The following is a 41,584-nucleotide window of genomic DNA, read 5'->3' on the forward strand; positions in this document are numbered from 1 at the left end:
TTTAAGCAGTATTACACTGTTGCTTTCAGCAATCATGTTATTAACAAAAAGATATTCTTTATTTGAATTCACTTATTTTGCCGGTATTGGGAGTGCATTACAAGCCATGATTACCCCAGACATAAGTCACTACACATTTCCCCATTACCGTTATGTTCACTTTTTTATCGCTCATGGAATCACGATCCTGGCTAATCTTTTTATGGTCATTGTTAATGGATTTTATCCTAAGTTTATTTCAATCTGGAAAGCTTTTTTATGGTTAAATGCTTATGCGATACTAATCTTTCTTATTAACCTATTGGTTGATGGTAATTATATGTATGTTTCTTATAAACCAATCAACCCAACGATGATTGACTATTTTGGTCCATGGCCATGGTACATCATTCCTTTAGAGTTTGTTGCAATCGGAACCTTTCTGCTTTTATATCTTCCTTTTGTTTTCATTAAATTGAAGCGAAAAAAGTCCTTGTCATAACCCTTTTAAGGGAGACAAGGACTTTTTTTAGGTCACTATAGGCTCGGGAGGTAGAAATAACAATCCCTTCATATCAGATTCTCATCAAGAACGCTGAATTGTACTAGAAGAAAAACCTTTCACTAATTTCTGTAAGTTACGATGACCTTCTCTTAGCTTTATTGTTTCTTCGATTATCTTTTGGAAGCCTTCTAAATCTTTATCAGATGCATTCAAAACTGATTTTGGTATACCTTCTGCAATTTGTTGTAATGTTAAGTCTTCTCTCATTATGAACACCCTTCCTATCGTATCATTCCTCTACCTATAGTTTTTTAGAAAGAGGGGGCAATATCCTGCTAATTTACAGATAATATTTATCTACATTTATCGGCATTTTCTTAAAAATATATAAGAAATTCACCACCATCATATAAAATTTGACGTAAACTGCTAGAACCTATCAATTTTCTGCTTTTTATCATGTATACTAAAAATCTGAAAAGATATAAATATAGAAATAGGTGAAAAAATGAAAGGAACAACACATGCTATTTTAGGTGGCACAGGAGGCTTAATTGTTAGTCAAACAATTGCAGCAGATCCATCTATATCACTTTTATTAATAGGAATCGGTTGTGTAGCAGGTCTTGTGCCAGATATGGATATTGATGGTAAATTAAGTAACAAAATAACGTTTTCTCATAGAATTGTTAAGACAATTGTCCAGCTTATCGGAGGTTTTCTTGCCTTTCAAGGCCTGTTTCATGACGATAAAGGTGGACAACTCATTAGTATAGTTATTGGAGTATGTTTAATCTTGTTATCAACCTTCATTAGACAAAGGCATATGCTTACTTTTACTGGAATAGGAGTTTTTCTAGCAGGGGTTTCATTAAATGAAGTGTGGTTAATTCTGCTTGGGATATACATAGTGATAGCATCTTTTGTATCACATCGAACGTATACTCATTCAATTCTTGGAACTATATATTTTGCCTTTGTGGCCTATTATTTGGACGCAACGTATCAAATAGAGGGAATTTTTCTTACCTGTCTTGTTGGATATAGTAGTCATATAATAGCTGATATGAAGTTTTTACCTTCTAATAAAAGAGGAGTTAAGCTATTCTTACCGTTCTCGAAAAAGGAATTTTAAATCTGTCACACCTGTGCAGAAAATGACAGGGATTTCTTTTCCTAGATTGATATTGTTATATACGAGAGGAAGGTGCTTATGGAAGGATTACAAAGGATGAATGATTCTCTTCACTATATTGAAGGGAATTTAGATTCAACACTTCAAATTGAGGAAATTGCAAAAATAGCTTGTATGTCAAAATTTCACTTTCAACGAATGTTTCAAATGGTTACAGGTTTTACAGTAGCAGAATATATTCGGAAGAGAAAATTGACACTAGCAGCTCAAGAACTGATTCATGCTAATGTCCGTGTAATAGATGTTGCTTTAAAATACGGCTATGAAAGCCCAGAATCATTTTCAAAAGCATTTCGAAAGGCGCATGGAATCAGCCCTATTGAAGTGAGAAAAACAGGAAGTAATATAAAAGCCTTTCCTAAGCTTTCCTTTCAAATTCAATTAAAAGGAGAACAAGAAATGAATTATAAAATTGTTCATAAAGACGAATTCATCGTTAGTGGAAAAGGTACTAAAGTAACTATGGGAGAGAATAACAAAGAAATACCTTTGTTTTGGAATACGATAAATAGAAGTGGATTGACTAAAACATTAGCGACTCACGCTGATGAAATGGGATTAATGGGTATTTGTTTAAATCATAACCTTGAACAAGAAGAAATGACATATTTTATTGGTGTGGAGAAGATAAGTGAAAAGGTCATCCAAGAGTGTGAGGAAAGAACGATACCAGCTTCTACATGGGCAGTATTTGAAGTAGTCGGCCCGATGCCACATTCTATTCAAAATGTATGGAAAAGAATCTTTTCTGAGTGGTTTCCCTCAACAGGGTACGAACATGGCAATGGACCTGAAATAGAAGTATATCCAGATGGTGATGCATTTGCTGAAGATTATCGATCAGAAGTCTGGGTACCTATCATGAAGAAATAAAATCTTAAACTTTAGATAAGGTATTTTATTAAATGGTTACTGTATTCAGCATAGTTTGGTTTGAAGTTCTTATAAGTGTAAGAATGGTAGAGAAAATGTGTTCTTAGTAGAGATGATACAAAAAGACGAACAAATCTAAATTCAGTTAAGTTGAAAAAACAAGTTCGTTCCATTGCGCTGCAGACATAAGATTCGCCGGGGAGGAAGCTAAGCCTCCTCGTAAGCTGCGCGCCTGTGGGGTCTCAGCCTTTCCTCTGCACCCGCAGGAGTCAAATGTCTTCCGCTCCATTCCACTAGTTCTTAAAAATAGTATACAAAATCAAAAAATCTATTGATGACAGCAAATAAAAACCCGAACTATTAGGCGAATGTTTAATTGACATATCACCTAATAATTCGGGTTTATCATTTGCTTAAATACTTATGTCCCAGACTCTTTGAGTATTGTTATTCTTAAAATGTCTTTTGCTTATCTATCTTGGATAATAATTTACATTCGCTTCTTAATTCAATACTTTTATCTTCACTTGTTTTCTTCCCCAATTTAACGCATCAGATCTTGAAGGGATGAATAAATCGATTTTATTTCCTTTGATAGCTCCGCCAGTATCGCCAGCGATTGCTTCACCATAGCCCTCTACAAAAACTTTTGAGCCCAGTGGGATAACAGTTGGATCAACAGCAATAACTTTCATAGTTGGGTTTTTATGTAGGTTTATACCCGTTGCAGTTGTTCCAGAGCAGCCTTTACAGTTAGCTGTGTAAGCTGTTGCAGTGACTGTTAATTCTTTAGTGTTAACTTTTTTGGAAGTTGCTTCTTTCTTTACTTGTTTATCTTTGATTTGTGTATTTGAAGGTTCAATAACACCTTGATTTTCGATAGAATGAACGATTAATTCATCACCAGGCTGAATGATCGTTGATTTTAGTTCATTCCATTTTTCTAGCTCATCTATAGTTACTTTATATTTGTTAGCAATATCCCAAAGTGATTCACCAGCATTTACTTCATGAGTATGGTGTAGAATTAATTTATCATTTGGGCGAATGATATCACCTGATAAATTATTCCATTCAATTAAAGAATCAACAGTTACATTTTCTTCTTCGGCAATATTCCAAAGAGTATCTCCTTCTTTTACCTCAACTTCATTTGCTGAAGCATTAGATGAGAAACCTACACTAAATGCTGCTGCAGCGACAAAAACTAAAATGTTTCTTTTCATAAAAATGACCTCCTTGTTAGCTGGTTGCTAATCAATGCACCAATCTTAACACGAAAAGTCAACTTTAAAAGAACAAGCAGTTAACAGTTTGTTTACGTTATTACGATCATGTAATAGAAACATTACAATCCGTACCATATATTTGAAGTTTAATGATATAATGGTGTTTCTTACATAAAAAGGAATAAAGATAGAAGAACTTATTCAAAGTTATTGACAGTTACTTTTGTATATGATATTAAAAATATAGTGTTAGCACTTGATAGAGTTGAGTGCTAAAATTATAGTATACCTATTTTTAAAAAAGCAGTTTTATTACTGAAAGGAGATAATAATCATGGCAAAGCAACAATTTAAAGCAGAATCAAAAAGACTATTAGAAATGATGATTAACTCTATCTATTCTCAAAGAGAAGTATTTTTAAGAGAGCTCATCTCAAATGCAAGTGATGCAATTGATAAGATTTATTACAAAGCATTAACAGATGAATCATTAACTTTTGATCAAGAAAACTATTACATAAAAGTAACTCCTAATAAGGAAAACAGAACATTAACAATTACAGACACTGGAATTGGTATGACAAAAGAAGAGCTAGAGAATAATCTTGGAGTAATTGCTAAGAGTGGTTCTTTAGCTTTTAAAACAGAAAATGAACTGAAAGATGGACATGATATTATTGGTCAATTTGGAGTAGGTTTTTATGCAGCATTTATGGTAGCTGATGTTGTTACTGTTATAAGTAGAGCATTAGGCAGTGATGAAGCATATAAGTGGCAATCAGAGGGAGCAGAAGGCTACACAATTGAACCGCATGAAAAGGATACTGTTGGCACAGAAATTATTTTACAAATTAAAGAAAATGCTGAAGAAGAAAATTATGATGAATTTTTAGAAGAATACTCACTAAAAACAATCATCAAAAAGTACTCTGATTTTATTCGCTATCCAATTAAGATGGATGTTTCTGGACAAAGACCTAAAGAAGATAGTGAAGATGAGCTAGAATCATATGTAGAGGAACAAACGATTAACAGTATGGTTCCAATTTGGCGTAAAAATAAAAGTGAATTAACAGATGAAGATTATGAAAAGTTTTATCAAGAAAAACATTATGGATTTGATAAGCCATTAAAGCATATTCATATTAGCGTAGATGGAACGATAAGATATCAATCGATTTTATATATCCCAGAAAATATGCCATTTGATTATTACTCAAAAGAATATGAAAAAGGTCTAGAGCTTTACTCAAATGGTGTGTTAATCATGAATAAATCTGCAGATCTTCTTCCTGACTATTTTAGCTTTGTCAAAGGAATGGTAGACTCTGAGGATTTATCATTAAACATTTCTCGTGAAATGCTACAGCATGATCGCCAGTTAAAATTAATTGCAAAAAATATTAATAAGAAAATTAAAAATGAGCTACAAAGCTTACTGAAAAATGATCGTGAAAAATACGAAACATTCTATAAAGCCTTTGGTAGACAGTTGAAATATGGAGTTTATAGTGATTTTGGTAGCAATAAAGAAGTGTTACAAGATTTACTATTATTCCACTCATCTAAAGAAAACAAACTTGTATCATTAGATGAGTATGTTTCAAGAATGCCTGAAGATCAAAAATATATTTATTATGCTTCTGGTGAGTCAATTGATCGAATTGAAAAATTACCACAAACAGAGTTAGTATCTGAAAAAGGCTATGAAATTTTATACTTTACTGAAGATATTGATGAATTTGCGATCAAAATGCTTATGAATTATAAAGAGAAGGAATTTAAGTCTGTTTCAAGTGGTGATCTTGGCATAGAATCAGATGAGAATGAAGCTCAAACAGAAACAGAGAAAGCTGAGAATAAAGATCTTTTTGACTTTATGAAAAATGTTCTTTCTAGCAAAGTTAAGGACGTAAGAATTTCAAAACGTTTAAAATCGCATCCTGTATGTTTAACAACTGAAGGTGATGTGACAATTGAAATGGAGAAGATATTGAGTGCAATGCCAGATAATCAAAATGTGAAGGCAGATAAGGTACTTGAAATCAATAGTAACCATGAAGTATTCCAGTCTTTGAAAAATGCATTTGAAAGTGATAAAGACAAAGTGACTCTTTATACAAATCTTTTATATAACCAAGCTCTGTTAATTGAAGGATTACCAATTCAAGATCCTGTTGAGTTTACTAATGATATGTGTAAAGTGATGGTTTAAAAATATAATCAATCAAAGAGGCTGAGACATATTCATTCAAAACCTAAATTCAGTTAAGTTGAAAGAAACAAGTTCGTTCCATTGCGCTGCAGACATTTGCTTTCCGCGGGGAGGAAGCTAAGCCTCCTCGGCGCAAGCGCCTGTGGGGTCTCAGCCTTTCCTCTGCACCCGCAGGAGTCAAATGTCTTCCGCTCCATTACACTAGTTCTTAAAAATAGTATGCAAAATCAACAAACATTGAAGACTGCAAATAAAAACCCGAACTATTAGGCGAATGTTTAATTGACATATCACCTAATAATTCGGGTTTTTCATTAGCTTAAAAATTTATGTCGCATCCTTTTTTTAATTTAAAATGCAACGAGCTGAAGTTTATCATTACCTGCCAAATCATTAATCATCTTAATCCAAGACTGTGGTTTGTTTGGCAAAACTGTGTAATATCGTTCTAAAAATTTCTTAACTAATTCTGCTTTAATTTCTGTTTTTCCGTTCATAGGTAAAAAGCATAGATCTAAACCTGTTACCTCTTCACCATCATTATTCCAAGAAGGGTGAACATATGTGAAATCAATGCGCTTGTAGCCTAGGTGAGAAAGCACCTCACGACGAACAAAGGGATCCATTGGTTTAACCCCACCAAATTTATGACTTTCTACTTTATATGGATCATAAATTTCTGCAAACATTCCAGAGAGTTCTGTACCATTTTTTTTAGATAATTCGTTTAGATCTTGTTGTCTTTTATTAGCTAGAAATGAACCAATTCCCATCCCAGCTTGGCCAATGATCGTAAAGTCTGTCATGGCAACGTTAAAATCTTCGTAATAGCGATATTCTGTCGCTCCAACAACTTTCCCATCTTTTACTGACACAAAAACGCGAATGTCTGGATCCTCTAGAGGCTCTTTCCATAAATCAAACTCTAGAACTTCCTCAGGAGGAAATATATCTTGCATTAATTGGTGCATTTGAGTAAATAGTGGATCTTTAATGTTGGTTATTCTAGTATAGTTCATTTTTAAAATCTCCTTTTTGTATTGAGCTTCTTTAAGACCAATCAGGATATAAATCTGTACGTCTATCACGCCATGTTGTAACAGAGCCATTTTGACGGACTTTATAAAGAGGTTCTAAATCAAGATCAGCAGTAACAACCATATCTTGATTTATTTCTCCTTCAACAAGTATTCCACGCGGAGGAAATGGAATATCATTTGGTGTAATAATAGCAGCCTGTCCAAAATTAGAACGCATAAAATCAACAGTTTGAAGAGATCCAACTGTACTTGAAGATACTACGTATAGTTGATTTTCTATTGCTCGTGCATGACTCGTATAACGGACACGATAATAGCCATGGCGATCATCAGTACATGTTGGACAGAAAATAATATCGGCCCCTTTTGCTTTTGCAATACGCACGATTTCCGGAAATTCAATATCGTAGCAAGTTAACATAGCTACTGTTCCCTTTTCTGTTTCAAAAACTTGAAGATTTTCCCCTGGAGTCATATTCCATTCGTCAATTTCGGTAGGAGTTAAATGTAATTTAGCTTGTTCCACTACACGACCATCAGGATAAAACATATGAGCCACATTATATAGCTTTCCATGTTTTTCAATAACATGTGTACCACCAATAATATGCATCTTTGTTTTCATAGCCAAATGAGTAAACAAAGAACGATATTGCTCAGTAAAGTTAGGAAGATCCTGTATAGATAAAGCTTTACCTTCCGAGTCACCGATAGACATTAATTGTGTTGTAAAAAATTCTGGAAATAAAACAAATTCAGCATTAAATTCTTCAGCCGTTTTTATATAATGTTCCACTTGATCTGCAAATTCATCAAAGGATTGGATGGTATGGAGGTGATATTGTATAGCAGAAACTCTTAGTTTCATCCAAAAAACCTTCTTTCTTATGTAAGTTTAGTGAATCTAATTTAAGGAAAAGAAATTTAATGCTCCTTTTCTCAATAATGACATTATTGGTTAGTATGAGAGATTTAACAAGTAGATACTTTTAAGTTACTAGGTGTGTAAAAGTATACTGTAATCTTTGAAAAGTATGATTTTATAAACTTTTTATTTACTATTCAATTATATTGAGCTTTAATAATGCCATAATTTCTAAAAATAACAGAGGTTGGGACATAATTAAAGATGTCATACAAAAAGACGAATAAATCTAAATTCAGTTAAGTTGAAAGAATCAAGTTCGTTCCATTGCGCTTCAGACATTTGCTTTCCGCGGGGAGGAAGCTAAGCCTCCTCGGCGCAAGCGCCTGTGGGGTCTCAGCCTTTCCTCTGCACCCGCAGGAGTCAAATGTCTTCCACTCCATTTCACTAGTTTTAAAAATAGTATGCAAAATCAAAAAATCTATTGAAGACAACAAATAAAAACCCGAAATAAATATTAGGCGAATAATCAATTGAAATATCTCCTAATATTTCGGGTTTATCATTAGCTTAAATACTTGTGTCCCGCCTCTGAAAAATAAATCTTATTGAAAAGCATCTAGAATTACCAAGTATATTTATTGATTAGATGATTTATTTTCATCTATATTTGGTATAACATTTTCCATATAATTTTTTCCCCATTCATACATTGAATCGAGAATAGGCATCAAGCTTTCTCCTTCTACTGTTAAAGAATATTCCACTTTTGGAGGTACAACAGGATATACCTTTCTTTTGACAATAGAATCTTCTTCTAATTCTCGCAATTGGTTAACGAGCATTCTTTGTGTGATACCAGGGATAAGTGATTTTAACTCACTAAAACGTTTTGTACCTTCTTTCCCTAAGTGCCATAGTATGATCATTTTCCATTTTCCACCAATCACTGAAAGAGTCAGCTCTTTTTCACAATTAAATGTTTTCTCGTCAAAACGTGACATATTTAAAACCTCACTTTCTATGTTCTACACTTTCACTTAGTATACTTTTAGACACTATGTAATAAAAAAGTGCGTACTTTTTATAAATGATTATACAAAGTATACTACACATAACACATGATTTGGGTATGTTTGTGTTGTGATTCAAATATTTGCTTTGAATATTTGGACTCTAAAAAAGGAGGGACTATCGATGGAATTACAGTTAGCGCTAGACTTAGTAAATATTCCAGAAGCAATTGAGTTAGTTAAAGAGGTTGAAGAGCATATTGATATAGTTGAAATAGGAACACCAGTTGTCATAAATGAAGGACTTCGAGCTGTAAAAGAAGTGAAGGAAGCATTTCCTCATTTAAAAGTATTAGCAGATCTTAAAATAATGGATGCAGCGGGATATGAAGTAATGAAAGCTTCTGAAGCAGGTGCAGATATTGTAACAATCCTAGGAGCAGCAGAAGATATGTCTATTAAAGGTGCGGTAGAAGAGGCACGCAAGCAAGGTAAAAAAGTTCTTGTTGATATGATTGCTGTGAAGGACTTAGCAGGCCGAGCGAAAGAGTTAGATGCATTAGGAGTGGATTATATTTGTGTTCACACGGGGTATGATCTTCAAGCTGTTGGTAAAAACTCATTCGAAGACTTACAAACAATTAAAAGTGTTGTCACAAATGCAAAAACGGCTATCGCAGGTGGCATTAAATTAGAGACTTTAGCAGAGGTTATCAAGGTCCAACCAGATCTTGTTATTGTAGGTGGAGGAATTACCGGTCAAGATGATAAAAAATCAGCAGCTGCTAAGATGCAACAAATGGTAAAGCAAGGTTAATGTAATATGAAAACTACTCAATTATTAGCTGAAATTCTCAAAGAGTTGGAGAATAGCTGCCAATTAATTTCTGATGACGAAGCGGAAAAATTAGTAGAAGCAATTCTTGAATCCAAGAAGGTATTTGTAGCTGGAGCAGGTCGTTCTGGTTTCATGGGAAAGTCGTTTGCGATGCGTATGATGCATATGGGTATTGATGCTTATGTAATTGGTGAAACTGTGACACCTAACTTTGAAAAAGGTGATATTCTTATCATTGGTTCAGGCTCTGGGGAAACAAAGAGCTTAGTTACGATTGCTGAAAAAGCTAAGAACATATCTGGTAAAATTGCAGCAATAACGATATTCCCAGATTCTACAATAGGTCAGTTAGCAGATTTTACGATTAAATCACCTGGAGCACCAAAAGATAAGAAAGAAAATGATGATAAAACGATTCAGCCGATGGGATCATTATTTGAACAAACACTTTTACTCCTATATGATGCAATGATCTTAAGAATCATGGAAAAAAGAGGTCTTAATTCAACGACAATGTATGGAAAACACGCGAATCTTGAGTAATGTATGCGAATAGATAGAAAAAAGAATTTCAGAAACTTACATATCTGGAATGAAATAGTTTAATTAATTGAATAGTAATAGTCAATTAGTTTCACATTATATAAGTACAAAAGGGTTCGGAATAAAATCATTCCGAACCCTTTTTATGTGTTGTTTAAGTATATGAGGCTTTGGGACCTTCGAACCAAATAATCTGTGACAATCGAATATGTAAAGAACGATCCTCTGTATTTAGTTGGACATGATCAACAGCAACTCCAGCTACTTCACCTTCCACTCTTCCGACAGTTGTGACAAGTGCAATTTTTTGTCCTTGGTGTCTACTTAGGTGTTGAACGAAAACTGGATCTAGATTAGTCGAATAATTAGTAGGTTGAGGAATACCAGCGAATGAATAAATAAGAGAATGAGTTGCAGGTTGGTTATTTACGACGCCCGGCTGTTCTACTGGGTTTTGGATATATGGGACTTTTTTTTGGTGATTAATATTAAACACTCCTTTGTAAGCATATTTGTCCGTAATAAATATGCAATGCACACTCAAACTATGTCGACCATCGTTGTTAAAATTAATAGGTCAGTTTATGATAAAGCTTAAACAAAGATGAAGACATTTCTTATTGTAAAGTCAAAAACACCCATAAAGATTTTTATTTATCTCTAAATAGGATTGATAAAACTATTTTTTAACCGATATATAAAGAAGAATACTTTTTTAAAAGGAGCCTCAAGATGAGCATCATTGAATTGATCGTGAACATAAATAAAAAAGTTGATGAACTTGATTTAGTAACTGCAAGAAAATTAATAGAAGAGAATATTGAACCACTAAAAGAACACCGTTCAAAATTAAAGAAAAACGCAAGAGAGCTATTTGAATTTATTACTCAAGCGATGGATTCTGGTTATAAGTCTCCAACAAAGCAAGAACTATTTATTATAAGTGCGATTAATTCGCAAGCAACAAAATTTGACTTAAGAGGACTCAAGCAAACTTTAAAAGGTAACGAACATCTTTTATTAAACAAGGTTGCAAGAGAATTCCTAAATTCTGATGCAAAAGTTTTATTAGAAGGCATGGGTGCGATTAGTAAGGAGTAAAAGAGAAAAAATAAGAAGATCTAAATTTAAGTGGTTCCATATTGTGGAGAAAATCTAAAATAACAGGCTTAATAGATAACGCGAAACGCACTATATTTAGCATTATAAATAACAGTACAAATAGCAATAAAAACGCTTGGGTATTTTTATTACCCAAGCGTTCTATTTTCTATTTCCTTGTTGAACTAAAGCACCCGTTTGTTAAATATGAACATTTATAACTGCAAACATAAGCTATTTGCTTGTTAATATTAACTTTCGTGTTTTAGCATCATATATTTTATAACTAACTCCAAACTTATGGTCTTTTGTAACTGTCACCTTACAATAATAAGGAATTGACTTTCCATAAGCATCAAGTGCAGGAATATCTCTGAAACTAAACACTTCATCCGTATTAAGCATTTTAAAGTCCGCTTCAGAAGTACGACCTGATGAATCTATTTCGATAACACATTTCCCACTGACGACATCATATTCCTTTAGCACAACATATTTAAGGCTTGGGAGAGTAATTACTAAACATAAAACACCAAGTGATAAGGCTACAAGGATTTTACCTACATTTAATACTGTGTAATCTTTACCTCTATACATGGAAATAAATCTAAATACTGCCACTATTACTAACAAAATTCCAATAATTAGTATCGCATAATACATTAACATTTTTTTCACTTCCTTTAACAATTAAATGGAAGATTAAATTACCCCTTCTTCCACTAAACTGCACGGTAGTTGAACAAAAAAAATTTGAAAACTTATATCAATATTTCAACATAATATTACAATTACCTGCTTGGTTTATAAGAATCAACATTGCAACAACACACCATTTAGCATAGTAAATATCGCCTTGACAACAGTTATGGTCAATATGTTATTTCGGTCGCGAATTTGTATGCTAATTCAATTAATATTCAGTAGTTGGCGACACATAAGGAAAAAGGAAGACCAGATCATATACGATTTGGTCTGATAATTAGTATGCTATTCCGTATGTTTCTCTACCGAAACGGAACTACTTAATCTAAATTTGATCTTCTTTTTATTTTGACAAGATGAATCCTTTTATTGGAATACTGGACTTATCTGGTTAAGTAACTTCTGAGACAAGAGAATGGTTCTAGACGGAAATGTTACTACTGCTTTGATTTTTAAATTGTCGAGTTGTCATTCCAGTTACTTTTTTAAACGTTCGGCAAAAGTAGTGTGAATCCGAATATCCAACTAGATTTGCAATCTCATATGTTTTACTATTCGTCGTTTTTAATAGCTCTTTTGCACAATTAATACGTGTGGTTGTTAAATATTCGATTAATGTATGACCTGTTTCTTGACTAAATAAATGACTTAAATAAGAAGCATTTACATTTACCTCTTCTGCTGCATGTTGAAGGGAAAGCTGTTGATTATGATAGTTTTCATGAATATATTCCTTTACCTTCTGAATGATTGAGCCGTTTTTGCCTATTACACTCTCTCTAGAGGCTAAAGTTATTTCTAACATATCTTCCATATAGGTAAGAACATCTTGGTATTTTCTAATCCAACTTGCTTTCATTTCTAATGTATTGATTTTTTGCATAACTTCTAGTTTAGCCATTTCAAATTCTTTTAAATAATGTGTAATGGTAATTGTGAAATCCATTAAAAAATAATAAGTGATAAATGGAGAGCGATTATTTGCGTCTTCAAGGTATGCAGAATAAGAACGTGCAAATTGATTAATATCACACAGTTGTCCTGTTTTGAGAAAGTGAATTAAGTCTTTTCGCTTAAATTGGTATAATGCTTTTTTTGATTCAATGTCTCGATCTGTTTCTTTTGAATTATATTTATGAATAATACTTGAGTAGTTTTTCTCTTCATCAGCTTCTGCAAATGATAAAGCGATTCCTCGAATACGACTCTCAACGCCACCAATTCCGAAAATGAGAGAGTTTTCCAAATGATCTTCTTCATAAGAAATTAAGCGTTTCCTAATTAATTCAGATTCCTGTTCAAGTAACTCCTTTGTTTCTCCCATCATAATAAAAATAGATTCTTTTAGTTTTCTACTAAATCGAACACAATTGAATTCATTTTCAATCCAGTCCATCGAATAGGATTCAGATGTTGCTTCAACAATCACTATATAGTAATAGCTTGAGATCATACTAAGGTTCAAGTTAGATGCCTTTTTAATTGCTTCTGAGGAAGTGTATGTTCCTTCACAAAGATCATATAAGTATTTATCTCTTGATTCAGATTTATTCTGTAATGCTTGACTCTCTAAATCATAAAGTCTTTTGTTCTTTATTTCCTCGAGGTTAATTTGTGAAACAACTCTAGATAAAATTTCTTGTAAATCTTGAGAGCTAACAGGTTTTAAGCAATATTCAGTAATTTGAATTCGCATAGCTTCTCTTGCATAATCAAATTCATCATGGCCACTAAGGATAATAATTTTTATTGAAGGAAATCTACTTCTGAGAATACGACTAAGCTCAAGTCCATCCATAAACGGCATTTTAATATCAGTAATAACAATATCAGGTTGATGTTTTTCAATTAATGGAAGAGCTACTTCACCATCTGAAGCACTTCCGCAAAAAAATAAGCCATTATTCTCCCAATCTAGACTATTCTTTATGCCTTCTCGAATATTCACTTCATCATCTACTAAAAAAACTTTTTTCATTTTTATCACCTTTCAGATGGAATAATTAAGCTAACACGAGTACCAGAGCCATACCAACTATTAATTTTTAACCCAAAAGGCTCTCCATAATGAAGGGATATCCGTTGATGAACATTGACCATCCCAAAGCCCCCGTTGTCTTTCTCAAAGGGAATCCCTTTGGCTAATTGAGCTCGTATGTGTTCTAGTTTCTCTTCCTCAATTCCTATGCCATTATCAATCACATCAATACAAATATATCCTTCAGGAGTAAAATCAGCTTTGATTCGGACAAATCCTTTACCTCTTTTGTTTTTGACACCATGATAGATCGCATTTTCAACAAGAGGTTGAAGTGTTAGCTTAACAATTGAGTAGCTCAATATATCGTTATTTAAGTGAAAAGTGACATCTAATATATCTTGATACCTCATTTTTTGAATCATTAGGTAGTTACGGATATGATCTATTTCATCTTCCAAACTAATAACATCTTTCCCCTTACTTAGAGAAATTCTAAAAAAATGAGATAATGATTTGGTCATGTCGATAACCTGTGGTGTTTTCTTTGCTTCTGCCATCCAAATGATGGTTTCAAGTGTATTGTATAAAAAATGAGGATTAATTTGAGCCTGCATTGTACGTAGCTCTGCCATTTTTAGTTGCTTTTGCTCGTTAACACTTTTGTAAACAAGTGATTTAATTTTAGTAATCATCATATTAAAACTGTTACCTAATTCGGCAATTTCATCTGTTCCTTCTTGACTGATTTTCGTATCAAGATCCCCAAGGGAAGCCTCCTTCATTTTTTCAGACAGGTTATGTAGAGGACGGATCAACTTTGAGGTGATAAAGTAGTACAGTCCAATTGTGAAAATAATACTTGATGCTACACTTAGGAAGATTAAACTTTTGATTTCGTTTGCTTCTTTTGTCATGATTGTTAATGGAACAGATCTTATCACTTTCCATCCAGTAATATCAGATGTTTTGAACACATGAAAAGTAGAAGAGTCTGTAAAAAAACCAGAGCTTTTATCTTTCATGTCTTCATTTGAAGATACAGTAGTAGATAAGTTTGCATCTTCTGGATAAGAAAATAACACTTCACTATGTTCATTTTCAATATGAAAGGTTCCTGATGATCTTTTCGCAGCATCTTGAAGAATTTCTTCGAAAATTTTTGCTCGAATAATTATATTTATAAATCCTATGACTTCTTTTGATGAATCAGAAACAATTGTACTTGTCATTGAAAGAGCAGGGTTGCTATTTTTGTAAACGGGTTCAATAAATGTTTTGCTTGGATCAGTTAGCAACTTGAAGGAAACGTGACTATTGGATTGATTATTTAGTTGATGTACACCTCGATCTTCACTGACGACTTTTCCATCACGATCAATGATTCTTATATTCATGATGCTATCGCTATACTGGTAGCTTTCTCTATAAAGTTTGATCATGCCTAAAATATTTTTAGCTTCCTCTGCTGTATTCACATGATCAATTAAAAATTGAACGGTACTTTCCTGTTTGCCTATTTCGTTAAACCTTTTAATATCTTGAATAATAGAGTCAAACTCTCTTCCTAATTGATCAACTTGGATTTGAACTAATGTATAGGATTTTTCAGAAACAATATTATACGATTTAACATAAGAGACAATTCCGACAAATATGAGCGGAAGAACTGTTAAAATAATGAACATAACGAGTAGTTTGATTCTTAAACTTGAATTCATCCATTTCTTAAACTTCATATTTAACCCAACCATTCAATAGTGTTTATTTAGTGCATGAAAAAGAAATGATTAGATAGATAGTAAATTAGATAGTAAATTGTCTGATATTATCTTTCATTTCCTGAATTCGTTCCACAAGCTTAAATGATGCGTCTGAAACTTCTTCAAGTGTTGTTAGTTGCTCTTCTCCCATTGCAGCAATTCCAATCACCTCAGTTTTACTCACCTTCGAGCTATATTCAATTTCAGAAATAGTGGAGCGAACAGATTCCATTTGTTCAAAGGCATCTTGCATATTTGATGTGATATTCTGGAATTCAACTTGCTCGTTTTTACTAACTTTCTGGACTTTATTAAAAGCATCTTTGATTTGTTCCGTTATATTTATGCTGTTATTTATGTCCTCTAAATGATGTTGGATCTGATTTTTGATGGAGGAAAGACTTTGATGAATGTGATGCATCTCTTTCTCTGATAGTTGAGATACTTTACATAATTCATTAGAGAGATCGACTATTCTGCCGATTGTTTTTTGCCTTTTATGATCTGATTGTTCTTCTTCATTAAGATATTGTTGATGAGATATTACATTGGCTTCACGAGCAATGAGTGTGATCAGCCGGGATCTTTCATCCATTTGCTTTGTATGGTTCTGAATTTTGTTTATTTCAGTACTTAAGTGCTGTGCTTTTATATTTAATTGGTTAAATTTTTGTTGGAAAATATTCATGTGTTGTTTGATCTTTTCTAGTGTTAGTTGGGTTTCATTAGAATACAGATTCATATTATTTGATTTTGATAAGATATCGTTAAACTTGAGAAAAACAAGATCAAAAGTAGTGGCTGATTTATTAATAAGTTCATCCTGTCTGTGAAGATTAATTGAGATCGTTTGAGTTGCTTCTGCAACCTCTTCGCCAGCTAATCTGTTTTCTAATATACTTTGGTGAATATCTTTTGAAGTTAAAACAACGAGATCATTCGTTTTTCTGACATTCATAATGATATCTTTTAAATTATAGAACATACGGTTATACGATCGGCATAAGTCGCCAATCTCATTTTTTGATGGAATCGCAATTGCACCCACCGTTAAATTGCCTTCTGCAATTTCATTTGTTTTTTTACCTAACGTTCTAATTGGTTTGACGAAGCTTCCAGAAATAAACCACGCGAATAAAAATGATAAGATAATAACAGTGATAAATGAAAAAATATAAATCGTAATATCTCTTTTTAAACTAGTGACAATCGTAAGTTGAGATTGTTCACTTGCTTTAAGTGTTGATTGAAGGAGGGTTTGTACTTGCTCATCAATTAAGTCTGTTATGATTGTTATGTATTCATAAGTAGTGTTTCTTTCGTCTGCTGGAACATTACGCTGAATTTGTTCTCCAAGCTTATCAATATAGTCATTTGCAGACATTAAAGTTTCTCTAACATTGCTAATTTCTTCTGTAAATCTCCCCTTTTTATCATCATTCTCAATTGTATTTAAGTTTTGCTTCATATTACCAAGAAGCTCGTATTGGCTTCCTTCTCCAAAAGGAACTCTACCGTAAGCTATATCTCTAATTTCATTATCCAATTGTTGCTTTAATTCTCCATTAATAGAATTTGTTAATGTAATAGTTTCCATCATCGCGTTATATTGCCGTACATACCCAACAAATAAGTAGATTTGAACACAATTAATTGCTGCAAGCCAGAGAAGAATAACCAAAAAAACAAGAATGAGTCTTGTCCGTAATGAGAGATCAGACAATTTAATTTTCGATTTCACTATATCTCCCCCTAAATATATTTATATTTTATCTAAAAAATTTTAACTATCTTGATCTTGTTACAGCAAATTAATATATCTCTAGGATTATATTATCCTTTCTACATATTTATATATGAAAGTAAATTAATATTATCAGAAAATGATTAGAAAATATTGAATAGTAAAAATATTATAATTTTACATAAAAATAATGCAATAAAATAAATTGAACATTTTTATTGCTAAATTATTTGTATTTTGTTCAAAAGTTTATCCATTTCAATCACTTGTGGAAGCGCTTTATAATTAGGATATACCAATTCTGGTAAAAATGCGAATTAAACCAAAGAATTGGAAGAAAAGGGGAGGAATTACTTATGGGGAAATTGTTCAAAGGAAAAGCGGTTCTTTTTTTAATCATGTCAGTGATGCTTTTGCTAGCTGCATGTAGTTCATCTGGTACTGGAGGAAATACAGACAACTCAGATACTAGTTCAGGAGATTCATCATCTAGTGACAAACTGGTTATTGGTTTTTCACAAGTAGGTGCTGAAAGTGAATGGAGAACAGCTAATACAAAATCAATGCAGGATGCCATAAAAGCGGCAGGACATGAATTAAAGTTCTCTGATGCGCAACAAAAACAAGAAAATCAAATAAAAGCAATACGCTCATTTATTGCTCAAAAAGTAGATGCAATTGTCTTTTCACCAGTTGTTGAAACTGGGTTTGAAACCGTTTTACAAGAAGCTAAAGATGCAGGAATCCCAGTATTCCTATCAGATCGAGCTGTTGACATCGAGGATGACTCTTTATGGGTGACATTCTTAGGATCTGACTTTGTTGAAGAAGGTAGAAAAGCTGCTAACTGGTTAGTGGAAGAAACAGCTGATGTTGATGGTGACGTAAATATCGTTGAATTACAAGGAACTGTAGGTTCGGCACCAGCGATAGATCGTAAAGAAGGATTTGAAGAAGTAATCGCAGATCATCCTAATCTGAAAATCACTAAATCTCAAACAGGCGACTTTACACGTGCAAAAGGAAAAGAAGTTATGGAAGCATTCTTAAAATCAGATGGAGAGAACATCGATGTTCTTTATGCTCATAACGATGACATGGCAATTGGTGCAATTCAGGCAATTGAAGAATATGGTCTAAAGCCAGGTGAAGATATTAAGATTATCGGAGTAGATGCAGTAAAAGGTGCTTTCGAGGCTATGGCTGCTGGAAAAATGAATGTAACTGTAGAATGTAATCCATTATTTGGACCGCAAATGGTTGATTTAATTGAGGCACATCTTGCAGGCGAAACAATTGAAAAACGTGTAGCTGTTGAAGAAAGCATGTACACAATGGATCAAGCTGAGGAGCTACTTCCAACACGTGAATATTAAAAGGCTCTGAAAGATTGTGCTAATTGAGAGATACGATAACCTCTTAAAACAGTGTTTGATTTCAGATTGGTTTATTTATAAGGAAAGATGCCACTGAGTTTACCAGAACAACGACATGAAATAATACTGAAATAGAGCCACTAAGTCATAGCAAAGTCATCTTTAAAGAGACTTAAAGCTAATTCTTATGTGGCTTTATATAATCAGAAGATCTCTGTTAGGAGGAAATTTTATGCAGCAGAAGCAAACTCCGATGCTAGTTATGGACGGGATAACAAAGGAGTTTCCAGGAGTAAAAGCTTTGTCAAATGTACATTTGAATTTATATCCGGGCGAAGTTCATGCCTTGATGGGGGAAAATGGCGCTGGTAAGTCAACATTAATCAAAGTGCTAACAGGTGTATATACAATTGAAGAAGGTACGGTAACTCTTGAAGGTAAAAACATTAAAGTATCAAATCCCTTAGATGCTCAGGATTTAGGTATCAGTACAGTTTATCAAGAGGTTAATCTCTGTACAAACTTATCTGTCGTAGAAAACATATTTATCGGCCGCGAAATCATGAAAAGAGGTCGAATCAATTGGAAAGAAATGAACCGACAAGCAAAAGATCTATTAAAAACGAGGCTTAACTTAGATATTGATGTGACAAAATTGTTATCTTCCTATTCAGTAGCTATACAGCAAATGATTGCAATAGCACGAGCACTTAATGTCTCAGCAAAAGTATTAATTTTAGATGAACCAACCTCAAGTCTTGATAAAAATGAAGTCAATCATCTATTTAATGTGATTCGAAAGCTAAAAAGTGAAGGCTTGGCGATTGTTTTTGTCAGTCACTTTCTTGATCAAATCTATGAGATCACGGATCGCTTAACTGTTTTACGAAATGGTCAGTGGATTGGTGAATATATGACAAAAGAGATTACGAGATTTGATCTAGTCACAAAGATGATAGGCAAGGAATTAACAGAGCTTGGTCAAAAAGCGAAAAGTATTGGTGAGGTGAAAGAAAAGGATAGCAATCTTTTTTTACAAGGGAAAAATGTATCAAAACAAGGGAATATAGATGCCTTTGACATTACGATACACGAGGGTGAAATTGTAGGTCTTGCAGGTCTTCTTGGTTCAGGAAGAACAGAATTAGCAAGATTATTATTTGGTGCAGATAAAGCTGACACAGGTGAGATTTTTATACAAGGTAAAAAGACAAAGTTGAATTCTCCTAAACAAGCCATTTCAAATGGAATTGCTTTTTGCTCTGAAAATAGAAAAACCGAGGGTATTATACCAGACTTAACGATTCGAGAAAATATGATCCTCGCCATTCAAGGGATACAAGGCTGGTTTAACTATATTCCAAAGAAAAAGCAAATTGAAATTGCTGATGAATATGTGAAGCTGCTAAATATTAATCCACCAAATCCAGAGCAATTAATCAAAAATTTAAGTGGAGGAAATCAACAAAAGGTCATGTTAGCAAGATGGTTAATCACGAATCCTAAACTTCTAATTCTTGATGAACCAACAAGAGGAATTGATATTGGGGCAAAAGCTGAAATCCAAAAACTTATGCTTTCTTTAAGTGAAGATGGAATGTCTATTTTATTTGTTTCTTCAGAATTAGAAGAAGTCATTAGAACGTGTAGAAAAATTGCCGTTTTAAGAGATCACAAAAAGGTTTCGGAAATTGAAAATAATCAACATGTTACCCAAAAAGACATAATGAAAGCAATGGCTGGAGGAATGGTATGACATGATGAAATCTAAATTATTTTGGCCAATCATTGTATTGGTATTAATCCTTTTAATCAATCTGTTTTTTGATAAAAGCTTCTTTTCTATTGAAGTGAGAAACGGACATTTAGCAGGTAGTTTAATAGATATTTTAAATAGAGGTGCACCTCTTATTCTCATTTCTATCGGCATGACATTAGTTATTGCTACAAAAGGAATTGATCTTGGTGTTGGTTCAGTCATTGCCATGGCTGGTGCAGTTGGAGCGATGACAGTAAGTGGAGCAAGTGGAGACAGCTTAGTGCCTTTATTTATGGCAATTGCTTTTGTGATTGGAATTTCTTTATTAACAGGTGTCTGGAATGGTGTTCTCGTTTCACATATAGGAGTACAACCAATTGTGGCAACTCTTATATTAATGGTTGCTGGTAGAGGTGTCGCACAGCTTATTACAGACGGACAAATCATGACTGTTTATTATGATCCTTACACGTTTATCGGTGGAGGCTATCTTTTCATGATTCCTTTTTCCATTTTTATTGTAGCGGCAGTTCTAGCCATCGCTTCTTTTTTAACGAGAAAAACAGCGATTGGTTTATTTATTGAATCTGTTGGTGCTAATCCAGAAGCAAGTCGTTTATCTGGTATAAACTCTAAAAACATTCTTTTAATGGTTTATATGTTTTCTGGTCTTTGTGCTGGTATTGCAGGATTAATTTTAAGTTCAAATGTTGCAAGTGCTGATGGAAATAATGCTGGTCTTTGGTATGAGCTTGATGCCATTTTAGCTGTAGTAATCGGTGGTACTTCGTTAAATGGCGGAAGATTTTATTTAATGGGAACCGTCATTGGCGCTCTTATTATTCAAAGCTTAACAACAACAATTTATTCAATTGGTATTGCACCTGAGATCAATCTTGTTGTAAAAGCGATTGTTGTATTAATTGTTTGCTTATTACAATCACCAGAGTTTAGAAAGAAATTAACAAATTATTTTCCAGCAAGAAAAACAGCGAAGAAAAATGAGGGGGTTGCTTTATGATGAACAAGCTACATTTAGATTCAAAACAGTTACCCTTAATTGCGACAATTTCGCTGTTTATTTTGATGTATATATTTGGATCTTTAAGGTATACAGGATTCTTTTCAACTCAAGTATTTTTAAATCTTTTCATTGATAATGCATTTTTAATTGTTGTTGCAGTGGGAATGACATTTGTCATTTTATCTGGTGGAATCGACCTTTCTGTAGGCTCAGTTATTGCATTAACTAGTATGGTAGCTGCTAGTTTAACAATGAATGCTCAGTTATCACCATGGCTAGTTGTTCCTATTAGTTTACTAGTTGGGACAATACTTGGGTTTGGTATGGGATGTCTTATTCATTTCTTTAATCTACAGCCATTTATTGTCACACTAGCGGGGATGTTTCTAGCAAGAGGCTTAAGCTACTTAATAAGTGTAGAAACAATTTCGATAGATAGTGAGTTTTTTAGTTTCATGGCGAGTACAAGAATACCGATCGGGGGAGGGAATTTTATCTCGATCAGTGTAATCATTGCTTTAATCGTCGTGTTAGCAGCGATCTATATTGCTCATTTCTCAAAATATGGACGTAATATCTATGCTATAGGTGGAAATGAACAATCTGCACTATTAATGGGATTACCTGTTGGACGAACAAAAATCATGATTTATACAGTGAGTGGGTTTTGTGCTTCTCTTGCTGGGTTAATCTTTACCTTTTATATGCTATCTGGTTATGGGTTGCATGCAAATGGACTTGAATTAGATACGATTGCTGCTGTTGTTATTGGAGGAACATTGCTTACTGGTGGTGCTGGTTATGTAGCTGGAAGTGTTGTAGGTGTCCTCATTTTAGGTATTATTCAGACGGTTATTGTGTTTGAAGGAACATTAAGTTCATGGTGGACTAAGATCGCCATTGGTGTATTACTTCTATTGTTTATTGTACTGCAGCGAGTGATCGTCATTAGAAGCAAAACGAATAAGTCCGCAGTATCTTCGCATTAGGTAGGTTAAATTGAGAAATGAAAATCAAATTCCTATTGGAGAGTGAATGATGAGAACGAGTAAAAAGAAATATATTTCTGTTTTCGTACTAACTGTCATGTTATTTAGCACCCTTTTAGGATCGTTTCAACCAGTTGCTTCTGCAGAAGAAGGAAAAAATTTGATTTTACATTATGATATGAAAACAATTGCTAAGGATTCAAATGGCGTAATTAAAGTAAAAGACCTTTCAGGTAAAGGATTGGATGGAACTTTCAAAAATCCTGAAAATGGTCAAATAGTCAACAATTCGAAAGCAGGTTATATCTCTTTTAATGGAGGAAATGCCAATTCGAAAAGTGGCTATATTGAAATTCCAAAATCTAATGATGGAGCAGATCTATTAACAGGAGTGGAGGATGTCACAATATCCTCTCTTGTTAACTGGAGTAATGATGGACAAAACCGTTGGATCTTTGGTTTAGGGAAAGTGTCAAGTGATATTGAAAACGGAAACAGCTATTTTTTTGCTACGCCTAGACATGGGATAAACAATAGCAATGTTGCTGCAACTGGAATTTCTCAGGCTGGCTGGCGAAATGAAGCACTTATCCGCGCAACAGAGGGATTAAAGGCAAATTCATGGGAAGTTGTAACCGTTGTCTTTTCAGGCTCTACAGATACATTATCACTATTTGTAAACGGTGTGAAGGTAGCATCAGGATCGGCTAAAGGGAAAAAATTAGCTGACATTATTGATTCAACTGCAAGCTTTTCTGGATTTATTGGTAAATCAATATTCCAAAATGATCCCTATTATAAAGGGATGATTGGAGATTTCCAAGTACACAGTAAAGCTTTTACAGATGAAGAAGTGAAAGTGTTAGCTACTGAAACTGCTAGTAAAATCAACGAAATTGATCAGCTTGTTATTGAAGATGCGAAGAATTCTTTGGATGTAACAAATTATTTAACAAATGGAGATCGTGATAAAGATCAAATAAAGCATAATATTAATCTTCCTAAAAAAGGAAAACATGACGTTGGCCTAACTTGGAAATCAAATAAAGCAGAAGTAATTACAAATGAAGGGGTAGTTACAAGACCATCTGCTGAGAATCCTGATGCTATGGTTGAGCTTACAGCAACACTTTCATATAAAGGACTAACGGTAGAAAAGACATTTAGTGTAACAGTGATTAGTGATTTTTCCAATCAACAACGAGCTGAGTTAGATGCTCAAGAGTTAAGGATTGTTAATCAAAATAATGTAAAAGGAAATTTGAGTTTACCAATAACAGGAGAAAATGGTTCCACAATTACTTGGGAATCCTCTCATCCTACAATCATTAAAGGATCTGAACAAGCTTCGGTAAACCAAAAACAACTTGGATGGGTAACACGACAGAATAATGATACGGTCGTTACATTAACAGCGACTGTTACGAATGGTACATCAGAAATAAAAAAGAACTTTGAGGTTACAGTTAAAAAGAATCCAGGAAAAAAAGAATATGATGCTTATTTCTTTTCATACTTCACAGGTGAGTATGAAGGTGGAGAGGAAATCTCCTTTGCAACAGCGGAGGACCCTTTAAAGTGGAGAGCTTTAAATAATGGACAATCGGTTATTCAATCAACAATGGGTGAAAAAGGTTTAAGAGATCCATTTATTATGAGATCACCAGAGGGTGATAAATTCTACATGATTGCAACAGATTTGAAGATGGGAGAAAGTACAAATTTTGACCAAGCTCAAATAACTGGAAGTCATGCAATTATGATCTGGGAATCTGAGGATCTTGTCAATTGGAGCGAACAACGAATGGTAGAGGTTGCTCCAAAAACAGGAGGAAACACGTGGGCACCTGAGGCTTATTATGATGAAAAAGCAGGCGAATATGTTGTATTTTGGGCATCATCAATGAAAAACGAAGAAACATATGGGAATTTTCCTAACGGAAGACCTGCTGGTCAGTATAATGTGATGTACTATGCAACAACAAGAGATTTCCATTCATTTTCAGAGCCAAAGGTGTTTATAGACGAGGGGTTCCCTACTATTGATACAAGCTTTATTGAAAACGAAGGTTCATTATATCGTTTTACGAAATCTGAAGTTGGCTATAAAGTTTATTACGAAAAAGCAACTGATATTTTTTATGATAAAGATGGAATTAAGGAAAATGGTTATCAGTTTGATCCGATTGCTGGAACGAAAAATGGCAATCGTGGATTAATTGGTCATGGAGGTAACAATGAAGGTCAAACTGTATTCAAAGACATTCATGAAGACAAATGGTATTTGTTTTTAGATTCGTGGCCTTATCATGTACGTTGGACAAACGATTTAGATGATGGAGAGCAATTAGTGAATAATGTGTTAGAAGAGTCAGAGTATGCACTACCACCAGGACCAAGACATGGCACAGTTATTCCAATCACAAGGGATGAATACAATGCGCTACAAGAGAAGTATGGAATGGAAAATCAAGAGCCTTCTAAAGAGCCAGTTGTTCATTATTCATTTGATTCAATAGATGGTGCAACTGTAAAGGATGATTCAGGAAATGGTCATGACGCTCAATTAGTAGGCGGTGCAGAAGTAGATTCAGAAGATACAGTAGGGCAATCTTCAGGTTCGATAAATCTTGATGGAACAACAGGATATGTTGAATTACCAGAAAACATTATTAAGAATTTGAACTTAAAAGGAATGACAATGTCTAGCTGGGTGAAAGTGAAGGGTAATCAAGCAAATCAGCGAATCTTTGATTTTTCCTCTGATACAGGAAGAACAGCAAACAGAAACACGATGTATTTAAGTACACAAGGTGATTCAGGGAATTTAGAGTTTGCTACAGTAACACCTTTCACTGAAAAATTCAGTAGTGCTTCAGCTACATTAGCAGACAATTATAAATATGCCATCACAGCACCAAAATTATCGACAACAGAATGGCATCATGTGGCTGTTACAATTGAGGACTTTGATGCCGTCATTTATGTTGATGGTAAAGAGGTGGCAAGAAACTCTACTTTTAATGTAGAGCCTAGAATGCTTTTAGAAACATCAATGAACTATTTAGGAAAGTCTAGTAAAGCTGGTCATCCTTTGTTTAATGGTAAATTTGATGAATTTAAAATTTTTAATCATGCACTTTCTGGTGAGGAAATCTCAGAGCTAGCACAAGATGACGTTACTGAACCACCAGATGAAGAGCCATCAACTCCAGAGTTAATCCTTGATTATGATATGAAAGATATTGAAGGTGTCACAGTGAAGGATCGTACTGGAAAATATAATGGTACATTCGTTAATCCTGAAGAAGCTGAATTAATCTCAATTGGTGATGAGGGAGTTGTTAAGTTTAAGGGTGGTACAACAGATTCGTATATCGAGCTACCAGAGGGTGTATTAGAAACCCTTGAAAGTGTAACCGTTTCCTCTTTAATTAATTGGAACGGAAATGCATCAGCTGAATGGCTTTATTCACTTGGGCAGAACAATAGCAAATATTTATATTTTACGCCTAAATATAATGCTGATAGCAGCATGCGTTTCGGAATAGCAACAGATGGATGGAGAAATGAAGTATCTGCAAAAGCATCAACTTTACCGGCAAATGAATGGAAATTAGTTACAACAGTCTTTAACGGTCAAGAAGATTCTCTGAAAGTGTATATTGATGGTGAATTAATTGCCTCTGGTCAAAATAATGGAATTTCATTAGAAGATATAAAAAATACAGCTGGAAAAAGTGGTTATATAGGTAAGTCAATGTATAACAATGATCCTTATTTCGGTGGAATGATAGCCGACTTTGAAATTTATAATGGGGCATTATCAGAAGCTGATATAAGTAATCTTACAGATGCGGCTGAGGAAGAAATAAAAGAAATGGAGTCGTATTTATTGGAAGACGCAGCAGCTAAGTTAAATTACTCACATTTCCTTGGTAAAAATGAAAGTGAAAAAGAAATAAAAACAGATTTATCGTTCCCGAATAAAGGTGAAAACGGAACAACCATCACATGGCAATCAAAAAGTGAGAATATCATTACAAACAATGGAAAAGTGAATAGACCTGCTTATGATGATGGAAGTAAAGATGTTGTTCTTGTTGCCACTTTATCAGATGGAACAAATTCACTAACAAAGGAATTTACAGTAACTGTTATCAGAAAACCGATAGATCTTGAAACAGTTATCGAAGCAGCAGAAGCATTAAAGGTTTACAATATCCAAGATGTTCGAGGGAATTTAACTTTACCAACAAAAGGATTAGATAACACAACGATCTCATGGAATTCACAGGATCCTAAGATCATCACAGAAACTGGTGAAGTTAACCGACCGGTCCATGGTGATGGAGATAAGCTTGTTAAGTTAACTGCAACAATTTCTCTAAATAACCAAAAAATTACGAAGTCATTTATGGCGAATGTAAAAGAGCTACCTGAACAAAAAGATTATAAAGGATATGTGTTCAGTTATTTTACAGGTGAAGGTTATGAAAATGGTGAACAAATTTATTTTGGACTAAGTGAAGGTAATGATCCGCTTCATTGGCAGGAACTGAATAATGGAGATCCAGTGTTCACTTCAGAATTAGGAGAAAAGGGACTACGAGATCCGTTTATTATTCGTTCCCCTGAAGGAGATAAATTTTATCTAATCGCGACTGACTTAAAGATTCATGGGAATGGAGATTGGGGTGCAGCCCAGACAACTGGAAGTAGATCAATCATGGTATGGGAATCAACAGACTTAGTTAATTGGTCTAAGCAAAGAATGGCTGAAGTTGCTCCTCCAGAAGCGGGTAATACGTGGGCTCCAGAAATTTTTTATGATGATTCAATTGGTGAGTATGTAATTTTCTGGGCATCAAAGCTATATGAAAATGAAAGCGATCGAAATAGTGGTAATAGCTACCAAAGAATGATGTACACAACAACCAGAGATTTTCATACTTTCAGTGAACCTAAAGTGTATATGGATTACGGTTATTCAATTATTGATACAACAATGATCGAGCATGAAGGGAAAATCTATCGTTTTACAAAAGATGAAAGAGGAACATCGTCCTCAACACCTAATGGCAAATTCATTTTCCAAGAGGTAGGGAATTCTGTTCTAGATCCTAACTTTCAATCGATTAAAGAAGGAATTGGAAAAGGAGCAATAAGTCGTGGAGAAGGACCAGCTATATTTAAATCAAATACTGAAGAAAAATGGTATTTATTTATTGATGAGTTTGGTGGAAGAGGTTACGTTCCGTTTGAAACAACTGATTTAGCTTCAGGAGAATGGACGGTTCCAGAAGATTATGATTTACCTTCAAGACCTCGACATGGCACAGTTTTACCTGTTACTCAGGAAGAGTATGATGCGTTATTAGAAAATGTGCCAGTAGAGATAGAAGAACCGAGTAGCGATAAAAAAGTAACAGGTGTAACGATCCAACAGGAAACGATGAAACTAGTTGTTGGTGATGAAACAAAACTAGTAGCAACAATTACTCCGGAGGATGCTACAAATAAGGATGTTGTCTGGTCTAGTAATGATGAAAACATCGTTGCTGTTGACGAGAATGGCACCCTTACAGCGAAGCAACCAGGCACAGTATTTATAAGTGTAACAACCATTGATGGTGGTTATATGGATGTCATTGAGGTTGCTGTTGAAGAGAAACCACCGGGAGATGGAGAAGAGCCTCCAGGAGATGGAGAGGAACCGCCAGGAGATGGAGAAGATCCACCGAGTGATGGAGAGGAACCACCAGGAAATGGAGAAGAGCCTCCAGGAGATGGAGAGGAACCGCCAGGAAATGGAGAAGAGCCTCCAGGTGATGGAGAGAACCCACCAGGTAATGAAGGTAAGACACCGAGTGAAGGTAAACAAATAGGAAACAAGGAAAAAAATACTCAAGATAATGAGTTACCAAGTACGGCTACTAATCTATATAACTATGTGATACTAGGTATGTTCTTACTAATTGTAGGTGGATCCCTACTTGCTGTTAAAAAAAGAAAAATGAAGCATTAAAGAAGAACTGGCCTTCAAAGCTAGTGATAGCTTTGAAGGTCAGAATTTTGGATTACTGAAAATAAACTAATCAAATAAATATAGAGGAGAAAACGATGAAAAAACCAAGAAAAAACAAATTTCTACCATTGATCACAAGCTTAGTTATGGTATGTGCTGTATTACCAGGAACGACCACTATATCAAAGGTAAATGCAGCATCAAATGCTGAAAAAATTCTTGACTATGATATGAGTAACATCAACGGAACAACTGTTGTTGATAGTGCGGGTCAATTCGACGGCACTCTGGTGAATCCTGAAGGTGTTGATTTAATTACAAATGAAGGAACAAAAGTCGTTAATTTTGAAGGTGGAGACACAGCATCATATATTGAAATTCCTAATGGTGTTTTAGATGGGTTAGAAAGTGTCACTGTATCTTCTTTAGTGAATTGGGAAGGCTCTGGTGGTGCTCAATGGTTATATGGTTTAGGTCAAGATGATACACATTATGTGTACTATACACCATCTTATATTGGTGGAGCGACAGATCGCCTTGGAATCGCAACAGACGCTTGGAGAAATGAAACATTTGCAGCATCTCCTAAATTATCTGCAACAGAATGGAAATTAGTAACAACTGTTATAAATGGTGCAGAGGAAAAATTAGAAACCTATGTAGATGGACAGCTTGTTGCAACAGGCTCAACAAATGGTTTTACATTAGAAGATATTAAAAATACAGACGGAATTAGTGGTTATATTGCAAAGTCATTTTATGCACCTGATCCATATTTTGGTGGAATGGTTGCAGATTTTGAAATCTTTGGAGGAGCTTTAACTGCACAGGATGTAAGCGTTTTATACACTGAAGCGGAAAAGAAAATTGATGAGATAGGCGGCTTAGATGGGTATTTTGTAAACTATGCGGCAAATCAGCTTGATGCAAGTTCTTTCCTAAAGTACAACGTAAATGAAAATGAAATTATGACAGATTTACAATTACCTGAAAAAGGGGCTTATAAAACAACGATTACTTGGCAATCAAATAATCAAGACATCATAAGCAATGAGGGAAAAGTACAAAGACCTTTGTATAGTGAAGGAGATCAAACGGTTGTGTTAACAGCAACTGTAACGGATGGAAAAACAACTCAAACAAAAGAGTTTACTTTAAAAGTGTTAAAAGGTCTTGAAGAATCAGTGGCATTACAAGAGGATGCTGATGCTCTAGAACTCCACCATGCAAGCGATGTTCGAGGAAACCTACCTTTACCTACTAAAGGTGAAAATGGCTCAACCATTTCATGGGAAACAAGTGATTCTACTATTGTCACAACAACAGGAGAAGTGAATAGACCTGAGCATGGTAAAGGTGATGTAACAGTGGATCTAAAAGCAACACTTAGTCTTAATGGAAAATCAGTTGTAAAGGACTTTACCCTTTCTGTTAAAGAAATGCCAGAGAAGGATGAAGAATATGCAGCCTATTTAATGACTTATTTTAATGGAGAAGCATATGCAGATGGAGAGCAGGTTCGCTTTGCATTGAGTGATGGTAATGATGTAACAGAATGGAATGAAATAAATAATGGTGATCCTGTTCTAACTAGTAATTTAGGTGAGAAAGGTTTAAGAGATCCTTCGATTATCAGATCACCTGAAGGAGACAAGTTCTATTTACTTGCAACAGATTTAAAAGTTTATGGAACAAATGGAAATTGGGGGAGAACAGTGAGAGAAGGTAGTAATTCTCTCATGATTTGGGAATCTACAGATCTAGTTAATTGGTCTGAACAAAGAATGGTTGAAATTACTTCACCAGAAACAGGAAATACATGGGCACCAGAGGTTTATTATGACGATTCTACAGGAGAGTATATCGTTTACTGGTCTTCATTTGTTTATGATAGTGTAGCTGATCGCTATGGAAATGGAGCAAGTCACAACCGAATCATGTACGCAAAAACACGAGACTTTTACACATTTACTGAACCAGAAACATTATTAGATTTAGGTCACGATATTTTAGACACGGTTGCTATTGATTATAAAGACAAAGTTTATCGTATTACGAAAGGAACGTACTATACAGAAAAAGAGTTAGGAGGAGAAGAAATTAGAGAACATGTTTTCCAGGAAGTTGGTGATTCTTTCTTTGGAGATTTTGAATTAACAAAAGAAGGAATTGGTATGGATGTTCTTGATCATGGTGAAGGAGCGGAAATTTTCCAATCAAACACTGATGAAGATAAGTTCTATCTGTTAATTGACGAATATGGAAATGGGAGAGGCTATACACTTTTTGAAACAAATGATATCGCTTCAGCAGATTGGAAGCTTTCAGAGGATATTAATTTGCCAGATCGACCTAGACATGGTGATGTTCTTTCACTAACTAAAAAGGAATTTGAGAGATTGAAAATTAATATTCCAGGTGTTGGTGTTGAAGTGATTGAGCCAGGAGATGGAGAAGAACCGCCAACAGATGGAGAGGAACCACCGACTGATGGGGAAGAACCGCCAACAGATGGAGAGGAACCACCGACTGATGGGGAAGAGCCACCAACAGATGGAGAGGAACCACCGACTGATGGGGAAGAGCCACCAACAGATGGAGAGGAGCCACCGACAGACGGTGAAGAGCCACCAATAGATGGGGAAGAACCACCGACAGATGGAGAGGAACCACCGACAAATGGTGAAGAACCGCCAACAGATGGACAGGAGCCACCAACAGACGGTGAAGAACTGCCAACAGATGGAGAGGAATCACCGATAGACGGTGAAGAACCACGTACAGATGGAGAAGAATCACCAAATAAGGAAGACCAAAAACAAGCAGGAAATATATTACCAGCAACAGCAACATCACTATATAACTATTTAGTTATCGGACTAGTGTTATTAGTAATTGGTGGTCTTACTGCCATAAGAGCAAGAAGAAAGCTAGATTTGTAAATTAGTAAGGGGGCTGATTCAGTAGAATCACCCCCTGTTATATAGCCAAGAATCTTTCATTCCAAAAAATAAGAGTTAAGATATTAAATGTGGGAGGAAAACCATGAAAAAAACAATCATAATGCTTCTCATGGTGTTATTAATGATCGGATCGTTCGTTCCAATTTCTAAAGCGGACAATCCCGTTATTAAGGATAATTTTAGTGCTGATCCAGCAGCAATTGTACATGATGGGAAAGCTTATCTGTATACAGGTCATGATGAAGCGGCTACTAATGGAGATTTCTTTGTGTTGAAAAAATGGAGTATCTATTCTTCTAGTGATCTTGTCAATTGGAAGCTAGAAGGATACATGCCACGTACAGAATTTGAGTGGGCAACAGGTGATTCTGCTTGGGCTTCACAAGCAATTGAAAGAGACGGTAAATTTTATTGGTATGTAACAGTTGATAATAGTGACCAAAATGCACCAGGTTTTGCACTCGGAGTGGCTGTATCTGATAACCCAGCAGGTGGATTTAAAGATGCGATAGGTGGTCCACTTGTTATTAGTACGGATACGGAAAACCCAGAAAATATGGGATCAGATTCTTGGGATGATATTGATCCAACAGTGTATATCGATGATGATGGTCAAGCCTATTTATATTGGGGTAATACTCATCTTTATTATGCAAAATTAAAAGAAAATATGATTGAGCTTGATGGTGAAATCCACAAGGTAGATATCAAAAATATGCCTGGTACGTTTACTGAAGCACCTTTTCTCCATAAATATGATGGAAAGTATTATTTAACATATGCAATGAATTATCCAGAAGAGTTAGTTTATGCAATGAGTGATAGCCCAACAGGTCCATGGGAGTATAAAGGAAAGCTTATGGATACGCTTGATAGCAGTGGAACAAGTCATCAAGCTGTTTTAGAGTTCGAAGATGAATGGTATTTCATTTACCATACAGCAGCTCTTCCTACTGGTGGTAATTACAGAAGATCAGTAGCTATAGAGAAATTGAACTACAATCTTGATGGCACAATTCAAAAAATCACTCCTACGGCATCTGGAATAAGTGATGCTAGCTTTTCTTTAAAGTCATATCATGATCAAAGCAGATATGTTCGTCATCTAAATGGAGACCTTAGAGTTGATCCTATTGACACTAACAGCTTAGATTCTAGATGGCATACTGTTGATGGACTAGCAAATAATGGAGAGGATTTTATTTCCTTTCAAGCAGAGAATAAACCGGGCTTTTATTTAGTAAGAAATGGTTCAGATATAGAACTGAAAAAACATGATGGAACAGATAGCTTTAAAGAAGCGGCAACGTTTAAGAAGGTTCCAGGATTAGCAGATAGTAACTGGGCATCTTTCCACACTCTCAATGATGAAGAATTATATTTATATCAACGAGATAATTTTACATTTGGTGTTAATGCAGTAGATTCTGCTGAACAAAATGGTCGTGCTACATTTGAATTAGCGGAAGCAGATGTTACAGAAGTAGTATTAGATAAGACCTCACTAACATTAGAAGAAGGAACATCAACAACTCTACATGCAAAAGTAACACCGAACACAGCTCTTAATAAAAAAGTTTCCTTTTATTCTAGTAATTCAGATGTTGCGACAATCTCTGAATCTACGTATGACGCTAAAACGGGTCAAACGTCAATCACTCTAAAGGGAAAAACTGCTGGATCAACAGAGATTATTGCTGTAACAGAGGATGGTAACTACTCTGCAAAAACAACTGTTGAGGTCAAAAGGCATGAAGAAAATCCGATTGAGATTAAAGATGTCGTAATATCTAGCCATTCAAAATCAAAAGAAATCAGTATTGAAGGAATTCTGAAAAATCAGTCTGGAAGAGACATTACCGTGAAAGTAGAAGATCCAAACGGGAATTTCGCTTATCTAGATCAAACAACTACGAATGATCATGGCAGCTTTGCTTTTGATTTTATACTAAAAGATGAGGTAAATGGAGTATTTCAAGTGAGTATCGGTGCTGCTGATTTGGAAAAAGTGTATAAATCTAGCTTTACCTATACAATAGATGCTCCAGATTCAGGAGATAAAGATGGTCCTGGTAAGGGTGATTCTCCTAATAAGGATAAAGAAAATCCAGGTGATAAAGCTGAGTCAGCAACTGATAAAAATGATGATTCAAAGAACAAAGATGGAAAAGGTCTCCCTAGTACTGCTACTAGCATGTTTAACTATCTAGTTACTGGTGCTCTTTTAATAGTAGGTGGAGTAGTTACGATTTTTATGAGAAAGAGAAAAATACAAGAATAATAGAATTGAGAAGTAGAAAGTGAGGGAGGATTTAGTATGAGAAAGATGGTTTCAGTTTTATCTGTTTTAGCCATTTTGTTTAGTATGTTTCCAGCAAGTGTGGTACCAACCATTTCTGCAGCAACAAATGACTTGGAAGATAATCTTATTCTTTGGTACAACTTTGAACAATCACCAGATTCTAAAACAGTGAAAGATCAATCAGGTCATAATCATGATGGTGTACTAAATAATAATGCTACACTTGTAACTGCTGAAAAGGGTGGAGCAGTTCAACTAGATGGTGACCAGGACTTTGTGACAATGCCTTCAGGAATACTCGACGAAACAAAAAATGTAACAATCAGTACATGGGTAAATGTGGAGTCGGCAAAAGATTGGGCAACATTGTATAGCATTGGTGATTTTACTGCAAATGCGGATTATGCGATTAATTATGCATTAAAATCTGCTGGTGAAAATGGAATGCTAGAATTATTTGGACCTTCGCCATTTCCATCAATTGAAACAGCAGGTATTTCAGTAAATGAATGGGTTCATGTAGCAACTGTTATTTCAGAGCAAACGATGCATCATTATATTAATGGTGTACTTCAAGGATCAGAGCCGATTGGAATTGATTCAGGTGATATCGTTTCAGCAACCAATTATATTGGATATCATGCGATGGCACATGAGCAAGTTGAAAATAAAGGATTACATGGCAAAGTTTCTGATTTCAGAATTTATAACAAAGCACTTAGTCTTAATGACATCAGAGAATTAGCTGATTTTTCATTTGATATTAAAGAAGTGGAAGAAGTGAATATAACAACTGTTGTTGGTACTGAACCAAAGCTACCAGCAGAAGTGGATGTAACTTATTCTAATAACACTACTGAAAAGCGCCCAGTAGTATGGGATGAGATTTCTTCAGACCAATATGCATCAGCAGGTTCTTTTGTTGTAGAAGGATCAATTGAAGGTTCAACAATTAAAGCAAAAGCAAATATAACCGTTACTACGGATAAAGAAATTACTTCAGTTGAAGCAATATCTGTGTCAACAACTGAAGGAACTTTACCGAAGCTCCCAGCTTCTATTAAAGTATTTTATGCTGACAATTCAAGTGATGAGGTAAATGTGACGTGGGATCCAATAAATGAAGATCAATACCGTACAGCAGGAACGAGCTTTACCGTTAATGGAACAGTAGAAGGAATGAATGAAAAGGTAGAGGCTTTTGTTTATGTGACAACAAATGTTTCTGGAGATTTAGTAGCATGGTACAAATTTGATCGATTACAAGGAAATCTTGTTCCAGATTTATCAGGTTCTGGGATGCATGGTACATCTGTAAATGGTGGGACCTTACAAACAGTTGAATCTAAGCAATCAATTAACTTAGATCACAATAATAAGCAGCATGTTACTCTTCCATCAGGAATTGTAAACAATGTTGATGATTTTACTTTATCAACATGGGTGTACTTGGACTCAAAAACAGGGGATTGGGCAAGAATTTTCGATTTTGGAAATGGAGCAAATCAGTCAACTGTTTTCCTAACACCTAATCTTCGCTTAGATATGAGAGGGTCCATTACAACGGCAACATCAGGCGCACCTAAGGTTGGAGAATGGACACATCTTGCTATTTCAAAAGTTGGTGATCAATATACGATTTATAGTAATGGATTACCAGTAAGCAAGTTAACAGATGATCGAGCTCCAGGTCTTACAACTCGTAATTTTATTGGAAGATCAAATTATGCTGCAGATCCTTATCTTGACGGGAAAATTAGTGATTTTAGAATATACAATGAAGGGTTAAATGAAGAAGAAATCAGTCAAGTGATAGCAGAATCATTTTCAGACGAAGATGCTGTTAATAAAGCGAAAGAAACTCTTAGCTTAGGAGATACATCAGCTATTGTAAGTAACATGAAATTACCAAGTGCAGCAGGTAATGGTGTCACAGTTTCGTGGACATCAAATAATCAGGATGTTATTTCAAATGACGGAAATGTTAACAGACCTTCACTAAAAGAAGAAAATGCAACAATTACATTAACAGCTACACTTAGCCGAAATGGTTATAGTGACACAAAGGACTATAGTGTAACAGTTCTTGCTGATAACATTGTTTCTGTAGAAGAGCTAAATGTGATGACACCAAAAAATTTCCCACCAAAGCTGCCTGAAAAAGTCGTTGTAACCTATTATGATGACTCTCAAGGAGAGATGAGTGTGGAATGGGAAGATTACTCTTTAGATAAGCTGTCAAAATCAAATTCATTTACAGTAAACGGCACAGTTTATGGAACAGATATTAAAGCAGTCGCAAATATACATGTAGCAGATCTAGTAAGTGTTGACGATGTGCATGTAACAACTGCTCAAAATGTTGAACCAAATTTACCAGATACGGTAACAGCACATTATAGTAATGGTATGACAGATCAGTTAGCTGTTGATTGGAATGAAGTAAATAAAAATCAATACGCAAAAACAGGTAGCTTTACAGTAGAGGGAGCTGCTGCAAAATATAATTACACAAACCCTCTTATTGAGCAAAGAGCTGATCCAAATATTTATAAGCATACTGATGGCTACTACTATTTCACAGCATCAGTACCAGAATACAATCGAATTGTAATGAGAAGAGCGAAAACAATTCAAGGTCTAGCAAATGCAGAAGAAGTAACAATATGGGAAGCACACGAAACAGGGGAAATGGCTGCTCACATCTGGGCTCCAGAAATTCACTTTGTTGATGGAAAATGGTATATCCACTTTGCGGCTGGCCATTCTGATGATATTTGGAAAATTAGACCTTATGTTCTTGAATCAGGTGATGAAAATCCGTTAACAGGTACTTGGGTTGAAAAGGGCATGGTTCAAAAAGCAGAAGATGATACCTTCTCATTTACTGACTTCTCTTTAGATGCAACAATCTTTGAGCATAACGGAAAAAGATATTTCATTTGGGCACAAAAAGAAGAAGGCATATCAAATCTATACATGGCAGAAATGGAAAATGCATGGACAATCAAAGGAAAACCAATGCTTCTTGCAACTCCTGATTACGAATGGGAAAGACGCGGATTCTGGGTAAATGAAGGACCAGATGTGATCAAAAGAAATGGAAAAATATTTGTTTCATTTAGTGCAAGTGCTACAGACTCTAACTATGCTATTGGATTACTAACAGCCTCTGAGACAAGTGATTTAATGGATCCAAAATCATGGTATAAATCACCAAAACCTTTTATGGAAAGCAATGATGAAACTGGTCAATATGGTCCAGGACATAGCACATTTACTGTAGCAGAAGATGGTGTAACAGATATCCTTGTTTACCATTCTCGTTCGTATAAAGAAATCGACGGTGATCCTTTATATGATCCTAACCGCCACACTAGAGTAAAGAAATTAATTTGGAACGATGATGGCACACCAAACTTTGGTATACCGAATGCAGATGGTCAAGTTGTTGGACCAACAATCGAAGTAAAAGCACATGTTACAGTTATCGAAAATACTGGATATCAAACAAAAAATAAATTTAGCTTAGATAAACTAGAAGCTAACAAACAATTAGATGTAACGACATCTGTAACAAATAATTCAGATGCCAAAGAGTCAATTATGGTTGTTATGGCATTATATGATGCTGAAAACAAAATGGTAGATATGAAATCCACGTCGAAACAAATCTCAAAAGGAAAGGAAGAAACCTATAAATTAGGGTTAAAGCTTCCTAAAAATGTGGAGGGACATAAGGTAAAAGTGTTAGTTTGGAAAGGTGAAAGTTTAGAAGAGACGAGTATGATGCCTGTTTCTAAAGGATTTGTTTTAGAGTAAGTAAATAGCATGCAAAAAGGCATCCTCCCAAACTAGTTGGAGGATGCCATGAAAAATAAACACCTGACATACAAGGTGTTTATTTTTTATAAGGAAGATGAAATGATTGATTTTTCACACTATTCCTGTCGAAATAAAGATATATATCAAATATATCTTTCAAGTTAATTAGAAACGGAGGGATTATTTTTGGATTTTAAGGATGTCGTCAATAAGCGTAGAGAGATAACAAGCTTTTTAGATCGTGAAATAAGCTCTGAAGTAATGGAGGAAATAGTAAATCAAGCAATCTTATCACCAACAGGAAACAATTTACCTTCTAGGGAATTTATTGTTGTGAAAAAACGTGAAACATTAGATCAATTATCAAACACGACACCTTATGTGAAATGGCTACAAGAAGCTCAAAGTGCAATTATTATTACAGGTAACCCTAATGTAAGTAAATATTGGCTACAGGATGCCTCAATTGCAAGTAGTTTTATATGGCTAGCAGCAGTAAATGAAGGAGTTGGCTGTGCCTTTGGTGCGATTTTTAATATAACAGATGAGATCGAATCAGAACAAAGAGAACAATTTGTCAGAACCGTATTGAACATCCCTCAAGATCGAAAAGTAGTAGCCATTTTAGGATTAGGATACCAAAAAGAAGAACCGAATAAGAAAGAAATTCATCCAAAAGAGACAATTGTACACTATGATACGTTTTAACATATAGGAGGAGCTTATGGTTGAAAAAGTAGGTGTATGCATAAAGTGTAAAAAAACGGTGTATTGTATTGATGGGTTTTTAAACGGTGTTGTTAATGATGGGATGGTTAATTGTTTTGAGTGTTTGGATGATGAGGATAGATAGTATTAAGCGGTTTTGGGCTAGTAATAAACCAATGTTACTTGTGATAGTTTTATATACTAAAAGAGCCACTTCAATTTAATGAAGGGCTTTTTATTTAGGGTGATGGAGCATAACGGGATCGAACCGATGACCTCTACGCTGCCAGAGGGGACTGGACATATTAGATTAGATAAACGTAATAAAATAAGAAAAATCAGTGCTGTTTTATTGAATGATATCACTGATTTTTAATGAATGAGTTAGATAAATTAAATGAAAAAATTAGCTCTGTGCATATTAATGTTGGAGAAAATGATAAGTGTCATTATATTTTAGTTTGCACGACCAAGATCAATACACCAAGATAAATAGAGATGAAATATCATATCTTAAAACGCTAGCTTATTATACGAATGTAACACTTGAAACATTTTTAAAAATAGAAAATCTCCTGAAGTATTTGGATGATTTAGAAGATTCACACGAAAAAGACAATCCTATTTGGCTTAATCGAGTATTATATAAATTGGAGGAAAAGCTAAGATCAGAAGTTGCCAAAGACTTACATGATTCAGTCCTCCAAGATTTGATATCATTTCAAAAAAGATTTGAAAGAGCAAATGATCAATTTATAACAAATCCAGTCATGAAAAATGAAGCTGATAAAATGATGGATGATATGTCAAAAATTATTTCGACTACCCGAGAAACATGTTATGAATTAAGGCCAAATGTTCTGTACGACTTAGGATTAAAAAAAGGGATAGAAAAATTAGTTTACCAGCATGAAAACAATACAAATATGAAAGTTCATTTAAATGTTAACAATCTACGTAACCCTGACGACTTGGATATTCAATTGAATATTTACCGTATTACTCAAGAATTGCTTAATAATGGAGAAAAACACTCTAATGCTTCTCTTATAACATTAATTCTCGTAAATATTAAAGAAAAAATGGTTATACATTATGAGGATGATGGAAAAGGATCAGAAAAAGAAGGGGTTTTTTCCAGAAATAACGGCATGTTTATCCGGTATCAGAGAAAGAGTTGCCTTATTAAAAGGTAAGATAAACATAGAAACTGAGATTGATCAAGGCTTTAAAGTTACTATTGAAATTTGATATACATTACTTCTCTTCTCTATTTGTTCGTTAACGTGGAGAAACCTATTAAATAATAGCATCAGAAATTACTAGACCGAATCATTTAGTTGATTTGGTCTTTTGCTTTTTCTTTTATACTTAAGATTAGTAATGTAACTATAATTAAATTCTGAAGAAGTTTATATTGAATAATTAATGGTTAATATAACTATTTCAAATAAAATAGACTTTAGACCCATATCCACATTATGTAATTTAATATATATTATATCCATTAATACAAATATATTACATATGATGAAGAGGGAGTAGAATGAGAAAGGTTTTAGTCTTCAAAATTACTAGTATATTAATTTTAACTCTATTAGTTTCTGGATTTTCAGAGATTACGAGAGCATCTGCAAGTGAAATACCTGGATTAGAAAATCAAGAACAAGAAGAGATGTTTCAACTTCTTGAGGATATATCTGTTGATTTAGAAGAAGAATACCCTTCTGAAGAAGCTTTAACGGTAGAAGAAAAAATAGAATTAGCAAAAATAATCACTGAAGAAGTAAAGGAAATTGAAGAACAAACTGAGCAAGAAATTGAAGATATAATGACAGAAGCTGAGCAAATTAAAGATTTTAAATTTTCATTAAAACCAGCTTTACAGCCTTCTTATGCAGTAAGCGCTGCATCCACTAATTACAACAATAGTTACACTGTTGCTAAGTTATATCAAACGAATTTAAATAAAGCGAATTCTATCAAGGCAAATTACAATAATTTAGTTAAATCAAATGGAGTAGTATTTGCTAATGCATATAGATTAGCAACATTTTATACCTTAGTAAAAACTAATGGTGCTTGGGATTTAAAACAGACATTAGGAAAAACGACCAAATATCTATTTAAAGGTACTAATAAAACAGGAGAGTATATTGGTAATCATCACTATGGTTATATGGGAAAAGCAATAGGCTTTGCTAATACTGTTCTTAAAAGTGCAGCTGGAATGTACCAAATAAAGTCTGAGACATCTGATTGGAAATTTATTTCTTCTTATTTTGATGATCCAGCAGATCAAGCAGCTATTACTACGGGCTATACAGACTACAATAACGGATTACGTTTTTCCTATTTAATTGCTTAATTTACCGAAAGATGTTTTCATTGTTAAGTAGTAAAAGTTGATCATTAAGGAGTTAGCAGATGAAATTCCGTAAAATCTTCTTATGGGTTATATTATCTATAGTTCTTTGTTTGGGCATTTTATTTCTCATCTTAGACTCTTATATTAGAGTGGAACTAGATGAACTTAATGGAAAAGGAGAGCATCAAGCAACCTTTTTCTCTCCATCCGAAGGATATAAAGCAGATGTATACCAAATCAATGAGGGGGGAGCAACTCAAGGATATCAAGACAGAGTTTCCATTACTTCTATGAAGGATAATCATAAGGAATTCAATGATGAAACCGTATATTGGTTATATCCTTCAGAGGAAGATGTAAGTGTAGAGTGGAAAGATGATAATGAAATTACTATTAATGGACAAACGATAGCTATTAAAGATAAAAAGACATATTATAATTGGAAAAAAGATAAATAATTAGCTATATATTATATATGTAAAAAAGCCAATCCAAAATTTAAAGTGTACCCTTTGTAAAGGACATTTTAAAAAAAGACTAGGCTGTCTTGATAAGATGATCTCTGTATTGAACAGGGGTCATCTTATTTAAATTCCATTGGTATCTATAGTGATTGTAATAGATCATATATTGCTTAATTTCTTTTCTTAGTTCAT

General features: G+C 34.4%; 31 protein-coding genes (1 of these 31 only partly in view). 20 read left to right on the plus strand and 11 right to left on the minus strand.

All coding sequences use genetic code 11. From position 1 onward, the window contains the following. A protein-coding gene (locus LC076_RS13165) for a TIGR02206 family membrane protein (protein WP_226669555.1) crosses the window boundary here: on the plus strand, positions 1-481 show its 3' portion. The gene continues 251 nt to the left of window position 1, outside the view; 481 of the gene's 732 nt are visible here — the last part of the coding sequence; its start codon lies off the left edge, out of view; the stop codon is at positions 479-481. Between the two features lie 84 nt (positions 482-565). On the opposite strand, the gene LC076_RS13170 is transcribed toward LC076_RS13165, so the two are convergent. Further along, entirely contained in the window at positions 566-751 is a 186-nt protein-coding gene (locus tag LC076_RS13170) for a hypothetical protein (RefSeq protein ID WP_226669556.1), read from the minus strand. A gap of 241 nt (positions 752-992) precedes the next feature. Between LC076_RS13170 and LC076_RS13175 the strand changes: the two genes are divergently transcribed. Then, complete coding sequence (locus LC076_RS13175; protein WP_226669557.1) at positions 993-1,619, plus strand: metal-dependent hydrolase; 627 nt, start codon at positions 993-995, stop codon at positions 1,617-1,619. A 78-nt stretch (positions 1,620-1,697) separates the two neighbouring features. Beyond that, positions 1,698-2,552 (plus strand): AraC family transcriptional regulator, encoded by an 855-nt coding sequence (locus LC076_RS13180; protein ID WP_226669558.1) that lies wholly within the window; start codon positions 1,698-1,700, stop codon positions 2,550-2,552. 503 nt (positions 2,553-3,055) lie between these two features. Here LC076_RS13180 and LC076_RS13185 read toward each other — a convergent pair. Then, positions 3,056-3,778: a LysM peptidoglycan-binding and 3D domain-containing protein gene (locus tag LC076_RS13185; protein WP_226669559.1), complete on the minus strand. Its 723-nt coding sequence runs from the start codon at positions 3,776-3,778 to the stop codon at positions 3,056-3,058. 337 nt (positions 3,779-4,115) lie between these two features. Here LC076_RS13185 and htpG point away from each other — a divergent pair, with 337 nt between their 5' ends. Beyond that, positions 4,116-5,996: a molecular chaperone HtpG gene (htpG, locus tag LC076_RS13190; RefSeq protein WP_226669560.1), complete on the plus strand. Its 1,881-nt coding sequence runs from the start codon at positions 4,116-4,118 to the stop codon at positions 5,994-5,996. Positions 5,997-6,346: 350 nt separating this feature from the next. Here htpG and LC076_RS13195 read toward each other — a convergent pair whose 3' ends face one another. The 3 genes from LC076_RS13195 to LC076_RS13205 form a co-directional block, all read right to left on the minus strand. After that, positions 6,347-7,015: a GNAT family N-acetyltransferase gene (locus LC076_RS13195; RefSeq protein WP_226669561.1), complete on the minus strand. Its 669-nt coding sequence runs from the start codon at positions 7,013-7,015 to the stop codon at positions 6,347-6,349. A 31-nt stretch (positions 7,016-7,046) separates the two neighbouring features. Beyond that, positions 7,047-7,904, minus strand: coding sequence for a carbon-nitrogen hydrolase family protein (locus LC076_RS13200; RefSeq protein WP_226669562.1), 858 nt, complete (start codon positions 7,902-7,904; stop codon positions 7,047-7,049). A 635-nt stretch (positions 7,905-8,539) separates the two neighbouring features. Continuing rightward, entirely contained in the window at positions 8,540-8,905 is a 366-nt protein-coding gene (locus LC076_RS13205) for a winged helix-turn-helix transcriptional regulator (RefSeq protein WP_226669563.1), read from the minus strand. A gap of 193 nt (positions 8,906-9,098) precedes the next feature. Between LC076_RS13205 and hxlA the strand changes: the two genes are divergently transcribed. Both hxlA and hxlB read left to right on the plus strand, forming a co-directional pair. Next, on the plus strand, positions 9,099-9,731 hold the full coding sequence (gene hxlA, locus LC076_RS13210) for a 3-hexulose-6-phosphate synthase (RefSeq protein WP_226669564.1): 633 nt from the start codon (positions 9,099-9,101) through the stop codon (positions 9,729-9,731). A gap of 6 nt (positions 9,732-9,737) precedes the next feature. Continuing rightward, positions 9,738-10,295, plus strand: a complete 558-nt coding sequence (gene hxlB, locus LC076_RS13215) for a 6-phospho-3-hexuloisomerase (RefSeq protein WP_226669565.1) — start codon at positions 9,738-9,740, stop codon at positions 10,293-10,295. A gap of 154 nt (positions 10,296-10,449) precedes the next feature. On the opposite strand, the gene LC076_RS13220 is transcribed toward hxlB, so the two are convergent. After that, the gene (locus tag LC076_RS13220) at positions 10,450-10,833 is read right to left on the minus strand and encodes a DUF2642 domain-containing protein (protein WP_226669595.1); all 384 of its coding nucleotides are present in this window, start codon (positions 10,831-10,833) and stop codon (positions 10,450-10,452) included. A gap of 194 nt (positions 10,834-11,027) precedes the next feature. On the opposite strand from LC076_RS13220, the gene LC076_RS13225 reads away from it, so the two are divergent. Next, on the plus strand, positions 11,028-11,396 hold the full coding sequence (locus tag LC076_RS13225; protein ID WP_226669566.1) for a hypothetical protein: 369 nt from the start codon (positions 11,028-11,030) through the stop codon (positions 11,394-11,396). A 234-nt stretch (positions 11,397-11,630) separates the two neighbouring features. On the opposite strand, the gene LC076_RS13230 is transcribed toward LC076_RS13225, so the two are convergent. From LC076_RS13230 to LC076_RS13245, 4 genes are all read right to left on the minus strand, one after another. Then, a complete protein-coding gene (locus LC076_RS13230) occupies positions 11,631-12,065 on the minus strand; it encodes a hypothetical protein (RefSeq protein WP_226669567.1) in 435 nt (144 codons plus the stop codon). A gap of 457 nt (positions 12,066-12,522) precedes the next feature. Next, entirely contained in the window at positions 12,523-14,079 is a 1,557-nt protein-coding gene (locus tag LC076_RS13235) for a response regulator transcription factor (RefSeq protein ID WP_226669568.1), read from the minus strand. A 5-nt stretch (positions 14,080-14,084) separates the two neighbouring features. Next, positions 14,085-15,818 carry a sensor histidine kinase gene (locus tag LC076_RS13240; protein ID WP_226669569.1) on the minus strand — a complete coding sequence of 578 codons (1,734 nt, stop codon included), beginning with the start codon at positions 15,816-15,818 and terminating at the stop codon, positions 14,085-14,087. Positions 15,819-15,885: 67 nt separating this feature from the next. Then, on the minus strand, positions 15,886-17,583 hold the full coding sequence (locus tag LC076_RS13245; RefSeq protein WP_226669570.1) for a methyl-accepting chemotaxis protein: 1,698 nt from the start codon (positions 17,581-17,583) through the stop codon (positions 15,886-15,888). 359 nt (positions 17,584-17,942) lie between these two features. Here LC076_RS13245 and LC076_RS13250 point away from each other — a divergent pair, with 359 nt between their 5' ends. The 13 genes from LC076_RS13250 (at position 17,943) to LC076_RS13305 (ending at position 41,386) form a co-directional block, all read left to right on the plus strand. Next, complete coding sequence (locus LC076_RS13250; RefSeq protein ID WP_226669571.1) at positions 17,943-18,962, plus strand: ABC transporter substrate-binding protein; 1,020 nt, start codon at positions 17,943-17,945, stop codon at positions 18,960-18,962. A 232-nt stretch (positions 18,963-19,194) separates the two neighbouring features. Next, a complete protein-coding gene (locus LC076_RS13255; RefSeq protein ID WP_226669572.1) occupies positions 19,195-20,718 on the plus strand; it encodes a sugar ABC transporter ATP-binding protein in 1,524 nt (507 codons plus the stop codon). A 1-nt stretch (position 20,719) separates the two neighbouring features. After that, positions 20,720-21,742, plus strand: coding sequence for an ABC transporter permease (locus tag LC076_RS13260; protein WP_226669573.1), 1,023 nt, complete (start codon positions 20,720-20,722; stop codon positions 21,740-21,742). Beyond that, complete coding sequence (yjfF, locus tag LC076_RS13265; protein WP_226669574.1) at positions 21,739-22,734, plus strand: galactofuranose ABC transporter, permease protein YjfF; 996 nt, start codon at positions 21,739-21,741, stop codon at positions 22,732-22,734. Before LC076_RS13260 ends, yjfF begins: the two co-directional genes overlap by 4 nt. A 49-nt stretch (positions 22,735-22,783) precedes the next feature. After that, positions 22,784-28,762, plus strand: a complete 5,979-nt coding sequence (locus LC076_RS13270; RefSeq protein WP_226669575.1) for an immunoglobulin-like domain-containing protein — start codon at positions 22,784-22,786, stop codon at positions 28,760-28,762. Between the two features lie 95 nt (positions 28,763-28,857). After that, the gene (locus tag LC076_RS13275; protein WP_226669576.1) at positions 28,858-31,704 is read left to right on the plus strand and encodes an immunoglobulin-like domain-containing protein; all 2,847 of its coding nucleotides are present in this window, start codon (positions 28,858-28,860) and stop codon (positions 31,702-31,704) included. A gap of 103 nt (positions 31,705-31,807) precedes the next feature. After that, the gene (locus tag LC076_RS13280) at positions 31,808-34,006 is read left to right on the plus strand and encodes a family 43 glycosylhydrolase (protein ID WP_226669577.1); all 2,199 of its coding nucleotides are present in this window, start codon (positions 31,808-31,810) and stop codon (positions 34,004-34,006) included. Positions 34,007-34,042: 36 nt separating this feature from the next. After that, positions 34,043-37,849: a family 43 glycosylhydrolase gene (locus tag LC076_RS13285; protein WP_226669578.1), complete on the plus strand. Its 3,807-nt coding sequence runs from the start codon at positions 34,043-34,045 to the stop codon at positions 37,847-37,849. 189 nt (positions 37,850-38,038) lie between these two features. Beyond that, entirely contained in the window at positions 38,039-38,560 is a 522-nt protein-coding gene (locus LC076_RS13290; protein WP_226669579.1) for a nitroreductase family protein, read from the plus strand. 16 nt (positions 38,561-38,576) lie between these two features. Further along, positions 38,577-38,705, plus strand: coding sequence for a hypothetical protein (locus LC076_RS24165; protein ID WP_264191537.1), 129 nt, complete (start codon positions 38,577-38,579; stop codon positions 38,703-38,705). A gap of 298 nt (positions 38,706-39,003) precedes the next feature. Beyond that, on the plus strand, positions 39,004-39,756 hold the full coding sequence (locus LC076_RS13295; RefSeq protein WP_226669580.1) for a sensor histidine kinase: 753 nt from the start codon (positions 39,004-39,006) through the stop codon (positions 39,754-39,756). Between the two features lie 350 nt (positions 39,757-40,106). Continuing rightward, entirely contained in the window at positions 40,107-40,928 is an 822-nt protein-coding gene (locus tag LC076_RS13300) for a polymorphic toxin type 44 domain-containing protein (protein ID WP_226669581.1), read from the plus strand. A gap of 59 nt (positions 40,929-40,987) precedes the next feature. Continuing rightward, positions 40,988-41,386 carry a DUF5412 family protein gene (locus LC076_RS13305; protein ID WP_226669582.1) on the plus strand — a complete coding sequence of 133 codons (399 nt, stop codon included), beginning with the start codon at positions 40,988-40,990 and terminating at the stop codon, positions 41,384-41,386. Between the two features lie 79 nt (positions 41,387-41,465). Here the strand turns inward: LC076_RS13305 and LC076_RS13310 are convergent. Then, positions 41,466-41,584: IS3 family transposase (locus tag LC076_RS13310; protein WP_226669596.1), on the minus strand; the 119-nt coding region annotated here is incomplete at its 5' end.

The organism is Metabacillus litoralis, from assembly GCF_020524045.1.
Taxonomy (GTDB): Bacteria; Bacillota; Bacilli; order Bacillales; family Bacillaceae; genus Metabacillus; species Metabacillus litoralis_C.

Bases quoted from the DNA above. Each gene is read 5' to 3' on its own strand.
- LC076_RS13170 (WP_226669556.1), bottom strand. From the start codon at position 751: ATGAGAGAAGACTTAACATTACAACAAATTGCAGAAGGTATACCAAAA.
- LC076_RS13175 (WP_226669557.1), top strand. From the start codon at position 993: ATGAAAGGAACAACACATGCTATTTTAGGTGGCACAGGAGGCTTAATT.
- LC076_RS13180 (WP_226669558.1), top strand. From the start codon at position 1,698: ATGGAAGGATTACAAAGGATGAATGATTCTCTTCACTATATTGAAGGG.
- LC076_RS13185 (WP_226669559.1), bottom strand. From the start codon at position 3,778: ATGAAAAGAAACATTTTAGTTTTTGTCGCTGCAGCAGCATTTAGTGTA.
- htpG (WP_226669560.1), top strand. From the start codon at position 4,116: ATGGCAAAGCAACAATTTAAAGCAGAATCAAAAAGACTATTAGAAATG.
- LC076_RS13195 (WP_226669561.1), bottom strand. From the start codon at position 7,015: ATGAACTATACTAGAATAACCAACATTAAAGATCCACTATTTACTCAA.
- LC076_RS13200 (WP_226669562.1), bottom strand. From the start codon at position 7,904: ATGAAACTAAGAGTTTCTGCTATACAATATCACCTCCATACCATCCAA.
- LC076_RS13205 (WP_226669563.1), bottom strand. From the start codon at position 8,905: ATGTCACGTTTTGACGAGAAAACATTTAATTGTGAAAAAGAGCTGACT.
- hxlA (WP_226669564.1), top strand. From the start codon at position 9,099: ATGGAATTACAGTTAGCGCTAGACTTAGTAAATATTCCAGAAGCAATT.
- hxlB (WP_226669565.1), top strand. From the start codon at position 9,738: ATGAAAACTACTCAATTATTAGCTGAAATTCTCAAAGAGTTGGAGAAT.
- LC076_RS13225 (WP_226669566.1), top strand. From the start codon at position 11,028: ATGAGCATCATTGAATTGATCGTGAACATAAATAAAAAAGTTGATGAA.
- LC076_RS13230 (WP_226669567.1), bottom strand. From the start codon at position 12,065: ATGTTAATGTATTATGCGATACTAATTATTGGAATTTTGTTAGTAATA.
- LC076_RS13235 (WP_226669568.1), bottom strand. From the start codon at position 14,079: ATGAAAAAAGTTTTTTTAGTAGATGATGAAGTGAATATTCGAGAAGGC.
- LC076_RS13240 (WP_226669569.1), bottom strand. From the start codon at position 15,818: ATGAAGTTTAAGAAATGGATGAATTCAAGTTTAAGAATCAAACTACTC.
- LC076_RS13250 (WP_226669571.1), top strand. From the start codon at position 17,943: ATGGGGAAATTGTTCAAAGGAAAAGCGGTTCTTTTTTTAATCATGTCA.
- LC076_RS13255 (WP_226669572.1), top strand. From the start codon at position 19,195: ATGCAGCAGAAGCAAACTCCGATGCTAGTTATGGACGGGATAACAAAG.
- LC076_RS13260 (WP_226669573.1), top strand. From the start codon at position 20,720: ATGATGAAATCTAAATTATTTTGGCCAATCATTGTATTGGTATTAATC.
- yjfF (WP_226669574.1), top strand. From the start codon at position 21,739: ATGATGAACAAGCTACATTTAGATTCAAAACAGTTACCCTTAATTGCG.
- LC076_RS13270 (WP_226669575.1), top strand. From the start codon at position 22,784: ATGAGAACGAGTAAAAAGAAATATATTTCTGTTTTCGTACTAACTGTC.
- LC076_RS13275 (WP_226669576.1), top strand. From the start codon at position 28,858: ATGAAAAAACCAAGAAAAAACAAATTTCTACCATTGATCACAAGCTTA.
- LC076_RS13280 (WP_226669577.1), top strand. From the start codon at position 31,808: ATGAAAAAAACAATCATAATGCTTCTCATGGTGTTATTAATGATCGGA.
- LC076_RS13285 (WP_226669578.1), top strand. From the start codon at position 34,043: ATGAGAAAGATGGTTTCAGTTTTATCTGTTTTAGCCATTTTGTTTAGT.
- LC076_RS24165 (WP_264191537.1), top strand. From the start codon at position 38,577: ATGGTTGAAAAAGTAGGTGTATGCATAAAGTGTAAAAAAACGGTGTAT.
- LC076_RS13300 (WP_226669581.1), top strand. From the start codon at position 40,107: ATGAGAAAGGTTTTAGTCTTCAAAATTACTAGTATATTAATTTTAACT.
- LC076_RS13305 (WP_226669582.1), top strand. From the start codon at position 40,988: ATGAAATTCCGTAAAATCTTCTTATGGGTTATATTATCTATAGTTCTT.